The organism is Novosphingobium organovorum, from assembly GCF_022832435.1.
Lineage (GTDB): Bacteria > Pseudomonadota > Alphaproteobacteria > Sphingomonadales > Sphingomonadaceae > Novosphingobium > Novosphingobium organovorum.
Map to the genome: position 1 here is coordinate 1 of NZ_JALHLF010000019.1, position 50,990 is coordinate 50,990.

A 50,990-nucleotide genomic window follows, 5' to 3' on the forward strand; every position below is an offset into this window, starting at 1 on the left:
ACTGGCGGACAACCATCGTTCCCCGTCTCCTAAGACCCGGGGGACTAGCTGTCCGTCTATCATGGCGACCACTGCGAGAGACCGTTTCTGGCGGCCCGCTCCGCTGCGGTGAGAGGCCCTCTAAGGAACCATTCCGATTCGGTCAAACACCTTTTGACATTTTTTTTGAGACCTGTGGGATAGCCGCCCGTACCGCGCGCCTCTGCCTGCAAAGAGCGCCGCGCATCAGGCGCATCACAGCCATTTGACCCAACGGGCTACGCCTTTGACCACGAGGCCGCNGACATTTTTTTTGAGACCTGTGGGATAGCCGCCCGTACCGCGCGCCTCTGCCTGCAAAGAGCGCCGCGCATCAGGCGCATCACAGCCATTTGACCCAACGGGCTACGCCTTTGACCACGAGGCCGCTCCTGTGACGCCCCCCTCTGACAGCCCATGGACCGGTGGAGCCACCACGGCCTTCGCGCCCGACACGCGAGCGCCTTGATCCGCGCGGCTCACTTTGCGCCGCGAAAATCGCGAGCCTGTCAGAATCGGCCGATTCTTTGTCCGTCTCGGTCGTGCGCGCTGAACCGAACATGACAGACTGATTGCAGAAAACAGACACGCAGGGAAACAAAACTCCATCCGTTCTTCCATGAGGGAAATTTATGGCGCGTTTTTTCAAGATAGGTCCGTCGTTCGCAGCCCTTTCGGTGGCGCTTGCTGCACTTTCCAATTCCGCCTCGGCGCAGGAGGCCACCGCCTCAGACACGGCAACGCCCGCCGCGCCGGGCGAAATCGTCGTCACCGCCGAGCGGCGCGAAACCACGCTGCAGGACACGCCCCTTGCCATCACCGCGATCACCGGGGCCGGCCTGGTGCAGCAGGGCGTGCGCAACCCGGTCGACCTGGCCTCGCGCGTGCCGTCGCTGCAGGTCGGAACCAGCGGGCAGGTCTACTTGCGCGGCGTGGGCACCTCGAACGTCAACGAAGCCTCGGACCCGACCGTCGCGGTCCATGTCGACGGCGTCTATCTTGCCCGCCCGCAGTCGGTGCTGGCGGCCGGTTTCTATGACGTCAGCCGGGTCGAAGTGCTGCGCGGGCCGCAAGGCACGCTCTATGGCCGTAACGCAACCGCAGGCAGCATCAACATCATCACCAACAAGCCCGAGTTCGACAACAAGGCCCAGGTCGCGGTCGAAGTGGGCAACTACAATTCGCTGATCACCTCGGGCTACGCCAACCTGGCCCTGACCGACAACCTTGCCGTGCGCGCCTCGTTCCAGACCGTGCGCCACGACGGCTATCTCGACAGCCAGGTCAAGACGCACCCCGACGGCGATTCGGCCGACAGCAAGTCGTTTCGCGTGCAGGCGCTTTACGACAACAACGACGGTTTCACCGCGCTGCTGCGGCTCGACCGCACGGTCGATAACGGGATCAACACGATCTACGGTGCCAAGACCCGTACCCTGGGCGAGAGCGAGGCCGCGTCGACCGACGACGAGCGCTATCCCGCCAACAACAATTCGCTTTACGAAGGCGTTTCGCTCGAGCTGAACCAGGATGTCGGCCCCGGCACGCTGACGTACCTTGGCGCGTACCGTTTCTCGCACGATCACAAGCAGTCCGAGTACCTGCCCTTCGACGGCGCGGCGCTGTTCAACAACCGTGACAAGACGATCCAGCAGGAGCTGCGCTACGCAGGCACCTTCGGGCCGGTCGATTTCGTGGGCGGCGTGTTCTATTTCCACGAGGACAACAACGTCCAGACCCGCTTCCAGTCGGGCGACATGTACTACGCGTTCATCCAGAACCCCACCAAGTCGGAATCGATCGCGGTCTACGGTCAGGCAACCGTTTCGCTCACCGATGCGCTGCGCGCGACCGGCGGCCTGCGCTACACCCACGACAAGAAGAGCCGCTACGGTGCAGGCTATCTTGAGGACCTCGACTTCGTCGTCCAGTCGCAGTTCGCCACGAACGCGGCCGAGGGGGCCTGGAACCGGGTCAACTGGAAGGCCGGCCTCGAATACGACGTCGCTCCCCAGGTCATGGCCTATGCCCACGCCAGCACGGGTTACAAGGCGGGTGGCTACTATGACGGCGAAGGCCCCAACAACACCTTCAAGCCCGAGGACATCACCGCCTATGAGGCGGGCGTGAAGTCGCGCCTGTTCGGGAACGCCGTCACGCTCAACCTCGATGGCTTCTACTACGACTACAAGAACCTTCAGGTCAGCACCTATGCCGACGTCACCGGCAGCGGCGCCCAGTCGCAGGTGACGCTCAACGCGGGCAAGGCGCGCAGCTACGGCATCGAAGGCGCGCTCAACGCCGCGCTGACCAAGGCGGACCGCCTCGACGTGCAGATCGGCCTGCTCCACGCCACCTACACCTCGTTCTACCTGGAAGGCGGCGACGAGTTCTCAGGCAGCGGCAACCCGGTCGACTACACTGGCAACAAGCTGGCCAAGTCGCCCGGCATGACGCTCAACGCCGGCTACGAGCACGACTTCGAGATCTTCAGCGGCGTCCTGACCTTGCGCGCCCAGACGCACTACGAATCCTCGAAGTATCTCGACTACCACAACTTCGCGAGCACCTATCAGGGCGGCTTCACCCGCAGCGACGTGATCGCCACCTTCAAGCCCGACGCCGCGTCGTGGAGCCTCTCCGCCTACGTGCGCAACATCGAGAACAACCGTCCCTGGATCGACCTGATCCCGCGCTCGGCCACGGTCGCCGATGGCAACGTCGGCGCGCCGCGTCTCTACGGCGCCCGCCTGACCTACGACTTCTGATCCCAACTGCGGGTACCTCGCCGTCCGGCCGGGTACCCGCCACGGAGTGCCATTATGTTTTCGATCGCATTCGTCTTCCGCCGCCGCGAAGGCATGTCGCTGGAAGAATTCCACGAGCACTATCGCGACGTGCACAGCAAGGTCGCCACCCGGATGCCGGGCCTGATCGGCTACACCCAGCATCCGGTTCGCCGCGACGCCCCGGCCATCGGCGACCACCTGCCCGAAAGCGACATCCCCTTCGATGCGATCTCGGTCTACACCTACGAATCCGACGAAGCGGCTGCCGCCGCCTTCACCAGTGAAATCAACGCCGAACTGGAAGCGGATTCGGTCAAGATGATCGACTTTTCGAACATGATCACGCTGCCCGTCGCGGTCCGCAAGGTGCTCTAGAATGACCCGAAGCGTCCCCACGCGCGAACGCATCGCCTACGGGCTGGGCGATTTCGGCAATGGCCTGATCTTCAACGGCACGACCACCTACCTGATGTTCTTCTACACCGAACGTCTGGGGCTGACCGCCGCTGCCGCCGGGCTGCTGCTGTTCATCGCCCGCTTCTGGGATGCAGTGATCGATCCGGTGATGGGTATCATCGCCGATCGTACCCGCACGCGCTGGGGGCGCTTTCGTCCGTTCCTCCTTTTCGTTCCCATACCGCTCATCCTGGGGGCCATCGCCGCCTATCATGTTCCCCACCTTGGTCCTTCGGGTCGCCTTGCCTGGGCCTATGGCACCTACATGCTGCTCATGGCGCTCTATACCGCCGTGAACATTCCTTACGGCGCGCTGCTCACCGCGCTCAGCAAGGACCCGGAAGAGCGGGCCGAGCTGACGTCGTGGCGCATGACCGGCTCGTTTTCGAGCGGGGTGCTGATCAATCTGCTGTTCATTCCGCTCGCCGCCTGGTTCGCAGCGCGAAACGCCGGTTCGCACGCCGACTACACCTTTGCCGTGGCGGTGATCGGCGTTGTCGCGATCGCCAGCTACTGGCTGTGCTTCGCCGGTGTGCGCGAGCGGGTATTCCCGGCCGCGGCATCCGCGCAGTCCCCCGCCGCGCCCTCGCCGTCCAGCAGCCCCAACAACCTCAAGAGCGACTTTGCCGCCGCGATCTCCTCGCCGGCGTGGTGGACGCTCATGGCGCTTGGCTGCTCGATGTTCGCGCTCGGCATCTTTCCGCTCTATTCGGGCCTGTACTACCTGCACTACGTCGCCGGCGACGAAACGCTGGCCCCCGCCTATTTTGCCAGCGCCACCGGCGGTATGCTGGTAGGCACGATATCCAATCTCAAACTTCTCAGATACGTGGCGCCGCGTCCCCTCTCGGTGGCGGCCTGCGTGGTCGGCAGCCTGTGCGGGATGGCTCTGTTCCTCCTCCCATCCGTCCCGCACTGGCTGCTGTATCTTCTGACCGCCGGGGAGATGCTGGCGGTGGGTGTCGGCGCACCGGTGATGTGGGCGCTGGTCGCCGAATGCGTGGACATGATCGAGCGGCGCACCGGACAGCGCATCGCCGGACTGACGACCAGCGCGCTGTCGTTCGCCACGAAATTCGGCTTTGGCCTTGGCGGCAGCTTCGTGGGCCTGATGCTCACCGCGGCCGGTTTCCATCCCGGCGGCACCCAGCCCGCCCCGGTGCTCGTCGCGCTGACCGCGATGGTCTCGCTGGTGCCCGCCATCGGCCACATCGTGTTTGCCGTTCTCCTCTTTCTATTTCCGACCACAGCGCGCGGCGATGCGTCCCCGCACGCCGCGCGCATCCCTGCCCCGAACCCCTGAGGTACCATGTCCTTTCTCAGCCAAAGTCCCTTTCATCTCGATGCGGCGGCCATCGCGAAAGTCCATGCCCTCTACGAGGGAATGACCCGCGAGGAGCGGGTGACCCAGCTCTTCGTGCTCCTGCTGCTCGGCGAAGATCCCGAGGATCTCGACATGGTCCTGCGCTTCAAGCCAGGCGGGGTGTGCCGCTTCTTCAGCGAGGATCTTGCGCATGAACGCACGGTCATGACCGCGATCGAGGAGGCCCTGCCGATCCGCCCGCTGATCACCGCCGACCTGGAAGGCAGCCGCCAGAGCCTGTTCTTCGGGACGGCGGTGCCCAACCAGCTCGGCCTTTCGGCGATCGACGATCCGCAAGCGACGCGCACGATCGCCGCGATGACCGCGCGCGAAGCCAGGGCCATGGGGGTGCGCTGGTCGTTCACTCCGGTCGTCGACATCAACGCCGCGTTTCGCAGCGCGGTGGTCGGCACGCGCTCATACGGTTCGGACGTCGCGCGGATCGAACGCCATGCCCTCGCCCATATCCAGGGTCTTCAGGACGCCGGGATGGCCGCGACCGTCAAGCACTGGCCGGGCGAAGGCTATGACGACCGCGACCAGCATCTGGTGACCACCATCAACCCGCTCGACCTCGACCAGTGGGACGCCAGCTTCGGGCGGCTCTACCGCTCGGCGATCGATGCGGGCGTGCTCTCGGTCATGTCGGCGCACATCGCCTTTCCCGCCTTCGTGCGCGCGCACTTTCCCGATGCCGGAGAGGAAGCCTTCCGCCCCGCCTCGATCAACCCGCTGCTCAACATCACGCTGCTGCGCGAAAAGCTGGGCTTCAACGGGGTGATCGTATCGGATGCGACCGAAATGGGCGGGCTGTGCGCCTATATGGCCGAACCCGAGGTCATGCCCGAAATCCTCATCGGCGGCTGCGACGTCATTCTGTTCTCGCGCCATCCCGAGCGCGATCGCGACGCGATCCTTGCGGCCATGGACGAAGGGCGCCTGAGCGAAGAGCGCGTGCGCGATGCGTGCCTCAGGACACTGGCGCTCAAGGCCAGGCTGGGCCTGCTCGATGACGCGAGCCTCGTTCCCACAGAGGCGGACCAGCGCGCCGACCTTGCCCGCCCCGAGGACGCGGTGAGCGCCGATGCCATCTGGCAGCGCGCGCCGAGCCTCGTGAAGGACACGCAGAACCTGCTGCCGCTCACGCCCACCCGGCACAAGCGCGTCGTGCTCTTCGAAAGCCCGATCATTCACCCCCTGTTCCCCGAGCCTCCGGCCTGGTCGCTTCCCGCGCTGCTGGAGAAGGAAGGCTTCGAGATCACCCGCTTTGAGCGCGGCATGGACGTCTCGCGCGAGACATTCGATCTTGCCCTCTACCTGCTGGGCGACGAGGCGCTGTTCACGCGCAACCGCATCTACATCGACTGGGGCAAGCTCCACGGTGGCGGCATCTTCAACACGCTGCACCGCTTCTGGAAGGATCTGCCCTGCCTGATGCTCTCGTTCGGCCACGCCTACCATCTCTACGATGCCCCGCGCGTGCCCACTTACGTCAACGCCTGGTCGACCCACGACAAGGCCCAGGCCGCGGTTCTGGAATGCCTGATGGGGCGCGCCGAATGGCTGGGCGGCCATCCCGTCGATCCGTTCTGCGGCCTGGAAGACGCCCGTTTCTGAGTTTGCCCTCGTCCCAACAGACAGCTTGCGCAGGGAGGTTTTTTGCGATGTACTTGCAGGAAATGACCAAGAGCCGCGACAAATTTGCGTTCAGCGCCCTTCAGGATCGGGGCTCCGGCTCGTCCAGCCTGACGGTGCGCGGCGAACGCGATCTGGCGCGCTGGTCCGACATCGTGCGCGAGAATTACGTCACGGTGGATTGCGACAACCCGACGTGCACTCCGCTCGAGGTGGACATGTCGAAATTCGCCGTTGGCCCGGCGCACTTCTTCCACGTCCAGTCCTCGCAGATGACCTACACCCGTTCGCAGAATGCGGTCCTTACCGACCCGCGCGACGATCTGCAGATCACCCTCGTCAAGAAGGGCATGATGGCCATCGAGCAGCGCGGGCGGGTGGCCATGCTCCAGCCGGGCGAATTCGCGATGTACGATTCGCGCGCGCCCTTCCAGCTGACCTACCCGCAAGAGCACGACGTGGTGACGCTCAAGTTGCCGCTGTCGATCATCGCGAGCCGCGCGCCGGGCGTTCTTGACCTCACGGCCATTCCGGTGCGCGCCGACGGGCTCGGCGCCATCGCCGGGGCCATGCTGACCTCCTTTGTCGAAAACGTCGGGCAGATCGACGTCGGCCAGCGCCTGTCCACGGCCTCGACGCTGATCGATCTCATCGCGAGCGCGATCCATTCGGGTATCCGCGAGTACGACGGGGACGCCCCGCCGCCCGAGCGCATGCGCAAGCTCCTGCAGGTGCAGGAATGGATGACCCAGCATCTCGACGATCCGGAACTCGACGCGACGGGCATCGCCAGGGCCCATGGCCTGACGACGCGCACGCTGACCCGGCTCTTCGCGCTCGAGGGTACGACCCCGATACGCTGGCTCAACCGCCGGCGGCTCGATGCCGCCCACCGGGCCATCACCTCGGGTTCGGTCTCCAGCGTGACCGAAGCGTGCTTTGCCTTCGGCTTCAACGAGGTGACGCATTTCGGTCGCAGCTTCCGGCGCCAGTACGGCCTGCGCCCGAGCGACCTTTTCGTGCGGTCGGGCCAGTCGTCGAACTGACCGCCTTCCGATAACCGACCCGCCCGGCGCCGACCGGGCCCTTTTCCCAGGACACCATCGCACCGGCCGCGGGAGCAATCCGCCCGCTCTGCGCCGGCGCGTTCGGTCCCAACGAACTCAAAGATCAAGGAAAGACCCATGACCATCGATCCCAAATCCGTTCTGCGCCTCAACATGGGGCAATGGCAGGGCGGCGATCAGCCGATGTACCGCGTCGGCGCGCACGTGCTCGCCGCGCTCGCCCCCGCCCCCACGGGCCCCGTCGAAACCATCGCCGTGCCGCCCGCAACACATGAGGAACGCACCGTCGAGCAGGGCATCAAGTCGCGCCCGGCCGTGCTGCGCCAGTTTCGCGAGGCGCAAGCCGCGATCGCCCGCCACGCGCCCGAGGCGATCGTGACGCTGGGCGGCGACTGCCTCGTCGATCTGGCCCCGATGGCCTACCTCAACGAGCGCTACGAGGGCGACCTTGCGATCCTGTGGGTCGATGCGCACCCGGACATCATGGGCCCTGAACAGTATTCGCATTCGCACGCCCACGTCCTGGGCAATCTCATGGGCTATGGCGACCCCGACTTCGGCGGCGCGGTCCCCCGCCCGGTAAAGCCCGAGCAGATCCTCTATGTCGGCGTCAACGACATGCTCGAATACGAGCAGGACTTCGTTGCGCGTCACGCCATCTCGGTCCTTTCGCCCAGCGCCATCGCCGAAAATCCGGGCGCCGTGCGCGAATGGTTTGCCAAGCGTGGCTATTCGCGCGTCGCGATCCACTATGATCTCGACGTGCTCGACCCGGCGCTCTACCCCTTCCTCTACTTCACCAACCCCCATGTCGATCCGTCCGAATTCGACGGCCTGGCCAAGGGCAAGATGACGATGGAGCAGGTGGCGAAAATCCTGAAGGACGTCGCCACCGTGTGCGAGGTGGTGGGCATCGCGATCGCCGAATTCCTGCCCTGGTCGCTCGAACCGATCAAGAACGGCCTCGAAACGCTGCCTCTGCTGGGCAAGGCTGGGTGAGCAGGAAGCGCGCAAATCGGCAACAGTATTAATTCCATTTGAGAATTAGATATGCGCAAGCCTTTTTCGTAGGGAGCGGGCGTCGAGCGAACGAACGGCCCCCAGCCGGGCCACCCAAGGCTCTGACCTCTTCCAACTCCCCAAGAAAGAAAGGGTTCGCACATGGGCTTCAAGTCAGACTGGAACCAGGACATGAAGGATATGCCGGGCGTGGTCCAGAACCTCGTCGAGGGCACCACGCCGGACTTCAACAAGGCGTTTCGCGGCCTCCAGCAGGCCGTCTTCGTGGAGAACACGCTGACGGTCGCGACCAAGGAACTGATCGCGGTGGCTCTGGCGGTCGCCGCGCGGTGCGACGGCTGCATCGTCTACCACGTCAAGGCGGCGATCGCGGCCGGCTGCACGCGGGACGAACTGGGCGATGCGCTGAGCGTCGCGGTGATGATGGGCGGTGGCCCTTCGCACTACTACAGCGGCCGGGCCATGGATGCCTTCAACCAGCTGACAGCCGCGTAACACGCCGCTTTTCGGTCATGCCCCCCGGCCCATGCGGGTTGGTCGGGGGCATGTCCGATTTCAGGCCGGATCGACCGGCCCACCGGCCTCGCGCCAGGCGGCAAAGCCGCCCGCGATATGGCTGACACGGGGCAGGCCCATATCCTGCAACGTCGCCACCGCCAGAGCCGACCGCGCCGCAAGCTGGCAGAACAGGATCAGCGGGCGCCCCGGTTCGAAGTGTTCCAGATAGAAGCCCGAATTGGGATCGACGCGAAATTCCAGTGTGCCGCGCGGCACGTGCACCGCGCCCGGAATGCGCCCCGATGCGGCCAGTTCATGCGCCTCGCGCAGATCGACGAAGAGCGCGTCGCCCTTCGCGCGGCGTGCGATCGCGGTTGCCACGTCGAGCGTTTCGATCCGCTCCATGGCCGCCGCAATCAGGCTCTCGACGCCCGTGATCGCCCCTGCGGCGCGCTCACCATTCACAGCAGCGCCGGGACGAGACGCGCCGTGCCGTACTCGGCGGCGGCAAAGACACCGTGCGCGACGATGAGATAGAGGATCGTCACCCCCTGGTTGGGCAACCGGGAGGCGAAGAAACCACCGCCCATCCCCGGAAATAGGATCACCAGGCCCGCCACCGTGCTGGCGATGAGGCCGATCACCACGAAGGGCGGCACGCTCGGCTGCGCGATGACGCCAGGGCCGAAAACCAGCGGGATGAGCAGCGCGTAGGCAAAGCCGATGCCGTAGTGGAACGCCCACCCCAACGCCTTTTCGGCGCCACTGGGCGACGACGCATTCGCTCCATCGAGCACCAACTGTCCGCGCCCCAGCCCCGCCAGCCAGCGCCCGACCATGCCCCAGTTGGTCGCCGGGAAGCCGATGACCTTTTCCAGCAACGTCACCCAGATATCGAGCGCGATGGTCGAGCCCAGCCCGACCAGAACGGTGAACAGCAGTACGTCGTGCAGCATTTGGCGATTTTCCTCGGAGGCGTTGGTCAGGCGGGAATCGATTCGCGGATCGTCAGGCGCCGGATGGTTTCCAGAAACGTGGAAGGGTCCTCGCGCCGCCAGGCGACCGCGACCGCCAGCACCGGCGCGGGTTGTTCAAGGTCGATGATGCGAATGCCCGGCCGGGCGTCGCATTCCATCTGGTTGGCGATGAAGCTGACCCCGAGCCCCGCCTCCACGAGGCCCAGGCAACTGTCGGCCTCGTGGCAATCCTTCACCCGCGGTCGAAATCCGGCGATCGCGCAGCTGCGGATGATCTCGTCGTGAACGCCGGGATTGCGCATCCGGGGCGGGATGATGAACGTCTCGCTGGCGAACGCGGCCAGCGGGATTTCGCAGTTCGAAAGCTGGGCGAGGTGCGGATGATCGACCGGGATCGCAAGCCGCATCCGCTCTTCGTGGATCACGTGTACCTCAAGTTCGGGACTGGCAACAGGCGCCAGCAGGAACGCGACGTCGAGTTCGGCCGAGAGCAGCGCCTTGACCTGCGCGTCGGTCGCCAGTTCCTGCACCTCGACGTCGATATCGAGGTGCATTTCGCGAAACTGCCGGACGACTTGCGGAAACATCGTCTGCATGGCGAGCGGCACGACGCCGATCCCGAACCGACCGCTCTGCACGCCGATCGTATGGCGGACCTGGCGCTGCACGCGGTCGAAATGGGCAAGCAGTTCCTGGACTTCGCGGCGCAGGACCACGCCCGCGCTGGTGAGCGAGACGCGCCGGGTGGTGCGTTCGAACAACCGGGCGCCGAGGCGATGTTCGAGCTGGGCGACCGTCTTGGTCACGACCGGCTGCGACATGTTGAGCCGTTCGGCCGCGCGCTTGAAACTGAGTGTCTCCGCCACGCAGTTGAAGCAGCGCAGCTCCTTGATTTCCATCATCTCTATATTAATTCCATTTAGGAATATATAACAATTCTTTTATCGAACTAAACATTCGTTCATTTGGCGATATATCAAATTGCCATGAGCAGCAACACATCGCACAGCAAAGTCCTGATCGTCGGCTCCGGCCCCGCCGGATACACCGCCGCGATCTACGCCGCGCGCGCGGGCCTTGCGCCGATACTCGTCAGCGGGCTTGAGCCCGGTGGGCAGCTCACGATCACCACCGATGTCGAAAATTACCCCGGTTTTGCCGATCCGGTTCAGGGCCCCTGGCTGGTCGACCAGATGAAGGCCCAGGCCGAGCGGGTGGGAACCCGGTTCGTAAGCGACACGATCGCCTCGGTCGACCTGTCCGAGCGCCCCTTCCGCCTCGAAGGCGACGACGGCCACGTCTACACCGCCGACAGCCTGATCATCGCGACCGGCGCCAAGGCGCGCTGGCTCGGCCTGCCGAGCGAAACCGCGTTCATGGGGGGCGGGGTCTCGGCCTGCGCCACCTGCGACGGCTTCTTCTATCGCGGCAAGACCGTCATCGTGGTCGGCGGCGGCAATACCGCGGTCGAGGAAGCCCTGTTTCTCGCCGGAATCGCGGCGAGCGTCGTCCTCGTCCACCGCCGCGACAGCCTGCGCGCGGAAAAAGTGCTGCAGGAGCGCCTCTTCGCGCATCCCGCCATCGAGGTAATCTGGAACGCGCGCGTGGAGGAAATCGTCGGCACGCAAGGTCCCCCGACCGTCACCGGCGTCGTCGCGCGCGATACCCGCGATGGTGCGCCGCGCCTGATCCCCGCCGATGGTGTCTTCGTCGCCATCGGCCACGCGCCCGCGACCGACATCTTCGCAGGGCAACTCGCAACCAAGCCGGGCGGCTATCTCAAGACCGCCCCCGACAGCACGGCGACCGACATTCCCGGTGTCTTTGCCGCAGGCGACGTCACCGACGACCAGTTCCGCCAGGCCATCACGGCGGCGGGACAGGGCTGCATGGCCGCGCTCGAAGCGGACCGCTTTCTGGCCGGCGCCCAGCCCCCCACGACCGCCCCCGCGGACGCTGGCGATCGCGCCGCGTCCTGACCCCACCCCATTCGCGAAAGGATCTTCCCCATGGCCGATGTAAAAAGCCTCAACGCCGCCAGCTTCCCCGCATTTCTGGCCGACCACAGCAAGGTCAAGGTCGTGCGTTTCTGGGCTACCTGGTGCCGCCCGTGCACCATGCTCGAGCCCACCTACGAGGCACTCGCCGACGAACTGGCCGACATTGCCGACTTCGGCGAAGTCGATATCGACAAGGCGTCAGACGTCTCCGGCGCGCTCGGCATTCGCAGCGTGCCCACGGTTCTGGTCATCAAGGGCACTACGGCGGTGGCCTCGATCGTCGGATCGAACGCCAAGTCGAGCTACCTCGAGGCGATCAGGAAGGCCGTCTGAGCGCGGCTTTCCCGACCCAATTCGCACCCGGCGCGCAGGCCGCCCATGAAACGGCCGACAGGGCGGACAAGATCTGCGCGGTGGGCAAGCTGGTGCGCTCCGCTGGCGTCGCGATCACCAAGCAGGTCCATCTCGAACAAGCAGGTCCATCTCGAACAGGCCATCGCCGGATCGGGCCGGGCGACGGCGCGCGCGCCTGCGTTCACGCTGGGATCGGTGGGTTCGTCGGATTCAGGGGTTCAGCTTCAGGCCAGGCACCAACCCGCGTAAAGCCCTGCACCGAATACCAGATGGGTGGAAACGGTGATCCAGAAGCCACGCCACGGCCTGGCCGCCCGCCACCCGAACAGCCCGCCGCCCAGCGCCGGTTTCATGAACAGCATCGGCGCGGCCAGGCTGACGAGCCCGAACAGCAGGGCGTTTGCCAACGTGGGGGCGAGCGCCGGGTCGATCACCCGCAGGCCCGCCAGATAGAGCGCGGCGTAGAGCAGTCCGACCGCGTAATGGAACGCCCAGCCGATCGCGTTCTCGTGCGCGACAGGCGGGCGGTTGCGCAAGCCGACGTCGATCAGGCGGCCATGGCGAAAACCACAGACCCACCGCCCCGCGCTCGCCCACGATCCGACCGGCAGGCCGAACGCACGGCGCAGGAACACATGCCAGGCGTCCCCGGCCAGGGTCGCGACAAGGCCGGTGGCCACCACTTCGAATACGAGCATCACGATATTCCAGATTGAGCAGAAAGGGAGGCGGTCGCGACCGCCTTGGGCGCCTCAGCGCCCGGTAACTCCCGGCCGCGACGGCCGAGCAACACCAGCGCGATAAGCGCCATCACGCCGAGCGGCACGGCCAGCAGGCACACCACCTCCCAGCCGAACCGCATGAGGATATTGCCCGAGAGAAACGAGCCGACGGCAACGATGGAGAAGATCAGGAAATCGTTGAAAGCCTGAACCCGCGCGCTTTCGGCCGGCTCATGGCATTCCAGCACCATGCTCGAGGCTCCGGCGAAACCGAAGTTCCAGCCGATACCCAGCACCACCATCGACGCCAGGAACAGCGCGTTGGACGTTCCGACCAGCCCCAGCAGCGCCGAGCCCAGGGTGACGAGCAGCCCCAGCGCGGTAACCGGCATCGTGCCCCAGCGCGCGATCAGCCGTCCGGTCAGCAGGCTGGGCGCGTACATCGCCACGACGTGCCACTGCACCACCGCATTGGCCTGGCCCTGGGCGTGGCCGTGCAGGCGCATCGCCAGCGGCGCCGAGGTCATCAGGTAGTTCATCAGCAGATAGCTGACCGCGCCGCACACGATCGCGGCAAGAAAGCGCGGCTGACGCGCGATGGTGCCCAGTCCGCGCCCCTCGTCCGCCGCGCGCGAATGCAGGACCGGCAGCGGGGTGCGCGCGACGAACAGGCCGCAACCCGCGATGATCGCGGCCATCGTCAGGTACGTCGCAAGGAACGGAAAACGCGGCACGAGGCTCATCGTCCCGGTCGCCAGCCAACCGCCGCACAGCCCCGCAACGATCCCGCCTGCAAGCACCGTGGCCACCGCACGCGGGCGCTGGTCGGCCGCCACGCACTGCGCAGCGACGAAACGGTACGACATCAGCACGGCCGCGTGGACCCCCGACAGGAAGATCGCGACGCAGAACAGCGCGAAGGCGTGCAGTGCGATCGCCGCCGCGCCGAGCAGCCCCGCCAGCACGCCCGCCAGCTTGCCGATCAGGAACACCGCAATCCGCCCGTGGCGCTGCGCCAGCGCGCCCGCAGGCAGCGTGGCGCTCGCCATGCCGACCATGAAGAAGGACACCGGCAGCGTCGCAAGGTCGGGGCTCGGCGCGAGATCGCGTCCGATGACTGCGCCAGTGGCGAAGACGATGGTCGCGCTCGATCCGGCCAGCGCCTGCACGAGGGCAAGGCGCCAGACCGAGCGGCCAAGGTGGTGCGGCGGGTTCATCGGCACAGTCCTGTGCGCGGCAAGTCGGTCAGGCCAGGATTTCGCGGACCTTGTCGGCCATCGCGGCCCCCAGGACGGCGTTGGCCTGCGCCGAAAGGTGGATGCCGTCGCTGCCATCGGTGGTGATGACCTCTCCGGCGTCGAGGAAGTCGACCTTCAGGAACCGGGCGAGATCGCGATAGCCCTTGGCCAGGGCCTCGGTCTTGGCCTTGGCGCCCTCGAACATCGCGGCGAAGCAGGGATCGGGCATGGCGGCCAGCGCGGGCGGCGCGACGACGAGAACATGCGGCGCCGGGTAGACGCTGCCCACGCCCCCCGCGCTCGACAGCACCTGGCCGACCAGCACCGACATTCCGGTCACGATGTCGATCGGCTCGCGGCGGAAGACCGCCTTGGTGTCGTTCGTGCCGAGCATCAGGATGACGAGATCGAGCGGCAGGTGGCTGGCGACCGCCGTGGGAAGATAGGCGCTGCCATTCAGGCGCGGATCGGTGGGGTCGTCCTGGTTGGTGGTGCGCGCGTTGAGACCTTCCTCGATCACCGCGTAATCCTCCCCCAGGGCCTTGGCCATGACGCGGGTCCAGCGCGCATCGAGGCCGTAGCGGGTGGTCGGGACCGAGTCCGGATTGGGCACCCAGCCCCATGTCAGCGAATCCCCGAAGCACATTATCGAATAGGGTGTCTGGCGGGTCATGTATCGGTCCTCGAATGAAGGGCTTGGTGGGTAAAAGTCTTGGCGGGCGATAGTCGAGTGGCGTGTCAAACGGTGTCGAGCGCGCGTTCCCAGGCCGCCTCGCGCATCATGGCGCGGCCGTTGGCCGCGAGCCAGATCGAGTATTTGCGAAAATCGAACGCGATGTCGGAAGCCATCGACTGGAGCGCGGCCCACATCGCCCAGGACGTGCCCATCACCCCGCCGTAGAGCGTGACGCGGGCCAGGGCTCGGGGATCATCGGCGCCCACATAAGCCCTTGCAAAATCGCCATAGGCCGCGCGGTCGCAGGCCGCGAAGGCGATGTTGGCCATGTCCCACAGACGGTCGTTGTTGGCCGCGTATTCCCAGTCGATGATCCGCACGTCACCGCTGTCGTTGACCATGAAATTGGCGATGTAGCTGTCGTTGTGGCAGGGACCCAGGTCGAGCCCGGCGCGCTCGATGGCCGCGCGCGCACGCGCGCACTGGGCAAGCAATTCGTCGAAATCGGGCGGCAGCGGGGCGTTGCCCGCGCGGCACAGCGCCAGCCGCTGGTCGAGCTGCTGGAAACCGGTGCGCGTCTCGGAGATCGGCGCGGCCTCATGCATCGCGCGGTAGTGCGCGACGAGCCGTGCGACGCGTTCGGCATCGAGCATGTCGTCGGTCGTGAACCCGCGGTAGCCTTCGAGAAATTCGTAGACCTCCGCGCCCGGATCGGTGAAGCGCCACAGCAGCCGCGGGCCAACGCCCAGTTCGCCCGCCAGCATCGAGGCATCAAGCGAGGCTTCGCGGTTGATGAACGTCTCGGTCTTGGCGCCGTAAAGCTTGACGAAGACCGTGCGCCCCGGCGTGGTGGCGATCCAGTTGAGATTGGTGATGCCGCTGTTGAGGCGTTTGAAACGGGTTGCCGGACCGGCCAGGCCAGCCTGCTCGAGAACACGCTCGACATCGCGCTGCGCCGGGGTGCTTGCCGTGCCGAAGGGAATCTGGGTCATCGCGGGGCCTGGTCCAAGAGTTCGGGACAGCGCAAGAGGTATCAGGACCGCATCGCGCTGTAAAAAGCGCCGGGAGCGAACAAGCCGCTCCCGGCTCAGGGTGGAACGGGAATTGCTGACTGTGTCAGGCGTGTCAGGCGCGTCAGGCGCGTCAGGCGCGTCAGGCGTCTCGGGCGACGGGCGTCGGGCCAGCGCCCGAAACGGCCTGACCAGGCTCAATACTTGACTTCGAACTTGGCCAGCCAGCGGCGCGGGGTCTCCCGAAAACCGATAAGCACGCCAAAGCCGTCCTGGCTGATATTGGTCATGGCCTTGCTGTTGAGCAGATTTTCACCCGACAGCGAAAGGCGCCAGTCGACCGAGCCCGTGTCGCGCGCGCCGATGCCGATCTTGGCGCCCAGCAGGTTCGCCGCGCTCATCAGATAGGCGCTCGAATTGGACGCATCGCCATAGGCGTTGCTGCGGTAGGAATAGTCCACGCCGGCCAGCACGTAGGAGCCGCGGAAGGCGTCCACATCGTGGGTGTAGTCGGCGCGGGCCATGACGTTCCACTTGGGCGCGTATTCAAGCCGGTTGCCATCGTAGTCGACCCCCACGCCGCCGCCGTCGGGAAACGCGACATAGGAGGCGACGAGACGGCTGAGATTGAACGAGAGCGCGAGGTCCGGGGTGGGGTTGGCATTGACCTCAAGCTCGGCGCCATAAGTACGCACCTTGCCCGCGTTGGTCAGGCTGATCGTCGTCACCCCGTTGACGGTGCGGTACTGGAACAGCTGGTAATCGCGAAAATCGTTGAGGAACAGCGCCAGGTTGGCGGTCAGCAGATGCCCCATGAGGCTGGACTTGACCCCGGCCTCGTAGCTGTCGACCGTTTCGGGGCGGTAGCTGTAGGGCAGACCGTCGGGATCGGTGTTGTAGACGAAATCGGCGTTGTAGCCCCCGCTCTTCACGCCGCGCGCGTACTTGACGTAAAGCGTGGCGTTCTCGCTCGGCTTGTAGGTCAGGCTGGCGGTGGGCATGAAGTGCAGTTCCGAGGTGGTCCCGCGGAAGTTGGCAAAACTGGCCATGTTCAAGTCCGACAGCGCGGTCTGCGAGCCTACGAAGACCTTGTACTCGTACTGCAGGCGCCCGCCCAGGTCGAGCGTCAGGCCAGGCACGAAGTCGTAGTCGATCGAGGCGTATCCCGAGAAGGTGTTGCTGTCGATCTTGGGCTGGACGACGTTCTGCTCGACAGCAAAGCCCAGGTCCGTCACGTCGTCACCGAAAATCAGCGCGCGATCCGAACTGTTGTTGTTGTTGGCGTAGTAGAGCCCGACCAGGTAGCGGAACGAACGCGCCGGATCGATCGTCGCCAGCGTCAGTTCCTGGCTGAAGGTGTGGTACTTGTCGTAATAGTCGACCGACACGTAGTCGGCCGGATAGTGATCGGCATCGGCGATCCAGTGGCGCGTCGACACCCGATAGGCGGTCACCGAGGTAAACCGAACCTCGGCGCCGGTGTAGTTGGCGGTCGCCGAGACGCCGCCGCTCTTGCGCGAATCGAGGTCGTTCACCGGCTGGCCGAGCGTGAGGTAGGGCGTGTCCGAAGCGGTCAGCCCGAAGACATCGGTCAGCCGGCTGTCGACCAGCGCGTGGGTCACCGACTGGGCGAAGTCGCCCGCCAGATCGAACGTGAAATCGCCGGTCGGCGCAAAGCGCAGCTTGCCGCGAAAGCCATAGTCGTCGACGTCGTTGGGATGCCCGCCGGTAACGGTGTTGAGAGCATAGCCATCGCGCGTGCGGCGCACCACCGAGAGATCGGCGTAGATCTTGTCGGCCAGCGGCACGTTGACGTGCGCCTGGAGCCGCACGTCGTTCCAGCGCCCATAGGCGACGCTGGCATCGGCGCTCAGGACATCGCTGGGCGAACGGGTGACGATGTTGATCGCGCCGGCATCGGTGGCCGCGCCGAACAGGAAGCCTTGCGGACCGCGCAGCACTTCGACCTGCTCGATACCCACGGTTACCGCGTCCAGCGAGGCCGGGTTGCCCATGTAGACTCCGTCCACATAAACCCCCACGCGCGGATCGAAGCCCACGTTACGCCCGCCCCCACCGACGCCGCGCACGAAGACCTGCGGCGTGCCGGTCACCGCGGCAAAGCGCAAGTTGGGCACCATGTTCTGCACGCCGCTGAGCGAGGACAGGTTGGCGTTGGCCAGCTGGTCGCTCGACAGGGTGCTGATCGACAGCGGCACATCCTGAACGCGATCGGTGCGCTTTGTGGCGGTAACCACAATTTCCCCAGAACCGGTCGTCGCGGTGTCGGATTTTGCCTCCGCGGCCTGCGCCCACACCGCCGGTGCGGTGCCAAGGGCCATCGAAACGGCGGTCAAAGCTATCGTGAAACGTAGAGATTTACGAAAGTTAGTCACGTTACCCCCCATGTTCTAAGGTCGGGATCCTCCTGCGCCGTCACTCGTCTTCGATTTTGTCTTCGATTTGTGTTTGCGAGTGTTTTCGACCGAATCAAACTGTCGCATTTGCAAAATCGCGTCAAGAAGTTTGTGTTGTTGGTTGCATCATTGTGCGTTTGAGTGTTGTTTTGCGTGTGTTTGAGAGTTATAGGATCGCTCGCAACCGAATAGGAACGCCCGTTGAAAGACCCACACGCCACGCCGTTCGCCACCCTGACCGCCTGCGCCGCCCCCGCCGATCTCGCGCCGATGATCGCTGTCGCCAACGCCGCGTGCGATGCCGCCCGCGCGCTGGTCCGCACCTATTTCCGCACCGGCGTCGCCGCCGAGACCAAGGGCGATGAAAGCCCCGTCACCGCCGCTGACCGCGCGGTCGAGCAGGGCATGATCGCAATCATCACAAAAGCCTTCCCCGATCACGGGATCCTGGGCGAGGAATTCGGCCTGCGGAACGCCGAATCGCCCTGGCGCTGGATTCTCGATCCGATCGACGGCACCCGCGCCTTCATCACCGGCCGCCCGCAGTTCGGCACCTTGGTGTCGCTCACTTACGCTGGAACGCCGGTGCTGGGGGTGATCGACCAGCCCCTGCTCGAAGAGCGCTGGGTGGGCCAGTGTGGCGCCGCGACGGCCTTTTCGGGCGGATTGGGGGGAACCGTGGGCACACGCAAATGCCCCTCGCTCGCGCTGGCCGAACTGTCGTGCACCTCGCCCGACATGATCGCCCCCGACGATGGGACCGGCTGGGGGCAACTGGCCCGGAGCGTGCGACGGGTCAGCTGGGGCGGTGACTGCTACGCCTATGGCTTGCTTGCGCTCGGCCATATCGACATCATCGCCGAAGGGGATCTGAAGATCTGGGACTGGGCCGCGTTGCAGCCGGTCGTCGAAGGGGCCGGTGGCTCGCTCACCGACTGGCAGGGCCGCCCGCTCGATGCGAACAGCGATGGCCGCGTGCTGGCGCTGGGAGATCCGAGCCTGCTGCCCGACGCGGTAGCCATGCTCAACCCCTGACGGCCGGGCGCAACCCGGAACGAGGCCGGAACGAGGCCGGAACGAGGCCCCGAACAGGGCCCGAAACGCGGCCAATGACGAGGAAAGGACAGCCATGGGCCACTACGCCTGCGATCTGGGATCGACCCGCTATCGCTTTGCCGATCTGCGCGAAGTGCTGGCCTTTGCCAGCCCGCCGCGCTCGGGCGACTACCTCGCCGGACTGGGCGCGCCCGATGCCCAGGCGCGCATGGCGGCACGCTATGCGCTGGCCGACCTGCCGCTGGCGACCTTCCTCGAAGACCTCGTCGTGCCTTACGAGGACGACGAAGTCACCCGGCTGATCTGCGACACCCACGATGCCGCCGCCTTTGCCCCGGTGGCCAGCCTGACCGTCGGCGAATTTCGCGACTGGCTGCTCGCCGACGCGACGAGCGCGGCGCAGCTGCGCGCGCTGGCGCCGGGCATCACCCCGGAAATGGCCGCCGCCGTCTCCAAGCTGATGCGCAACCAGGACCTCATCACCGTGGCGCGCAAGTGCCGCGTGACGAGCGCCTTTCGCTCGACCATCGGCCTCGAGGGACGCCTCGCGGTGCGCCTGCAACCCAACCACCCGACCGACGATCCCTCCGGCATCGCCGCCTCGATCATCGACGGCCTGCTGATGGGCTGCGGCGATGCGGTGATCGGCATCAACCCGGCCAGCGACAGTGTGGAGCGGGCTGCCGCGCTCCTCCACTTGATCGAGGACCTGCGCGAGCGCCTCGCCATCCCGACCCAGAGCTGCGTGCTGACCCACGTCACCAACAGCCTCGAACTGATCGAGACCGGCGCCCCGCTCGACCTGTGCTTCCAGTCGATCGCGGGGACCGAGGCGGCCAACCGCAGCTTCGGCATCGATCTTGCCGTCCTGCGCGAGGCTTACGACGCCACGCTTTCGCTGGGGCGCGGCAGCGTGGGGCAGAACGTCATGTATTTCGAGACCGGCCAGGGCTCGGCGCTGTCGGCCGATGCCCACCACGGCGTCGACCAGCAGACGATCGAGGCGCGCGCGCAGGCGGTCGCCCGGCCGTTCCACCCGCTGCTCGTCAACACCGTGGTCGGTTTCATCGGCCCCGAATACCTCTACGACGGCAAGCAGATCATCCGCGCCGGGCTGGAGGACCATTTCTGCGGCAAGCTGATGGGGCTGCCGATGGGGTGCGACGTGTGCTACACCAATCACGCCGCCGCCGATCAGGACGACATGGACACGCTGCTCACGCTCCTGGGCGTGGCGGGCGTCAGTTTCGTCATGGGCGTGCCCGGTTCGGACGACATCATGCTCAATTACCAGTCGACCAGTTTCCACGACGCGCTCTACGCCCGCTCCGCGCTCGGGCTGCGCCCGGCCCCCGAATTCGAGGCGTGGCTGCAGCAGGTCGGCCTCGCCGACGCGCAAGGGCGCATGAAGGCGCTGAGCGAACGGCGCGCGCTGCCGCTGATCGAGGCGGTGCTGCATGACTGAGCGTGGCGAGCTCGCGGGCGACCCGTTCGGCCGTCTGCGCGCGCTGACCGAGGCGCGCATCGGGCTTGGCCACGCCGGGCCCGGACTGCCGACCGCTGCCTCGCTCAAGCTGCAACTCGATCACGCACGCGCCTGCGATGCGGTGCACACCGCGCTCGACGTGCCCGCGCTGCAAATCGCGCTCGGCCGCAAGGTCCATGTGGTACACAGCGCCGCAGCCGATCGCGCGACCTATCTGCAGCGCCCCGACCTGGGCCGGCGGCTCGCCCCCGAGGTCAGCCTGCCGCGCCTCGGCGGGGATCTGGCGATCGTGATCGCCGACGGGCTTTCGGCCACCGCGATCATGGCGCACGCCGCTGCGGTGGTCGCCGCCCTGCCCGCGTTCCTGCCCGGCTGGACGATCCTCGATCCGGTCATCGCCTTGCAGGGGCGCGTCGCGCTGGGCGATGCGATTGGCGAGCAGCTGGGCGCGCGCAGTGTCCTCGTCCTGATCGGCGAGCGTCCGGGCCTGAGCGCGGCGGACAGTCTGGGCGCCTATCTGACCTGGGCCCCGCGCATCGGCCGACGCGACCACGAGCGCAACTGCGTCTCCAATATCCGCGTCAAGGGCGGGCTCGCGCCCGAACGCGCGGCGGCCAACATTGCCTGGCTGCTGGGCGAGGCGCGGCGGATCGAGGCCACCGGCGTGGTGCTCAAAGACCGCTTCGGCGATGGCGCTCCCACGCTGAGCGGCCCCGCGGATACGCCTCGGGCGCTTGATGCCCCGCACGGTGGGGCCTGATGGACTGGCAGCACACGGCAAGCGGCGAGGCGGCCAGCCCCACGTCGATTTTGCCGGATATTCTGGCCGCTTACCCTTGCCGAGTGGGTCCCTGCGGCAATATACACATGAACGGGCATCATGCCACATGGAGATCGCGGAGTGTGGGCTGAGGAACGGCGCCAGAAGATCCTGAGCGTCCTTGAAAACGAAAACCGGGTCGCGGCCGACGAACTGGCCATCCAGTTCGACGTCTCACGCGAGACGATCCGGCGCGACCTCAAGACGCTCGAGGAAGAAGGGCTGATCCGGCGCACCCACGGCGGCGCGCTGAGCACCCAGAACGAGCGCCCGTTCAAGGAGCGCAGTTCGACCCGTATGCCCGAAAAGCGTGCGCTGGCCCGGCTTGCCGCAAGGCTGCTCCAGCCGGGCGAATGCTGCTTCATCGACGCCGGATCGACCACTTCGGCGCTCGCCGAATCGCTCGCCACGCTGGAGCGCATCTCGATCATCACCAATTCGGTGGCCCTCGTGATGGCCCTGCGCGAACAGGGATCGCGCGCGGAAATCCTGCTGCTGGGCGGCACTGTCGCCCCCGACGTGCCCGGCACTTATGGTCCGCTCGCGCTCGAACAGCTCGCCAACTTGCGCGCCGATGTCGCGTTCATCTCGCCGGTCGGGATCGATCCGCTGGGCGGGGTCACCTATTTCGACTTTTCCGAAGCCGAAATCGCCCGCGCCATGCTGCGCAACGCCCGGCGCCGGGTGGTGCTGGCGGATTCGAGCAAGTGCCATGTGGTCAGCCGGGTGATCGTCTCGCCCTGCCGCGATGTCGACATCCTCGTCAGCGATATCGCCGACGCGCAGGAATTCCTCCACGGCGGGGTCGGACAAGTGATGACCTCGGCCGAGGCCTGAGCCCGGCGTCACCGCAGCGGGCCCGCCGGGCCGAAGCCCCCTTCCCGGCGCGATCTATTCCGGCCAGGGCATGGCAAAGCCGCGCAGCGCCTCGTAGGCGGCGGCCAGTTGCAGCACGCCCCGATCATCGAACCGCTGGCCCACTATCTGCAACCCGATCGGCACGCCGCTGTCCGGGTCGATCCCGCAGGGCACGGTGATCGCCGGATTGCCGGTCTGGTTCCACATCGAGGTGGCGAGCGGGATATCGAAACCGTCGAGCGGCCCGCGCGTCTCCTCGGCCGGAAAGCCCGCGACAAGAGTGGTCGGCGTCAGCAGATAGTCGAGCCCGGCGAGCTGGCCCAGCAGCACCCCCTTGGCGGCCTCGATCCGGTCGAGGCAGGCGGCATAATCGAAACCGCTCATGGCATCGGCCTTGGGGAACCAGGGGACCAGATCGGCAAGCACCAGCGCGCGGCGCTCCTCGGGCAGCTTGCGGAATTCCATTGCCCCGCGAACGAGGTAGGAATCGACCATGATCCCGGCCAGATCCGCAGGCAGCGCGTTGGGCACGATTTCCACCGAGGCGCCGTTCGCCTCGAGCACGGCGGCGGCCTTTTCCACCGCCGCGCGCACCGCCGGGATCGGCGCCACATCGCCCATCGCGTCGAGCTGAAGGCCAAGACGCAGCCCCTTCACGTCGCGTGGCAGTGCGGCCGCATAGTCGACCGGATCGTAAGGCAGCGCGCCATAATCGCGCGCATCGGGCCGCGCCAGGACGTTGAGCAGCAGGGCATTGTCGAGGACCGTGCGCGTCAGCGGGCCAGCCGAGCGGACCGGGCTGGGCGGCAGGTGCGGGATGCGCCCCTGCGTGGGCTTGAGGCTGACGAGACCGCAGAACGCGGCGGGCAGGCGCACCGAGCCCCCGAGGTCCGTGCCGATCGCCCCCGGCCCGCAGCGCGCCGCGACCGAAGCCGCCGCACCGCTGCTCGATCCGCCGGTGTTGCAGGCCAGGTTCCAGGGATTGCGGGTGATCCCGTAGGCGCTGCTCACCCCGGTCGCCAGCATCCCGAAATCGGGCATCGTGGTCTTGGCCCAGATGATCGCCCCGGCCTCCTTGAGCCGGGCGGCCGGCGGCGCGTCCTTGCCCACAGGGCCACTGCCCACGTGCGCCTTGCTGCCGCGATACATCGGCCGGCTCGCTTCGGCGATGCTGTCCTTGACGGTGATCGGCACCCCGTCGAGCGGGCCCAGCACCGCCCCCTGCTGCCAGCGCTGTTCCGACGCGCGCGCCTGTTCGAGCGCCAGATCGCCATCGATGAAGATCAGCGCGTTGATCCTGGGATTGAACGCCTCGGCGCGATCGAGCACCGCTTGCATGACGGTGACCGGAGACAGGCTGCCCTCGGCAAATCCCCTGGTCATTTGCGCGATCGTCAAGTCGTATCCGGCAGTGGTCATGCAAGGCTCCATCGTGGTGCCCGCGTTCTAGGCCCCACAATCAAACTTGTAAATATGCCCGTTATGTTTGATATGTGTGGTTATGAAGCGACCACACCACTCTCCGGTCGCAATGGATGAGGCGGAAATGACCGATCGCGCGGCACTGGAATCTGTCCTGGCGTGGCCCTCGCTGGCTTCACGCCGCTGGGAGGCCAGCCCTCTCGGCTTCCCCAACAGCCTGCCCAGCCACAGCGGGCTCGACGGCGAAGTCTGGCTGCTGCGCGCGGACGATGGCGCGATGCGGGTCGTCAAGCGGCGCCGCGCCGAAGACACCGCCATCGCCTTTTCCACCGCGCTCGCGGCCGCGCAGCGGGCCGCCGACCACGGCCTGGGCCCGCGCGTGCTCGACCATGACGACGCGCTGGAGGCCATCCTGTTCGAGCATCCCGGGCAAGGCTGGCGCTCGGCCGGACTGTCCGACCTGCTCGCGCCCGGCACGCTGGCCAAGGCCGCCACCGGGCTGCGCCAGTTTCACGCGCAGCCACACCTCGCACGGCCAGCCCCAGAGGTTCGCGCCGCAATGGCCCAGGCCGACCGGATCGCCGGCGACAGGCTCGGCGCGCTCGTGTCGGCCTGGCAACCGCTGCGCGAATGGGTCGCCCGGATCGAGCCCGCGCTGCAATCGGGCGCACCGGACGCGGTGCCGCTGCACCGCGAAGTGTTCGCCTCCAATTTCCTCATCGGCCCGCACGGCGATCTTCTCCTGATCGATTTCGACCACGCCGCCGATGGCGATCCGATGGCCGACCTTGCCGCGCTGGCGCTCGAGACGGCGCAGGTCGATGACGAACACGACACGCTCATCAACCTCTATTTCGGCAGGACGAGCCCCCACCTTCTCGCCCGCCTGCGGCTCCACGCCATCCTCGAGGACGTGCGCTGGGGGTGCTGGGCCTGGGAGCGCTATGCCTCCCCTTCCGCCCCCGCCATCGTCGATTACCTGACCTACGCCCGCATGCGGCTTGGCCGCGCCTTGCACCACGTGACGGCCTGGAACGCCGGGGATCGGCTGGGCGAGATTGCCCACGAGATTGCCGCCGCGCCCCGCGATCCGTTCCGACGGAGCGCGCCGCTGTGAAGACTTGCCGCCGCGCTGGTTGACGCGGGGCGCGGGCGCCGTCGAACGGGGCCTGCCCCCCCCTGGGTCCGTCACCGCGATGCATCCACAAATTGCATCAATACATACAATCAATGGCTTAGCGAAAGTGGATGCGCGACCATAAGCTGGAAGCTGCATCGACAGCCCGCTTCGAAACATGGCTGCGATCCGCGGGAGAGACCTTCATGCCCATCGATACCGCGCGTCCCGACGCGCATGGCCGCGCCTTTGCGGCTTCACCGACGCCGCTCCGCATCCTGCCCCGGATCGGCCCAGGGCGCGCGCGGCGTGCGAACCTTGTCCTGCGCGCCGGACTGTCGCTGGCCGCCGTGGCCAGCGGCCTTGGCGGCCAAGCGCACGCGCAGACGTCACGCGATGCGATCGCGATCCGCCAGCCTGCCAGCGACCAAGCGGACAGCCCCGTCGCACAGGACCCGCAGGTCTCCACGCCCGATTTTGGTCTGACCGGACACTGGGGCGGCCTGCGCGATGACCTGCACGCGGCCGGGATTGACATCTCGGGCAGCGTGTGGAGCGAAATCGCAGGCAATGTCTCGGGCGGAACGCGCAAGGACGTGACCCAGGTTTCGGGCTGGGCGATCAATCTGGACGGCGACACCGAGAAGCTGTTCGGGCTCGAGGGTGGCCACTTCCAGGTCTCGTTCACCAAGCGCCAGGGCCCCGACATCAACCAGCGCGCCGGGCTGGAAATGCTGCTCTCCCCGCAGGAGCAGTATTCGCGCGGGCAGACCTATCGCCTGTCCGAGCTGTGGTATCAGCAGCAACTCGGCCCGATCACCGACATCAAGCTGGGCCGCATGGGCATGGGCGACGATTTCGGCGCGCTGCCCTGCGAATTCCAGAACGTGAACTTCTGCGCCAACCAGATCGGCCCGCTGGTCGGCAATTACTGGTACAACAACCCGCTCGACCCGCTGGCCGTGCGCCTGCGCGTGAAGCCGGGCAAGTTCACCTTCATGGCCGGCGTGTTCCAGTCCAACCCCAACGACGAGAAGGAAGATGTCGCGCTCTACCACAAGGGCGCCAATGGCGTGACCGTGCCGATCGAGGCGGGATGGGCCTCGCTGGTGGGCGGGCTGCCCGGCTCCTATCGCGTCGGCGCCTGGTACAACACCGCGCGCGCCGACGATCTTCTGGACGATGCCAACGGCCAGCCCTTCGCGATCAGCGGGCTCGATCCCGACCGCAAGCGGGGGCGCTACGGCGCCTACCTGCTGGCCCGCCAGCAAGTCACCGGAACCTACAAGGAAGGGCCACCGGGCCCCGAAACGACGCGCGGGCTCACCGTGTTCTTCAACGCGATGCAGGCCGATCGGCGCACCTCGCGCACCGACAGCCAGATCGCCGCATGGCTGGTGTACACCGCTCCGTTTGCCGGACGGCCCCACGATTCGATCGGGCTTGCCGTCTCGCGCGAGAACGTGAACAGCCGCGCAGCGCTGTCCGAAACGCTCGCCGATCCCGCCAGCACCGCTCCCCGTGCGGAATACGCGAGCGAACTGCACTACGCCTTCGAAGTCGTGCCGCACTTCGTGCTCAGCCCCAATGTCCAGTACATCGTCCATCCCGGCGGCTATCCCGACCGGCACGACATCGTCGTCCTAGGCCTCAAGACCATGCTGGCGCTGTAACGGCGGTCAGAGGCCGGGGAGTGATCCAATTGCGGTATCACAGCCATCAACCTTGGTGTTGGACGCTTCCCCCGGCCTTGGGCAACGATGGGCCGACTGGCACCGCCCCCCCCCCGCTCGGTGCCCCTTTTGACCTTGCGATGAAATTTTCCAAAGGCGAGACGAGTTCGGCCCAAGCCGAACCAGGAGAGGATGATGACAGATACCCCCGGCTTGTTCCCTGCCGCCTGCCGCCGCCGTGCGCTGATGAAGGCGTTCGCCTCGTGCGCCGTGGGCGCCGCGCTGGCCCCCGGCCTCGCCCCGACACTCGCCCGCGCGGCAAGCGCGACGCCAGCACGCGCATCGGGCGCGCTTCCCCCGCTCGAAGTGGCGGCCGTTTCACCCGATTTCCTGTGCAACGCCGTCGCCCTGACCCGCGACAACACGATGTTCCTGGGCCTGCCGCGCTGGCTCGGGATGGACGGCACCCCCTCGCTCGTGCGGGTCGACGAACACGGCGCGCTGCACAGCTTTCCCGGCGGCGAATGGAACGCCTGGCAGGCGGGCAAGGACCCGCGCAACGCGCTGGTGATGGTCAACGGCATTCACATTTTCGCCGACGACACGCTGTGGGTGGTCGATCAGGGCACCGCGGACCGCAAGCTGACGATGGCGGGGGCGCAAAAGCTGATCCAGTTCGACCCCACAAATGGCAAGGCGCTGCGCATCCTGCGCTTTGGCCCCGACATCCTGCCCGAAGGCGCGCAGATGAACGACCTGCGCATCCACGACAACCGCATCTACGTCACCGACAGCGGGCGCGGCGCGATCATCGTGCACGACCTCGACACCGGCAAGACGCTGCGCCGGCTGAGCGGCAAGGCGCCGGTGATGGAAATTCCGGGCGAATGGCTGATGTCGGCCCCGGGCCATCCGCTCGAGGATGCCAACGGTGTCAAGCCGCACGTCCAGTGCGACATGCTCGAACTCACCGCCGACGGCCAGTGGCTCTACTTCTGCACGCCGACCGGCCCGCTGCGGCGCGTTTCGACAAAGGCGCTGTGGGACACCAGGCTCGACGAGGATGCTCTGGCAGGGCAGGTTGAGACGGTCACGACGCTGCCAACGCTCATGGGCACGACGATGGATAGCCTGGGCAACTTCTACTACACCGACATCACAACTCGCCGCATCATGGTGCTCACCCCCGGCGGCAAGCAGCTGGTGCTGGCTCAGGACCAGAGGCTGGTCGATGGCGACGCGATGTTCATCAGCGCCGATCGCCACCTCTACATGCCCTGCCCGCAGACCGAACGGCTGGCCGTGTTCAACCAAGGCAAGAACGGCCTTCAACCGCCCTGGCAGATCTTCCGCCTCGCCCTGCCCGAAACCCTCGAGGGCCATCCGCTGGGCGTTGCGGTGCCCTGACGCGAGTGGATTGATTCTGACATTTGAGCGCGCCCTCTCCGATAGGGTATCTCATTTCAGAATCGAACCACTAGAGCATTTTCCAGTCAGGTGGAATCACCAGACGGTTCAGAAAATGCGTTAAAACAAACGCCTAGAGCGGTAGATCTGATACGATCTGATCGAAAACCGCTCTAGTCCCCCGGTCCCGCGCCGCGCTCGTCCTTCGCCTCGCGCCTGAGCGGAGCGATCTCCTCGAGCAGCGCGGCGAGGGCCGGATTGTCGTTCCCCACCTTCCAGGCCAGATGCAGCTCGACCGGCTGCGCTGGCCGGATCCCGCTCAGCGAGCAGAACACGATGCCCTCGTAGCGCAGGTTCATCGCCGCCTGCGGGACGACCGCCACCCCCAGCCCCGCGCGCACCAGCGCGAGCACCGAGTGGACCTGGCTGACGTACTGGCTGAAATGCGGATTGATCCCCGCCCGGCTGAAGGCATGGGCCACCAGATCGTAGAAATAGCGCGCCTCGTCGGGCGCGAACATCACCACCGATTCGCTATCGAGCGCGGCGAGCGGCACGCTCTCTCCCTGGGCTAGCCCCTGCCCTGACCCCCGTGCCCCCCCTTGCGCCAGTCGGTGCCCTTCGGGCAACGCCAGGACCAGCGGCTCGGCCTCCACCCGGCGCGAGCGCAGCCCTTCGCGGGTCACCGGCGGGCGCAGCAGCCCGAAGTCGAGCTGCCCGGCGCCCAGCGCATCAAGCTGCGCGCTGCTGACCATCTCGCGAAGCTGCAGTTCGACTGCGGGAAAGCGCACCTGCCACTTGGCGATGGCGCGCGGCAGGAACTCGTACCCGGCCGCCGCGGTGAAGCCGATCGAGACGCTCCCCGCCTCGCCATGACTGACCCGCCGGGTCGAGATGCTGGCGTTTTCCACCAGCCGCAGGATCGTGCGCGCCTCGGGCAGCAGCTTGCGCCCCGCCGGGGTCAGGCGCACGCTGCGGTTGTTGCGCAGCAGCAGGGGCGCGCCGATCGCGTGTTCGAGCAGCTTGATCTGCCGGCTGAGCGGCGGCTGGGTCATGTTGAGGCGTTCCGCCGCACGGGTGAAATGCAGTTCCTCGGCGACCGCGACGAAGCACCGCAACTGGTTGAAATCAAGCAAGGCACCAGCCCTTTTTCCGCAACGAAGCCGACGCCCCGCCAGGTCGGACCAAACCGTATCCGACCCCGGCGAACATACATACATCGTATCAATGGATGATCGCGCGATGCCTATCGGCATCATGACCTGATGGCAATATGGTGCGGAACCGATCGCATCATCATACCAATTCTGGATCACTGAATGCCCTAATTGGCTTTTACCTATATGCACGAGCACCGTAGTCTGGCCCCAAGAACACAGTATGGAGATGCCAAAAGATGAGCCGTTACACCCCAGCCGAATTGGGCCAGGTGCTGGGCGCGGGGCTGCTGTCCTTCCCGATCACGCATTTCGCCCAGGACTTCTCCTTCGATGAAAAGGCCTACCGCGAAAACCTCGAATGGCTCTCGACCTACCCGGTCGCCGGTCTGTTCGCTGCGGGCGGGACGGGCGAGTTCTTCTCGCTGACCAACGCCGAGGTCGTCACCGTGGTCAAGGCCGCGGTCGAGCAGATCGCGGGCCGGGTTCCGGTGATCGCTCCGGCCGGCGGCAGCACCGCGCAGGCGATCGAGCTGGCCCAGGCGGCCGAAGCCAGTGGTGCGGACGGCATCCTGCTGTTCCCGCCCTACCTCACCGAATGCGACACGCGCGGCGTGGCCGATCACGTCATCCGCGTGTGCCAGTCGACCAAGCTGGGCGTCTCGGTCTACAGCCGCGCCAACGCCAAGCTGACCGACGAACACGTCGCGCGCATCGCCGACGCCTGCCCCAACCTCATCGGCTACAAGGACGGCGTGGGCGAGATCGAGCGCATGACGCGCATCTACAACCGCCTGGGTGATCGCCTCACCTACATCGGCGGCTTGCCCACCGCCGAAACCTTCGCGCTGCCCTATCTCGAAATGGGCGTGACCACTTACTCCTCGGCCGTGTTCAACTTCCTGCCCGGCTGGGCGCTGGAGTTCTACAAGGCGGTGCGCGCGCGCGACCGCGCCACGGTCGACCGCGAACTGCGCGAGTTCATCATTCCCTACACCCGCATTCGCGATCGCTGCGCGGGCTACGCGGTGTCGATCGTCAAGGCGGGCATGACCGCGATCGGTCGCCCGGCTGGCCCCGTGCGCACGCCGCTGCTCGACCTCAGCGAAGCCGAAGTGGCCGAACTCAAGGCCTTGATCGGGGACCGCGCGTGAGCGTGGAACTGACCGGACGGATGCTCATCGGCGCGCGCGCGGTGATGGGCTCCAACGGCAGCCACAAGGCGATCGATCCGGCCAGCGGGGAAACGCTCGAACCGGCCTATGGCCTTGCCAGCGAAGCCGAGGTCGAAGCCGCCTGCGCGCTCGCCTGGGCCGCTTTTGACACCTACCGCGAGACCGGCCTTGCCGAACGCGCCGCGTTTCTCGAGGCTTGTGCCGACGAGATCGAGGCGCTCGGCGATGCCCTGATCGCGCGGGCCTGCGCCGAAAGCGGATTGCCCCGTGCGCGGATCGAGGGCGGGCGTGGCCGCACCTGCGGCCAGCTTCGCCTGTTCGCGCAGGTCGTGCGCGAAGGCTCGTGGCTCGGCGCGCGGATCGACCCGGCGATGCCCGAACGCCAGCCCCTGCCCCGTGCGGACCTGCGCCAGCGGATGATCGCGCTGGGGCCGGTGGCGGTGTTTGGCGCCAGCAACTTTCCGCTCGCCTTCTCGGTCGCGGGCGGGGACACCGCCTCGGCGCTGGCGGCGGGCTGCCCGGTCGTCATCAAGGCGCACAACGCGCATCCCGGCACGTCCGAACTCGTCGGCCTCGCCCTGCAAAAGGCCGTCGCGCGCTGCGCCATGCCCGAAGGCACCGTCTCGCTGATCTTCGGCGCGGGAACCGCGGCCGGAACCCAGCTGGTGAGCGACGCGCGGATCAAGGCGGTCGGCTTCACCGGCTCGCGCGGTGGCGGCACCGCGCTGATGCACGTCGCCGCGGCCCGCCCCGAGCCCATCCCGGTCTACGCCGAAATGAGCAGCATCAACCCGGTCTATCTCCTGCCCGAAGCGCTCGCCGCGCGCGCCGAGGCGCTGGGCAAGGCCTTCGTCGGATCGCTGACGATGGGGGCGGGCCAGTTCTGCACCAATCCCGGCCTGCTCCTGGCCATCGAAGGCGACGCGCTCGAGCGTTTCGTCGCCGCCGCGGTGGCCGCGATGCACGAGGCGGGCGCGAGCGTCATGCTCACGCCGGGCATTGCCTCTGCCTATGCCGCTGGCGTCGAACGGCTGGCCGGGCATCCCCAGGTCGAAACGCTGGCGCGCGGTCTTGCCGGCGAAGGCCCCAACCGCTGCCAGGCGGGCTGGTTCGCGACCGATGCCGACACCTTCCTCGCCGACGAGGCCCTTCAGGAAGAAGTCTTCGGCGCCGCCTCGCTGCTGATCCGCTGCCGCGACCTCGACCAGATGAAGGCCCTGAGCGAACATCTCGAAGGCCAGCTCACCGCGACGCTCCAGCTCGACACGGGCGATATCGCAGCGGTGCGTACCTTGCTTCCGGTGCTCGAACGCAAGGCCGGGCGCATTCTGGCCAACGGCTGGCCGACCGGGGTCGAAGTGTGCCACGCCATGGTCCACGGCGGGCCGTTCCCGGCCACTTCGGACAGCCGCACGACATCGGTCGGGACACGCGCGATCGCGCGGTTCCTGCGCCCGGTGTGCTATCAGGACCTGCCCGAGGCGCTCTTGCCCGAAGCGCTCCACGCCGCCAACCCGCTTGGCCTGTGGCGCCGGACCGACGGAGAACTGGCCCGTGCATGACCTCTGGCCGCCGTACGCTTCCAACCCAACACCCCCCGCGCGTACGGCGGCCAGACCAGCGCGACGAAAGCCCGGTGCCCCCGGTGCGGGATACTTGCCCCGGCGGCAAGACACCCTCCCCACCGGGGCACCTAGCCCCGATCGCCCGCAAGGACGAACCTGCTCGCAGCCGCCCCAAGCGCGGTGAATAAAGACAACGGCGTTGCGGCACGAACCGCCGGACGCGAACAGAACGGGAGAGTGGCTTGAACACTCCAGCCAATCAGCAGACGCACCTGGCCAGCGCGGTCAGGAAGATCAACCGGCACATCCTGCCGCTGTTCGTCGTCATGTTCATCGTCAACTACATCGACCGGGTGAACGTGGGTTTCGTGCAGACCCATCTGGAACACGACATCGGCATCGGCCCGGCCGCCTACGGGTTTGGTGCCGGGCTGTTCTTCATCGGCTACGCGCTGCTCGAAGTGCCCTCCAACATCATGATGCAGCGCTTCGGCGCCCGCTTGTGGCTGACCCGCATCATGTTCACCTGGGGCCTGGTCGCCTGCGCCAGCGCCTTCGTGCGCGGCGAGCACAGCTTCTACATCCTGCGCTTCCTGCTCGGCGCGGCGGAAGCCGGCTTCTTTCCCGGCGCGATCTTCTATTTCACCTGCTGGCTGCCCGCCTCCGAGCGCGGCCGCGCCATGGCCATCTTCCTGTCGGGCTCCGCCGCCGCCTCGATCATCTCGGGGCCGCTGGCAGGCGCCCTGCTCTCGCTCGACGGCCTGGGGCTCGTCGGCTGGCAGTGGATGTTCCTGATCGAAGGCAGCTTCTCGCTCGTGCTCTGCGCGGCGACCTGGTTCTGGCTCGATTCCCATCCCGAAGACGCCACCTGGCTGACCGAGGACGAGCGCCGCGCGATCAGCGACACATTGGAGCGCGAACAGGCCGAACGCGAGACGACCCAGCATCACGGCCATGGCACCTCCACCCTGGTCATGCTGCGCGATCCGCAGATCCTGCTGTTCTGTTTCCTCTACTTCGTGATTTCGCTGACCGTCTACGGCGTGACCTTCTGGCTGCCGATCATCATCGCCTCGATGGGCGGGCTCTCGGAAATCGAGATCGGGATGCTGAACTCGATCCCGTGGATCATCGCGGTGGTCGCCATGTACGGCTTCGCCTCGCTCGCCCGGCGCTATCCGGCGCAGCGCAAGTGGACCGCGCTGACCTTCTTCATCGCCGCGGTCGGTCTTGCCTTTTCCGGGCATGGCAATGCGCTGGCCTGCTTCGTGGCGATCTGCTTTGCCTCGATCGGCTTCAAGGCGGCGTCCTCGCTGTTCTGGCCCATCCCGCAAGCCTACCTCGACAAGCGCATTGCCGCCGGGGTCATCGCGCTCATCAATTCGGTGGGCGGGCTCGGCGGGTTCGTCGCCCCCTCGGTCTTCGGCATTCTCCAGGCCCGGACCCACTCGGTCCAGGGCGGCCTCATCGCGCTGGCGGTCCTGTCGGGGCTGGCCGGGGTCGCGGTCCTGTTTGCGCACAGCCCCACCAAGGGCCTGCGCGCCGGCCGCGCCAAACCCCGCACATCGCCCGAGCAGGCGAGCCTACCGAGTTCCGGCTCCTCTTTCCAACGACCTGACGAAACGGTTGAATTCGCATGAAGATCAAGACTATCCGCGTCACGCCCATCGCCTTTCGCGATCCCCCGCTGCTTAACGCCAGCGGCATCCACGAACCCTATGCGCTGCGCTCGATCATCGAGGTCGAGGGCGAGAACGGGGTCGTGGGGCTGGGCGAAAGCTACGGCGATGCGCCCGTGCTCGAGGTTCTCCAGGCCATGGTCGAGCCGCTTGTGGGGCTCGATTCGTGGGATCTCAACGCGCTGCGCGAGCGCGTGGTGCAGACCGTCGCGCGCCTGCCGCGTCCCGAAGCGGGCGCCGAACTCGCGCCCGGTTCGCACCCTTCCAAGCAGGTCGCCAATGCCTATTCGGCGTTCGAGGTGGCCTTCCTCGACCTTACCGCGCGAACGCTCGGTATTCCTCTGGTCGATCTGCTGGGCGGGCGCGTGCGCGACAAGGTGCCCTATTCGGCCTACCTCTTCTTCAAGTACGCCGAGCACATCGACAGCCCCTACCCTCCCGACGCCTGGGGCGAGGCGCTGAACGAAGAGCAGATCGTCGCCCAGGCGCGCACGATGATCGAGACCTACGGCTTCGAGAGCATCAAGCTCAAGGCCGGCGCGCTCGATCCCGATCACGAAGTGGCCTGCCTCAATGCGCTCAAGAAAGCCTTCCCCGAGGCCCCGCTGCGGATCGATCCCAACGCCAACTGGTCGGTCGAGACGTCGATCCGTCTGGCCGGGGAACTGGGCGACATCCTGCAGTACTACGAAGACCCCACGCCCGGCCTCGAGGGCATGGCCGAGGTCCATCGCGCCACCGGCCTGCCGCTGGCCACCAACATGGTCGTCACCGATTTCGACGAGTTTCGCCGCTCGCTCGCGCTGGGCAGCGTCCAGATCGTGCTGTCCGATCACCACTACTGGGGCGGCCTGCGCGACACCCAGGTCCTCGCCCGCATGTGCGAGACCTTCGACCTTGGCATCTCGATGCACTCCAACAGCCACCTGGGGATCAGCCTGATGGCCATGACCCATGTCGCGGCCTCGGTGCGCAACCTGTCCTACGCCTGCGATACGCATTACCCTTGGCAGGAAGCCGACGAGGAAGTGATCGTGGGCGGGAAACTGCCGATCGTGGGCGGCTGCGTGGAGCTGACCGACAAGCCGGGCCTGGGGGTCGAACTCGATCACGACCAGCTCGCCAAACTGCACGCGCAGTTCCTGTCCATCGACATCCGCAGCCGCGACGATGCCCGCCAGATGCGCAAGTACAAGCCTGAGTGGACCAACCCCAAGCCGCGCTTCTGACACGCACCTGGCCTGATCCGCTTCGCTTCAGGCCAGGCGACGTGGACAAATTTGACGGTTGTCGGAACGGCTGGATTGAGCGGTTGGCGGATGGTGCGCTGGCCGCCCACCCCGCTGCGACTAAGTTCGCTTCGCTCTTGCAAGTCTCGCTGCCCCTCCCGCACGCGGGAGGGGGGATAGCGCCTTGCCCTCCCGCTTGCAGGAGGACCGGAAGGCTTGGGACCATCAGCGGCAGCCGGTCTGCTGCGATCGCCGCGCCTCGCGGTCAACCCGTTTCACGCCCGAAAGAGCATGGCCGCCAGATAGTCGATGAACGCCGCCACGCGCCGGGGCGGATGGCGCCCCGCGGCGTGAACCGCATAGAGGTTGACGTCGGTCAGCCGGAAAGCGTCGAGAGCCGTCTCCAGCCGCCCGGCGTCGCGGTCTGCGGCGATGTCATAGTCCGATTTCAACACGACACCGGCACCAGCGATCGCCCATTGCCGCAACAGGCCGCCGTCGTTCGCCGTGCGGCTGCCCGAGACCTGGACGGCAAGCGCCTGCGCACCGTCGCGAAATTGCCAGGTCCCTTGCGGGTTGCCCAGCCGCGACAGGACGAGGCAGTTGTGCCGCGCGAGCTCTTCGGGGCGCGTCGGCTTGCCATGGCGGGCCCAATAAGCCGGTGCGGCGCAGACCGAACGCCCGCTGCGCAGGATCAGGCGCGCCTTGAGCCGCGAATCCGACAAGGGGCCGGTGCGCAGCCCCAGATCGTAGCCTCCCTCGACGAGATCGAGCACCTCGTCCCCCAGCGACAGTTCGAACGTCACGCCCGGATGGCGCACCTGGAAGCTGTCGATCAGGCCAGCGAGCCGAGACCGCCCGAAGTCGTTGATCGAGGTGAGCCGGATCGCTCCCCGCAGCGGCCCGGCGTCGGCGACCCGATCGATCGCTTCGTCCAGATCGCCGACGACGGCGCGGCAACGCGCAAGGAAGCGTTCGCCTTCGGGTGTCAGCGACAGGCTGCGGGTCGAGCGCAGAATAAGCTTGGCCCCGACATGATCCTCCAGCCGCTGCAGGCTCGCGGTCACCGCGGACGGGGCGGACCCGCGCGCCTTGGCGGCCGCCGCGAGGCTGCCCTGATCGGCGATGCTGATGAAGGTGCGGATGTGCGCAAGAACGTCCATAATTCATATATAATGAATAAAGCGATCAAAGGTAACGGCATTATTCTCCTTGTCCGCCGGAGCCATAGTGCGTTTGCAGAGCAGACAGCCAAGGAAGCCGCGCATGACGACACCCCCTTCCGCCCTCACCCGTGGCGGCGATGGCCACGGCGCGTTGATCGGCGCCCGGATCTTCGTGGCTGGCGGCGGTTCGGGCATGGGCGCGGCCCTTACGACCATATCGTCACCACCGCCGCCGACCTCGCCTTCGCCCCCTTTCCCGATCTGTCCGATGATGCGATCGAAGCGATGCTCCGCTCCAAATTCCGGGGGCCGATCAACCTCGCGCGCGCGGCTGGCAAGCACCTCGCGCCCCAGGGCAGCGTGCTGTTCTTCTCCGGCCTTGCGGCCTATCGGCAAGGCCCCGGTTCCTCCATCGTCGGCGCCCTCAACATGGCGCTCGAAAGTCTGGCCGCGGCGCTCGCCATCGAGATGAAACCCAGGCGCTTCAACGTGATTTCGCCCGGCATCGTCGATTCCGAGACCTGGGCGGGAATGACCGGGGCGGACCGCTCGGCGTTCTTCGGCCAGATCGCGGCGGGCCTGCCCGCCGGCCGCGTCGGCACGGTCGAGGATGAGGCCCATGCCGCGCTCGCGCTCCTGGAGAACGGCTTCATCAACGGCACCGTCGTCAACGTCGATGGCGGCGGGCGGATCGCCTGAGCCCGGAGCGTTTCAAGCGCCCGGACCATCCGCCACTGGCGGTTGCGCCAGGCAAGACCCTGCACACTATCCCGTCAAGAAAAGGCATCTGTACCATGAACGCCCCATCGCCAGGCCCGCTCTACGCGCCGCTGAAGTTCGACGATCTGTCGTTCAAGAATCGAATCGTGATGCCGCCCATGACCCGCTGCCGGGCGGCGCAGCCCGGCAATGTTCCGACCTCGCTGATGGCCGAATACTACAGCCGCCATTGCGACGCCGGGCTCATCATCGCCGAGGCCACGCAGGTTTCACCGGACGCGCAGGGCTATTCCTTCACGCCCGGCATCCACAGCCAGGAGCAGATTGCCGGATGGAAGCAGGTCACCCAAGCGGTGCACCGCAAGGGCGGCCAGATCTTCCTCCAGATCTGGCACACCGGCCGCATGTCGCACGCGTCTTTCCACGATGGCGCGGCCCCCTTTGCCCCATCCGCGATCGAAACGCCCGAAGGGACCGGCGTGTGGATCGCGAACGCCAACGGCGAGGGCGGCGCGATGCAGCGCTGCACACCGCCGCGCGCAATGACGTTGGCGGAAATCCGGCGTGTTCAGGACGATTTCGTCCAAGCGACGGCCAACGCCCGGGAGGCCGGTTTCGACGGGGTCGAACTGCACGGGGCCAATGGCTATCTAATCGACGAATTTCTGCGCAAGAGCTCGAACCACAGGGACGATGCCTATGGCGGCTCCCCCCACAACCGTATCCGCTTCCTGATCGAAATTCTGGAACGGCTCGTCACGATCTTCCCGCCCTCGCGCATCGGGGTGCGGTTCGCGCCGCACAACCAGACGCGCGGCATGGACGATCCCGACACTCCGGAAACCGTTCTGCTGGCCATGACCCGGATGGCGGCGCTGGACATCGGCTATGTCCATTTCGCCGAAGTGGACTGGGACGCCGAACCCAATGTTCCGGAGGAATTCCGCGCGCTTGCACGGGCCCTGTTTCCCAATCTGATCCTCGTTGCGGGAAACTACACCAAGGAACGCGCGCAGTGGGTTCTCGAGAAGAACTATGCGGACATGGTTGCCTTCGGCCGCCTGTTCCTGGCGAACCCGGACCTGCCGCGCCGGTTGCGGGACGATCTGCCGCTCAACGCCCTGCAGCCCGACTTCCTGTTTGGCGGCGGCGCGCAAGGCTATGTCGACTATCCCCGGCTCGAGGAGGCGTGATGATCGATGGTCACGCCGCTTGCCCCGGCCCTTCACGCCCCGTCCGCCACGCGCCTTTCGTGAAAGGCCGGTCATGAAGCTCTATGTCTACGATCATTGCCCCTTTTGCGTGCGCGCCCGCATGCCCTTCGGGCTCAAGGCCATCCCCTTCGAGATGGTCGTGCTGCCCAACGACGACGAGGCCACGCCGATCGGCATGATCGGGCGCAAGATGCTGCCGATCCTCGAAGACGACCAGGGCGTCCTGGGCGAGAGCCTCGCCATCGTGGCCAAGCTCGACGCGCTCGGCGGCCCGCGCCTGTTCGACGGCGCGCCAGCCACCGACATTGCGGCCTGGCTTGCCCGCTGGGACCCGCTGATCAACGATCTGGTGATCCCGCGAACGCCCGATCCGGTCTATGCCGAGTTTCGGGGCGCCGCGTCGCGGGCCTATTTCACCGCGAAGAAGGAAGCGAGGTTCGGCGCGTTCGACGGGCTCCTTGCCCGCACCGAAGAGTTCAAGGCCGCGTTGTCGCCGGCTCTCGACCAACTCGCACCGATACTGCCCGATCCCGAGCACCCCGGCATCGACGATATCGTGCTGTTCCCGGTGCTGCGCTCGCTGACGATCATGCCGGACCTCGCGTTTCCCGGGCCGGTCGCCGCCTATCTGCAGCGGATGTCCGAACGCGCCGGTGTGCCGCTGGTGACGGCGCTGCGCGCAATGGTCTGAAAGCCCGATCGAAAGCCCGGCCCCCGCCGCGACCGGCACGAAAAAGGAAGCCACAATGACACTGAGCGAAAAGACCGTGCTGGTCGTCGGAGGGTCCTCGGGCATCGGCTTGGGAATCGCCGAGGCGGCGCTGGCCGCCGGCGCGCGCGTGACCATCGCCTCGCGCTCGCCGGAAAAGATCTCGGCGGCCGTCGAGCGGCTGGGTGACGCGGCGCAGGGCGCCCAGCTCGACACCGGCGATGCCGAGGCGATTGATCGCTTCTTCGCCGCGCGCGCGCCCTTCGATCACATCGTCGTCTCGGCCGCGCAGACCAAAGTGGCGCCCGTGCGCGACCTGCCGCTGGAGGATGCCTACCAGTCGATGAACTCCAAGTTCTGGGGCGCCTACCGGATCGCGCGTGCCGCCCGGATGGCCGAAGGCGGGTCGTTGACCCTGGTCTCCGGCTTCCTGTCCATCCGCCCGAAAAAGGGCGCCGCGATCCAGAGCGCGATCAACGCCGGACTGGAAGGGTTGACGCGCGGTCTGGCGCTGGAACTGGCGCCGGTCCGGGTCAACTGCGTCTCACCGGGCCTGGTCATGACACCGATGCTCGATGGCCAGGGCGGCGACGCGCGCCAGGCCATGTTCGAGGGCGCGGCGCAGCGCCTGCCGGTCGGACGTGTCGGCGCGCCCGCCCATATCGCGATCCAGGTCATGGCCTTTCTCGCCAACCCCTATATCACCGGCACGACCGTCTACGTCGATGGCGGCGGCGCCATCGCCTGAGAGGGGGAGGTTGCGCTGCGCGCGCGCCTTTCGGCGTGCCGCAGATTTGCAAGGGTGCGCAGGGCATGGCAGGCCCTCCTGGCCGCGATTAGCTCGCGGAACGGGACGCGATTTCCCGCATTCCCGTCCGATCGTACCCCGCGTTCAAGGCTCTCCGCCTTGGCGCCAGTGCGATGGCAACTGACCGCAGGTGCGCCGGAAGGCGGCCGCGAACTTGGCCGGATTGGAATAGCCCACGGCCATCGCGGCCTCGGTCACGCCGCTGCCCTTTTCGAGCAGCGCGCGCGCGTGCTCCATGCGCAGATGCGTGAAGTAGGCGAAGGGTGTTCGTCCGGTTTCGCGTTTGAAGGCACGGGTGAACGTGCGCGCATCCATGCCCATCCCGCGCGCCAGCGTGGCCATCGGGAGATTGTGCGCCAGATTGGCTTCCATGCAGGCGATGGCCGGCGCAAGGCGCCCGCCGCGAAGACCTCCATGGAGCCGCCTCTGTTGCCTGTCGGGCACTTGTCCCAGCCGCTCGAGCAGGAGGTAGAGGCCCTGCCGGAACATCGGCGAGGCCATGCCCTGGGATTGCGCGCTGTGCCGCAGCGCGGTCATCATCCAGGCGGCCAGGGGATCGTCGAAGAGCCGGTTGGCGATCGGCCGCAGGTCGAGCGCGGCCCGATGGCCCGCCCCCGCGAAGAGGTCCGGCGAAAACGCGATGCACAGGGCGCGCATGGCGGGCGTTGCCCCTCGCGCGGGTTGGTCCGGCAAGGCGAGGCCGAGCGTGCCGGGCTGCCAGACCGCATCGATCGCGATCCCCTTGCCGCGTTTCCAGGTCGGACCTCCGCCCTGCAGGCACAGCGCGAGCATGGCAAACGGCATGTCCACGCTCGTCCCCTCGAAGGCGGCGAATTCGACTTCGATCAGGATCATCGTCTCGCTCATCGCGATGACCCGCGTGCCATCGGCCTCAGCCAGCGAGCGATAGCGATCGACCAGGGCCCGCGAAGAAGAGTTCATACCTAATCCCTGTTCCTGCGCCCGGCCTTGCCCCATGCACCGCCTTGCCGTTCACCCGTCACGGAACAAACCGTCCCGACACAAACCGGCCTGCCCCGAACGCCCCCGGCACGACGCATCAAGGCAAACGCGATGCCGGTTTCGGAGTGCCGCGCCCCTTTTGGAGTGGCGCGGATCGTCCAACACCATAATGGATTTTGCAAGTCATTAGCACAAACAAGCGCCACGAACGCTCCCGTCTGTCGTGCGTGCGTTTTCACGTCTTGGAGGATTTGTGAAGTCAGCTCTCGCCTTTGGCGCGTCGATGTCCGTCGTGGCGATTGCCGCAGCCGCGCCGCTTGAAGCGCGCGCGCAAGACGCCGACGAGGGTGCCGACGCCCCGGCGATCGAAACCAACCAGATCATCGTCTGGGGGGAGAAAACCCGGCGCACCGTGCGCGACACCGCCTCCAGCCTGGTGGTCGATACCGCGGAGGACATCCGCCATTCCGCAGGCAGCTTCACCGTCGACGACCTGCTCGATTCGATCCCCAACATCGTTTCCATCGAACCGGGCAACGATGCGCCGGCGGTGCGCGGGGTGGACGGAACCGGCCCGGCAAGCGGGGCGAACGCCTTTCTGGCGGGCACCCGCCCGCGTCTCAACTATCAGGTCGATGGCCGCACGCTCACCTTCAACGAAGCCGTGTTCGGACTGTCCAGCCTCTGGGACGTCGACCAGGTCGAAGTCTATCGCGGGCCGCAATCGACCTTGCAGGGGCGCAACGCGATTGCCGGCGTCATCTCGGTGCACACCGCATCGCCAACTTTCGACTGGCACGGCGCGGCGCGCGCGGTGGTGGGCAACCGCGACGAAGTGCAGCTGGCCGGGGCTCTGGGCGGCCCGATCATCGATGGCCTTGCCGCGTTCCGGGTGAGCGCGGACTGGCAAAAGAGCCAGAGCTACATCGATTTTGCCGCTTACGACGGTGTCTCCAATCCCGGAAAATCGGACCTGAAGTCCTATCGCGGCAAGCTTCTCCTGACCCCGGCGGCCGGTCTGCGCTCGACCTGGACGCTGTCCTATCAGGACGGTCGCCAGCCGCAGGCCGAGCAAGTCAAGCAACCCTACAGCGCGCACGTAGCCCAGGCATCCGCGATGCCGGTCTTCCGCTCGCGCACGACCACCCTGCTGTCGGACACCAGCTACGAACTGTCCGACAATGTGACCCTGCAGGCCTACCTGTCCGGGGCGGACTTTCGGGTCGATCGCCTGTCGGCCTCCGGCACCGGCAACCTGCGGATCGATGGCATGGAATATGTCGTCCAGCCGTTCGTGCGCCTGCGCTCGAACGACGATCGCGTTTCCGGCTTCGTCGCCGCCTACGTCTTTCGCACCCATCAGGACGAGACGATCGACCTGTTCGGCGGCGGCAGCTGGCACGATGAAACCGCAACCACGGCAGCCTTCGGCGAAGTGACGGTGGCCGCCACGTCGCGCCTTTCCGTGATCCTGGGCGCGCGCTACGAAGAGGAAAAGCGCGACCGGGTCGGCAGTGCGGGCGTCTTTTCCACCGACTTTCATGAAACCTACCGCGAGTTCCTGCCCAAGGCGAGCCTGTCCTTTCAGGTCTCGGACGACGTGACCGTGGGGGCGAGCGCCGGGCGGGCCTACAACGCCGGTGGCGCGGGCATCACCTTCGCCTCGCCCTATGTCGAATACACCTACGACCCCGAATACGTCTGGAGCTTCGAAGGCTTCCTGCGCACCAACCTCGCCAGCAACGTCAGCCTCAACGCCAACGTCTTCTACAGCCTCTACACCAACATGCAGCTGCCCTTTTACCTCAGCAGCCTGTCGACGATCATCGCCAATGCGCAAAAGGCAAGCACCTATGGTGCGGAGCTGGCGCTGGACTGGCGCTGGGGCGAGAAGAACCGGATCTACGCGTCCGCCGGTGCGCTCAGGACACGGATCGACGAATATTCGCAGCAGGATCTGGTCGGCAACGACCTTCCCCGCGCGCCCGCCTTCAGCGCGGCGGCCGGCTTCGTGCTTTCGCCCGACGGGCATTTCGAGCTGAGCGGCGACGTGCGCTATTCCGACGCCTACTATTCGGACATCCTCAACACCGCCCGCGCCAGGGTCGATCCCTATGCCGTGGTCAATGGTCAGGTGGCCTACGACTTCGGGAAGGCGCGGGTCTTCCTGGCGGTGCGTAACCTGCTCAATTCCGGCCCGCCGATCCTCTATTACACCGGCACCACGGCCTCGGCCGACTACGCCACCCTGCTCCAGCCGCGCAAGATCAGCGCGGGTGTCGAAGTGCGCTTCTGAACCGGGGCGCGGCCATGGCCTCCTCTCCCCGATCTCTGCGGATCTGGTCCTGGCTGCACACCTGGAGCGGCCTTGCCTGCACCGGCTTCCTGCTGCTGCTGTGCCTGACCGGGTTGCCCCTGATCTTCCATCAGGAGATCGATGCCCTGACACGGGCTCCGCAGCGGACGCAGGGGCAAGCGCTGGAACACCGCGCGGCGAACGCGCCCGACCTCGACGCGATGGTGCGCTCCGCCCTCGACACCCGGCCGGGCTGGAAGCCGATGTTCCTGCTGTGGGACGATGAACGCCCGCTCATCAACCTGGTCATCGCGCCTTCGCTCCACGCGCAGGAAAGCGAGGTGCAGATCCTCCCTTTCGATGCGCGCAGCGGCGCAAGGCTCACCGCGCCCCCGTCGAACGAGGGGGTCATGGCGTTCCTGCTGGACCTGCATTCAAGCCTCCTGCTGGGGCCGCTGGGCACCTATTTCCTCGCCCTGATCGGCCTGCTCTTTGCCCTGTGCCTGGTCTCGGGCGTGGTGGTCTACGCCCCGTTCATGCGCCATCTGGCCTTCGGTTCGATCCGCAAGCGACGAAGCGCGCGGATCAAATGGCTCGACGGGCACAACATGGTCGGCATGGTCACGCTGGGATGGCTTGGCGTGGTCACGCTCTCGGGCATCCTGCTCACGCTGGCCGGGCCAATCCAGACCTACTGGAAGCAGACCGAACTTGCCGACATGGTGCGCGCCTACAAGGGACAGGGCGCCGTCGAACAGCCGGTTTCGGCCAACGCGGTCCACGCCGAAATCCGGCGCACACTTCCCGATGCGCGCATCGCCTTCATCGCCTGGCCCGATGGCCCGGCCAGCACGGCGCATCATTTCATGGTGGCCCTGTCCGGGGACACGCCGCTCACATCGCACACGATCGAAGCCGCGCTGGTCGATGCCCGCAGCGGCAGACTGACCCGCGTTCTGCAGAGCCCCTGGTATCTCAAAGCGCTCTTTCTCTCGATCCCGCTGCATTTCGGCGATTACGCCAGCCTGCCCCTGAAGATCATCTGGGCGCTGTTCGACCTCGCGGCCATCCTGCTGCTTGGCACGGGGCTCTATCTGTGGGGGACCAAACGCGCGCGCCGCACACGCCGGACCTTGCCCGCAACACCCCACGCCCGGATCGCCCCGACATGACGCAAAAAAAGCCCGCCAAAGCCAGACGCAGCGGATGGCAGATCTATCGCCCGGCCCTGGCGCTCGGCGGCCTCAGCCTCCTGGGGCTGGGCCTGGCGCTGCTGGGTGACGGGCTGTACGATCTGGCATCCTGGGTCATCCTTGGCGCCACGCTGGCGAGCATGCCCTACTTCTGGAACCGGCCGAGCTGACGATGCTTCACTCGGACTGCATCTTGCGAATCATTCTGAGCACCGCGCGGCGCGGGAGGAAGGGGAGCAGCCGCACGAGCTGGCGCTGCGTGCGGGTCATGCCGGTGATGATCTCGAGCTTGCCCGCCAGCATGGCCTCGTAGCCTTCCTGCGCGACCACGCGCGCCGAGCTGGCGTGGGCGAAGAGATCGAGCCGCTGCATACCCGAGGTCGCGCCGAATTCGGTATCGACCGGGCCTGGCATCATCACCGTCACGCGAACCGCGGTCTCGCGCAGTTCCTCGGCGATCGCGTTGCTGAACGAGCGCACATAGGCCTTGGACGCGAAATAGACCGCCTGCATCGGCCCCGGCGTCAGCGCCGCGCTCGAGGCGACGTTGAGCACGCGCCCGGCGTTGCGCGCCACCAGATCGGGCAGGAACAGACGGGTGAGCGCGGTCAGGGCGACCATGTTGACCTGCATCATCGCGCGGTCCGCCGCCCAGTCGCGCTGGTCGAACCGCCCCAGTCCGCCAAAACCGGCGTTATTGCACAGATATTCGACCGTGATCGCCTCCGCCCTGACCCGCTCGTAGATGCGCTGCGGCGCGCCGTCGTCGGCGAGGTCTTCGGCCAGCACCAGCACCGCGATGCCGTGCGCGGCTTCGAGTTCGGCGGCCAGCGCCTGCAGCCGGTCGAGCCGACGCGCGACGAGCACGAGATCGCCACCACGCCCGGCATGGATGCGGGCAAGTTGCGCGCCGATGCCGCTCGAGGCTCCGGTGATGAGGGCGGTTCCCGGTCTGGGCGTAGCTCCCGGTATGGGCATGGCAGGCGTCTCCTCGGGTGGTCCGGCAGATCGAAGTCTTCACTTGATGACTTAAGTCATCATGTGTTGAGTTACAAGCATGACGACCCGCGAACGCCCCGCTCGCCCCCGCAACGCCCAGGCAACCAAGGACGCCATCGCCAAGGCGGCACGACGACTGTTCGTGCAACAGGGCTACGACCGGACGGGCCTGCGCGAAATCGCCGGGGCGGCGGACGTCGACCCGGCGATGATCGCGCGCTATTTCGGCTCCAAGCGGGCGCTCTTCGCGCAGACCGTCCTGCCCCTGCTCGACGCGGAAATCCTGCTGACGCCGGACGCCGGGCACTGGCCCCAGCAGGTGGCACGCCTGGCGGTCGACCCCGCTCCGGTGCACAAGCGGGACATCGACCCGACCGGAGCGCTGCTGCTCTCGATCGCCAGCCGCGAGGTCGCCCCGATGATCGTCGAGGCGCTCGGCCACAACGCGGTCGCCCCGCTGGCCCGACACCTTCGCGCCCATGCTGGCCCGCCAGCCGCCGATGCGGATGGCCGCGAGGATGGCACCCTGAACGCCGCCTTCGCGCTGGCCATGCTGCTGGGCTTCGACGCGCTCTACCGGATCGCCCCGCTCGATGCCTTGCGCAAGGCGGACCCGGACCAGTTGCGCGACAAGCTCGCCGCCGTACTCGACGCCATCGTCTCGCCGCCCGCGCGCTGATCGCCGCGCCCGGACAAAGGGTCGGCCCGCCGCGTCGGAAGGCTATCGCCACCGACGTCACCACGCCCGCTCCGGCGAGGCTTCCCCTTGCCGCCCTGCCCCTTGCTGAAATTGGGCTGGAGCCGCGCGGCCCGGATACATGGACCCGGTCAGGCCGGTATCGAACCTCGTGTTCGGGACGAGCGCTGCGGCATAGTCCGCGATGAGGTCGAGCTCCATGTTCGCCCCGCCAAACGTGCCCCAGCCCGACAGATTGGAGGCCCAGGTTCCGACATGAAGCCCGCTTTCGTGGTCAAGCTCGACTCCGGCCTGCGCCGGCACGAAAGGGGCAAGAGCCACGGCCAGTGCGACCGGGACAAGGGCGATTTGAAACGATTCCATGGGGATCTTTCGGAAAGCCGGAAAACATCTCCGCAGCGACGGTGCAGAGGCGCTACGGCGTTCGGGTACGGCCCTGGCGCGGCGGACGGGGCGCGAAGGCCTGCGATGCGCTCCAGCGCCCTGAGGCGCGCCGTCTCACGCCTCACGCCGCGCGGGACGCCCAGTGACCGGGGAGCGGAACCTGGCGCCACAGGCCAGGCCCCACGACGAGGAGCAGCATGCCCGCCACCAGCAACAGCCAGTCAAGCGTGCACAGCCCCAGTTCGGATAGCTGCCGCGCCAGCTGCGCGGGGGCGGGAGGATGGCCGTGGAAGCGATGAAAGAGCCGATCGGTCACGCCCCCGGCCAGGCCGAGCAGCGCGGCGCCGCACAGGCGAAGAGCACGTTTTGCAATGGGTTTGTGGTGCCACGGTAGCATGGAAGCCCCCTTTGAAGAGGCCCTCCAGCTATCGACGCCAGCATAGCAATTCGAGACGGCCAGCGCCGCGATCGCATTGAGATTTCATAGGATCGGGCGTCCCCACGGCGACACGCGCGAAAATCATACGCAAATCCTATGCGCTCGCGCCTTTCCCTGCATGGAGTTCAAACGCGCATTCGTGGCATGGCGCCGCTGCGATGCCCCACCAACGATCAGAACCGAGTCCGGCCAAACCGGCTCAAGCCACCCCGTCGTCCTCCCCGCCGCTAGCCCCGACCCGTGCCGTGCAGACCGAGGAACGATCCGGCCACGGCCCGAGCGGGCGCCTGGGAACGCTGGCTCTGGGCGCACTGGGCGTGGTGTTCGGCGATATCGGCACCTCCCCGCTCTACGCGCTCAAGGAGAGTTTCGTCGGGCATCATCCGATGCTCGTCGATGCGCCCCACATATTCGGTGTCCTCTCGCTGATATTCTGGACCATGACGATGATCGTCACGCTCAAGTACGTGTTCCTCGTCATGCGCGCCGACAACGAAGGCGAGGGCGGCTCGATGGCGCTTCTCGCGCTGCTCGACCGCAATCTCGCGCGCGGCCGCTGGCTTGGCCTGATGACCATGCTGGGCGTTGCGGCCACGGCGCTGTTCTATGGCGATGCCATCATCACCCCGGCCATCTCGGTGCTCTCGGCGGTGGAGGGGCTCACGGTCGTCGAACGCTCGCTGTCCGATCTGGTGCTGCCCATCACGATCCTCATCCTGGTTGCGCTCTTCGTCATCCAGAAGCACGGCACACAGCGGGTCGGCACGTTCTTCGGTCCGGTCATGGCGCTCTACTTCGTGGTTCTGGCGGTGCTGGGCGCGCACAACATCGTCGCGCGGCCCGGCATTCTGGGAGCCCTCAACCCCTGGTGGGGCTGGCACTTCTTCGCGCTCGATCCCGAAATGGCCTTTCTCGCGCTGGGCGCGGTCGTGCTCGCGGTGACCGGCGCCGAGGCGCTCTATGCCGACATGGGTCATTTCGGCCGCAAGGCGATCAGCCTGGCCTGGCTCTACGCGGCCTTCCCCTGCCTCATGCTCAACTATCTGGGCCAAGGGGCGCTGCTGCTCGCGCATCCCGAGGCGATCGACAATCCCTTCTTCCTGCTGGCTCCTGCCTGGGCGCGCCTGCCGCTTGTGGGTCTCGCCACGCTGGCGACGATCATCGCCAGCCAGGCGGTTATTTCGGGCGCCTTCTCGATCACCCGCCAGGCCGTGCAGCTGGGCTATCTGCCCCGGCTGCGCATCCTGCACACCAGCCCGACCGCCGAGGGCCAGGTCTATCTGCCGATCGTCAACTGGTCGCTGCTGGGCTTCGTCATCCTCCTCGTCCTCGCGTTTCGCTCCTCGACGAACCTTGCCGCGGCCTACGGGATCGCGGTGACCGGAACGATGGTCATCACCGCCTGCATGCTCGGCGTGCTCGCGCTCAAGGTCTGGCGCTGGCCCCCGGTTCTGGCGCTGGGCATGACCGCGCTGTTCCTGGTGATCGACTGTGCCTACTTCCTGTCCAACGCCACCAAGCTGTTCGATGGGGGCTGGTTTCCGCTGCTCGTCGCGCTGGTGGCCTTCACGGTCCTGTCCACCTGGTCGACGGGACGCACGATCGTTCGCCGTTCGCTTGCCGGAGCCGGGATCGACCTCGACCTGTTCATCCGCTCGACCGCGCGTTCAGCCCGCCGGGTTCCGGGCACCGCGGTGTTTCTTTCCGCCACGACCAGCGGCGTGCCCGCCGCGCTCATGCACAACATCAAGCACAACAAGGTGCTGCACGAGCGGGTCATCATCCTGACCGTCGCGACGCTGCCCACGCCGCATCTCGCGGGCGAGGCGCGGATCACCATCACCGACCACGGCGATGGTTTCTATCGCATCCTCCTGCGCCACGGTTTCCTCGAGGAGGTCGACATTCCCGCCCGGCTCCAGAGCATCGCAAGCTGCGGGAGCCCGATCGGCGGCATGACCACCAGCTATTTCCTCAGCCGGCAGACGCTCATCCCGTCCGAAAAGCCTGGCATGGCGATCTGGCGCGAGCGGCTGTTCGCCTGGATGACCCGCAACGCGGCAACGCCCATGGAGTTCTTCAACCTGCCGCCCAATCGCGTCGTGGAGCTGGGCTCGCAGCTCGAAATCTGAAGCGACGACGGCCCCCACGCCGTCGTCGCTGGGCGACCCCAAACCTCACTCGCTGTCCGCGTTCGACAGCAAGCGATAGCCGATCCCGATTTCATTGACGATCAGCGTCGGGCGCTGGGGATCGGCCTCGAGCTTCTGGCGCAGCGAGCGGATCAGCACGCGCAGGTATTCCACATGACGCTCGTGATCGCGCGGCCAGACTTCGGCCATGATCTGCTGATGCGTGATGACCCGCCCCGGAAACCGCGCAAGCTGGGTCAGCGCGGTGTATTCCTTGGGGGTGAGGTGGACTTCTTCACCCGCGCGGGTGATGCGCCGTGCGACGAGATCGATCGTCACCGCGCCCGCGCGCAGCGTGCTCACCCCGCCCTCGCGCGTGGCCCGGTTGCGCAGCACCACCCGTAGCCGCGCGAGCAGTTCCTCGGTGTCGAAGGGCTTGGTCAGGTAATCGTCGGCGCCCAGGTCGAGCGCGGCGACCTTTTCTTCGGTTGCCTCGCGCGCCGAGACGATGATGAGCGTCGCATCGCTGCCCTGCTTGACGAGGGGAACCAGTTCGAGCCCGTCGCGATCGGGCAGCCCCAGATCGAGCAGGACGACTTCGGGCCGGTTCGCCTTGAGCGCGTCGAGCGCCTCGCGCGCGGTGCCCGCCTCCAGCGTGGCGTAATCGGCGCGCGCGCAGGCCGAGACGATAAGGCGGCGGATGGCCGGTTCATCGTCGACGACCAGCACCGTGTGGCGGTTCTTCATAGGATATCCTCATCGTGCAAGGGGCTGACCAGCAGGCCCTCGGGTATCGCGATCGTGAAACAGGCGCCCGTGCCCCGCCCCGCGCCGGCGTCCGCGCCAGCATCCGCGCCGGCATCCGCGTTGCCGTCCGCGTTGGATGCGGCCACCGCCAGCCCCATCGCCTCGGCGAAACCCTTGACGATCGCCAGGCCCAGCCCGGTGCCCTGCCGGACGCGGTCCGATCCCTCGAGCCGGGTGAAGGTTTCGAAGACGCGCAGCTCCTCGCCCTGGGGGATGCCCGGCCCCTGGTCGATCACGCTCAGGATCAGCCCCTCGCGCGTGCGTGCGCAGCGAACGAGGATCGCCGTCCCCGGATCGCCGTAGCGCCCGGCGTTGTCGAGCAGGTTGATCAGGCAGTGGTGCAGCAGCACCGGATCGAGCCGCACGAGCGGAATGTCGGCCGGGATCTCGAGATCGACGCGGCGCCCGGTCAGGGCATCGCGGGTGTCGTGCGCGGCGCTGGCGACGGCATCGAACAGGTCGATCGCCTCGGGCTTCATCGGCAGGGCACCGGCTTCGACGCGCGCCATGTCGAGCAGATTGGCGACGAAGCGGTTGAGGCGCTGCGCTTCGCTTTCGATGGTCGCGGCCAGCGCCCCTTCCGTGCGCGAAACCGCATCCTGGCTCTCCCCCAGGGTCTGGCGAAGTTCCTGCGCCGCGCTCAGGATCGTGGTCAGCGGCGTGCGCAAGTCGTGGCTGACCGAGGACAGCAGCGCCGAGCGCAAGCGGTCGCGCTGCGCGATCTCGCGCGCCTTCACGCTCTCCTCCTCCAGCGTCATGCGGTCGAGCGCGATCGAGGCCTGGTCGAGCAGGCTCATCAGCAGCGGCAACTGGTCCGAACGCACCGGATCGCGGGCGTCGGTGCGCGCGATGCCCAGCACCCCCAGCACGCCGCGCCCGTTCTCGGCCCGGCTCGCCCGCAAGGGATGGAACAGCCAGTCCGAGGCGATCAGCGTGGCGGAACTGCGCCCGGCGGGCTGTTCGTTGTCGATCGCCCATTGCGCGGCGGCCATCTCGATCTGCCCCAGCGTGTCCTCGGGCGGGAAGGCGGCGGCCAGCGCCGGCCCCTGCGGCGAAGGCAGCAGCAGCACCGCGTGGACATCGATGAGGCGCGCGATGTCGGCGCAGATCGCCGGCATCAGCTCCTCGCGCGTGGCGCAGGCGGTCAACTGGCGCGAAAAGCTGGCCAAGGCGGCGTTCTGCCGCGCGCTCGCGCTCGCCAGGTCGGCCTGCGCGCGCACCCGCGCGGCGAACTGGCTGGTCACCACCGCCACGCCCAGCAGCACGATGATCGAAACCACGTTCTCGGGGTTGGCAACGGTGAGCGTGCCGGTCGGCGGCAGAAAGCAGAAATTGTAGGCCAGGCTCGAGGCGAGTCCCGCGAACAGGCCTGCGCGCAGCGAGAAATTGGCGGCCGCGAACATCACCGGCACGAGGAACAGCAGCGCGATGTTGCCCAGGTCGAGCACTTCGACCAGCAAGAGCCCGATCACCGTCATCACGGCGACCATCAGCAACGACCAGACGTAGTCCACCGAGCGCCCCCAGCGCGCGCCGGGCACGGCCGAACGTCCCGCGCCCGAGGCCCCCGTGCGCGGGC

The 50,990-nt window shown here is 66.9% G+C and carries 46 protein-coding genes; 29 read left to right on the forward strand and 17 right to left on the reverse strand.

The annotated features are described in order from the left end of the window. Positions 1-650 precede the first annotated feature (650 nt). From MTR62_RS07360 to MTR62_RS07390, 7 genes are all read left to right on the forward strand, one after another. The gene (locus tag MTR62_RS07360; protein ID WP_244018509.1) at positions 651-2,786 is read left to right on the forward strand and encodes a TonB-dependent receptor; all 2,136 of its coding nucleotides are present in this window, start codon (positions 651-653) and stop codon (positions 2,784-2,786) included. Positions 2,787-2,840: 54 nt separating this feature from the next. After that, positions 2,841-3,182 (forward strand): EthD domain-containing protein, encoded by a 342-nt coding sequence (locus MTR62_RS07365; protein ID WP_244018511.1) that lies wholly within the window; start codon positions 2,841-2,843, stop codon positions 3,180-3,182. 1 nt (position 3,183) lies between these two features. Continuing rightward, on the forward strand, positions 3,184-4,566 hold the full coding sequence (locus MTR62_RS07370; RefSeq protein WP_244018514.1) for an MFS transporter: 1,383 nt from the start codon (positions 3,184-3,186) through the stop codon (positions 4,564-4,566). 6 nt (positions 4,567-4,572) lie between these two features. Then, a complete protein-coding gene (locus MTR62_RS07375) occupies positions 4,573-6,243 on the forward strand; it encodes a glycoside hydrolase family 3 protein (protein ID WP_244018516.1) in 1,671 nt (556 codons plus the stop codon). A 47-nt stretch (positions 6,244-6,290) separates the two neighbouring features. Beyond that, positions 6,291-7,307: a helix-turn-helix domain-containing protein gene (locus MTR62_RS07380; protein WP_244018517.1), complete on the forward strand. Its 1,017-nt coding sequence runs from the start codon at positions 6,291-6,293 to the stop codon at positions 7,305-7,307. A gap of 138 nt (positions 7,308-7,445) precedes the next feature. Then, entirely contained in the window at positions 7,446-8,327 is an 882-nt protein-coding gene (locus tag MTR62_RS07385) for an arginase family protein (protein WP_244018519.1), read from the forward strand. Between the two features lie 162 nt (positions 8,328-8,489). After that, positions 8,490-8,843, forward strand: coding sequence for a carboxymuconolactone decarboxylase family protein (locus MTR62_RS07390; protein ID WP_244018520.1), 354 nt, complete (start codon positions 8,490-8,492; stop codon positions 8,841-8,843). A 60-nt stretch (positions 8,844-8,903) separates the two neighbouring features. Here the strand turns inward: MTR62_RS07390 and MTR62_RS07395 are convergent, their stop codons facing one another. From MTR62_RS07395 to MTR62_RS07405, 3 genes are read right to left on the reverse strand one after another with little or no spacing between them, the layout of a single operon-like run. Continuing rightward, on the reverse strand, positions 8,904-9,311 hold the full coding sequence (locus MTR62_RS07395) for a rhodanese-like domain-containing protein (RefSeq protein ID WP_244018522.1): 408 nt from the start codon (positions 9,309-9,311) through the stop codon (positions 8,904-8,906). Then, entirely contained in the window at positions 9,308-9,802 is a 495-nt protein-coding gene (locus MTR62_RS07400) for a DUF2938 family protein (RefSeq protein ID WP_244018524.1), read from the reverse strand. The genes MTR62_RS07395 and MTR62_RS07400 overlap by 4 nt, the downstream gene beginning before the upstream one ends. 26 nt (positions 9,803-9,828) lie before the next feature. Beyond that, complete coding sequence (locus MTR62_RS07405; RefSeq protein ID WP_244018526.1) at positions 9,829-10,725, reverse strand: LysR family transcriptional regulator; 897 nt, start codon at positions 10,723-10,725, stop codon at positions 9,829-9,831. Between the two features lie 84 nt (positions 10,726-10,809). On the opposite strand from MTR62_RS07405, the gene trxB reads away from it, so the two are divergent. Together trxB and MTR62_RS07415 are read left to right on the forward strand one after the other, a co-directional pair. Further along, positions 10,810-11,802, forward strand: a complete 993-nt coding sequence (trxB, locus tag MTR62_RS07410; protein ID WP_244018528.1) for a thioredoxin-disulfide reductase — start codon at positions 10,810-10,812, stop codon at positions 11,800-11,802. A gap of 30 nt (positions 11,803-11,832) precedes the next feature. Further along, the gene (locus tag MTR62_RS07415) at positions 11,833-12,156 is read left to right on the forward strand and encodes a thioredoxin family protein (protein WP_244018530.1); all 324 of its coding nucleotides are present in this window, start codon (positions 11,833-11,835) and stop codon (positions 12,154-12,156) included. A 245-nt stretch (positions 12,157-12,401) separates the two neighbouring features. On the opposite strand, the gene MTR62_RS07420 is transcribed toward MTR62_RS07415, so the two are convergent. From MTR62_RS07420 to MTR62_RS07440, 5 genes are all read right to left on the reverse strand, one after another. Further along, on the reverse strand, positions 12,402-12,875 hold the full coding sequence (locus MTR62_RS07420; RefSeq protein WP_244018532.1) for a DUF2938 family protein: 474 nt from the start codon (positions 12,873-12,875) through the stop codon (positions 12,402-12,404). Then, entirely contained in the window at positions 12,875-14,116 is a 1,242-nt protein-coding gene (locus MTR62_RS07425) for an MFS transporter (RefSeq protein ID WP_244018534.1), read from the reverse strand. The genes MTR62_RS07420 and MTR62_RS07425 overlap by 1 nt, the downstream gene beginning before the upstream one ends. Positions 14,117-14,144: 28 nt before the next feature. Then, complete coding sequence (locus MTR62_RS07430; RefSeq protein ID WP_244018536.1) at positions 14,145-14,810, reverse strand: SGNH/GDSL hydrolase family protein; 666 nt, start codon at positions 14,808-14,810, stop codon at positions 14,145-14,147. Between the two features lie 65 nt (positions 14,811-14,875). Beyond that, the gene (locus MTR62_RS07435; protein WP_244018538.1) at positions 14,876-15,805 is read right to left on the reverse strand and encodes a choline/ethanolamine kinase family protein; all 930 of its coding nucleotides are present in this window, start codon (positions 15,803-15,805) and stop codon (positions 14,876-14,878) included. 215 nt (positions 15,806-16,020) lie between these two features. After that, complete coding sequence (locus MTR62_RS07440) at positions 16,021-18,081, reverse strand: TonB-dependent receptor (RefSeq protein ID WP_244018540.1); 2,061 nt, start codon at positions 18,079-18,081, stop codon at positions 16,021-16,023. Positions 18,082-18,441: 360 nt separating this feature from the next. Here MTR62_RS07440 and MTR62_RS07445 point away from each other — a divergent pair, with 360 nt between their 5' ends. From MTR62_RS07445 to MTR62_RS07460, 4 genes are all read left to right on the forward strand, one after another. Further along, complete coding sequence (locus MTR62_RS07445; protein ID WP_244018543.1) at positions 18,442-19,275, forward strand: inositol monophosphatase family protein; 834 nt, start codon at positions 18,442-18,444, stop codon at positions 19,273-19,275. 94 nt (positions 19,276-19,369) lie between these two features. After that, positions 19,370-20,761, forward strand: a complete 1,392-nt coding sequence (locus MTR62_RS07450) for an ethanolamine ammonia-lyase subunit EutB (RefSeq protein WP_244018545.1) — start codon at positions 19,370-19,372, stop codon at positions 20,759-20,761. Further along, the gene (eutC, locus tag MTR62_RS07455) at positions 20,754-21,542 is read left to right on the forward strand and encodes an ethanolamine ammonia-lyase subunit EutC (protein ID WP_244018548.1); all 789 of its coding nucleotides are present in this window, start codon (positions 20,754-20,756) and stop codon (positions 21,540-21,542) included. Before MTR62_RS07450 ends, eutC begins: the two co-directional genes overlap by 8 nt. 120 nt (positions 21,543-21,662) lie before the next feature. Then, positions 21,663-22,439 carry a DeoR/GlpR family DNA-binding transcription regulator gene (locus MTR62_RS07460; RefSeq protein ID WP_244018550.1) on the forward strand — a complete coding sequence of 259 codons (777 nt, stop codon included), beginning with the start codon at positions 21,663-21,665 and terminating at the stop codon, positions 22,437-22,439. Between the two features lie 54 nt (positions 22,440-22,493). Here the strand turns inward: MTR62_RS07460 and MTR62_RS07465 are convergent, their stop codons facing one another. Further along, positions 22,494-23,879, reverse strand: a complete 1,386-nt coding sequence (locus tag MTR62_RS07465) for an amidase (RefSeq protein ID WP_244018552.1) — start codon at positions 23,877-23,879, stop codon at positions 22,494-22,496. Between the two features lie 127 nt (positions 23,880-24,006). Here MTR62_RS07465 and MTR62_RS07470 point away from each other — a divergent pair, with 127 nt between their 5' ends. The 3 genes from MTR62_RS07470 (at position 24,007) to MTR62_RS07480 (ending at position 28,079) form a co-directional block, all read left to right on the forward strand. Continuing rightward, the gene (locus tag MTR62_RS07470) at positions 24,007-24,999 is read left to right on the forward strand and encodes a phosphotransferase family protein (RefSeq protein WP_244018554.1); all 993 of its coding nucleotides are present in this window, start codon (positions 24,007-24,009) and stop codon (positions 24,997-24,999) included. A gap of 206 nt (positions 25,000-25,205) precedes the next feature. Then, the gene (locus tag MTR62_RS07475; protein WP_244018556.1) at positions 25,206-26,672 is read left to right on the forward strand and encodes a carbohydrate porin; all 1,467 of its coding nucleotides are present in this window, start codon (positions 25,206-25,208) and stop codon (positions 26,670-26,672) included. 195 nt (positions 26,673-26,867) lie between these two features. Beyond that, a complete protein-coding gene (locus MTR62_RS07480; RefSeq protein ID WP_244018558.1) occupies positions 26,868-28,079 on the forward strand; it encodes an SMP-30/gluconolactonase/LRE family protein in 1,212 nt (403 codons plus the stop codon). A gap of 173 nt (positions 28,080-28,252) precedes the next feature. Here MTR62_RS07480 and MTR62_RS07485 read toward each other — a convergent pair whose 3' ends face one another. Continuing rightward, the gene (locus MTR62_RS07485) at positions 28,253-29,215 is read right to left on the reverse strand and encodes a LysR family transcriptional regulator (protein WP_244018560.1); all 963 of its coding nucleotides are present in this window, start codon (positions 29,213-29,215) and stop codon (positions 28,253-28,255) included. A gap of 260 nt (positions 29,216-29,475) precedes the next feature. Between MTR62_RS07485 and kdgD the strand changes: the two genes are divergently transcribed. The 4 genes from kdgD (at position 29,476) to MTR62_RS07505 (ending at position 34,884) form a co-directional block, all read left to right on the forward strand. After that, on the forward strand, positions 29,476-30,390 hold the full coding sequence (gene kdgD / locus MTR62_RS07490) for a 5-dehydro-4-deoxyglucarate dehydratase (protein WP_244018562.1): 915 nt from the start codon (positions 29,476-29,478) through the stop codon (positions 30,388-30,390). 20 nt (positions 30,391-30,410) lie between these two features. After that, entirely contained in the window at positions 30,411-31,973 is a 1,563-nt protein-coding gene (locus MTR62_RS07495; protein ID WP_244018598.1) for an aldehyde dehydrogenase (NADP(+)), read from the forward strand. Between the two features lie 245 nt (positions 31,974-32,218). Beyond that, positions 32,219-33,616 (forward strand): MFS transporter, encoded by a 1,398-nt coding sequence (locus tag MTR62_RS07500; RefSeq protein WP_244018564.1) that lies wholly within the window; start codon positions 32,219-32,221, stop codon positions 33,614-33,616. Continuing rightward, positions 33,613-34,884: a glucarate dehydratase family protein gene (locus MTR62_RS07505; protein WP_244018566.1), complete on the forward strand. Its 1,272-nt coding sequence runs from the start codon at positions 33,613-33,615 to the stop codon at positions 34,882-34,884. The genes MTR62_RS07500 and MTR62_RS07505 overlap by 4 nt, the downstream gene beginning before the upstream one ends. Positions 34,885-35,159: 275 nt before the next feature. On the opposite strand, the gene MTR62_RS07510 is transcribed toward MTR62_RS07505, so the two are convergent. Beyond that, entirely contained in the window at positions 35,160-36,047 is an 888-nt protein-coding gene (locus tag MTR62_RS07510; protein WP_244018568.1) for a LysR family transcriptional regulator, read from the reverse strand. Here MTR62_RS07510 and MTR62_RS07515 point away from each other — a divergent pair. The 4 genes from MTR62_RS07515 (at position 36,030) to MTR62_RS07530 (ending at position 39,441) form a co-directional block, all read left to right on the forward strand. Beyond that, positions 36,030-36,749, forward strand: a complete 720-nt coding sequence (locus MTR62_RS07515; RefSeq protein WP_244018570.1) for an SDR family oxidoreductase — start codon at positions 36,030-36,032, stop codon at positions 36,747-36,749. The two genes, MTR62_RS07510 and MTR62_RS07515, sit on opposite strands and share 18 nt — an antisense overlap. 95 nt (positions 36,750-36,844) lie before the next feature. Beyond that, the gene (locus MTR62_RS07520; RefSeq protein ID WP_244018572.1) at positions 36,845-37,963 is read left to right on the forward strand and encodes an alkene reductase; all 1,119 of its coding nucleotides are present in this window, start codon (positions 36,845-36,847) and stop codon (positions 37,961-37,963) included. Between the two features lie 73 nt (positions 37,964-38,036). Then, positions 38,037-38,675, forward strand: a complete 639-nt coding sequence (gene grxB, locus MTR62_RS07525; RefSeq protein ID WP_244018574.1) for a glutaredoxin 2 — start codon at positions 38,037-38,039, stop codon at positions 38,673-38,675. 55 nt (positions 38,676-38,730) lie between these two features. Then, on the forward strand, positions 38,731-39,441 hold the full coding sequence (locus tag MTR62_RS07530) for an SDR family oxidoreductase (protein WP_244018576.1): 711 nt from the start codon (positions 38,731-38,733) through the stop codon (positions 39,439-39,441). A gap of 144 nt (positions 39,442-39,585) precedes the next feature. On the opposite strand, the gene MTR62_RS07535 is transcribed toward MTR62_RS07530, so the two are convergent. Then, positions 39,586-40,443 (reverse strand): helix-turn-helix domain-containing protein, encoded by an 858-nt coding sequence (locus tag MTR62_RS07535; protein WP_244018578.1) that lies wholly within the window; start codon positions 40,441-40,443, stop codon positions 39,586-39,588. 274 nt (positions 40,444-40,717) lie between these two features. On the opposite strand from MTR62_RS07535, the gene MTR62_RS07540 reads away from it, so the two are divergent. From MTR62_RS07540 to MTR62_RS07550, 3 genes are read left to right on the forward strand one after another with little or no spacing between them, the layout of a single operon-like run. Then, on the forward strand, positions 40,718-42,760 hold the full coding sequence (locus MTR62_RS07540; RefSeq protein WP_244018580.1) for a TonB-dependent receptor: 2,043 nt from the start codon (positions 40,718-40,720) through the stop codon (positions 42,758-42,760). 14 nt (positions 42,761-42,774) lie between these two features. Further along, positions 42,775-43,932 (forward strand): PepSY-associated TM helix domain-containing protein, encoded by a 1,158-nt coding sequence (locus tag MTR62_RS07545; protein ID WP_244018582.1) that lies wholly within the window; start codon positions 42,775-42,777, stop codon positions 43,930-43,932. Beyond that, complete coding sequence (locus MTR62_RS07550; RefSeq protein ID WP_244018584.1) at positions 43,929-44,123, forward strand: hypothetical protein; 195 nt, start codon at positions 43,929-43,931, stop codon at positions 44,121-44,123. The genes MTR62_RS07545 and MTR62_RS07550 overlap by 4 nt, the downstream gene beginning before the upstream one ends. A 7-nt stretch (positions 44,124-44,130) precedes the next feature. Here MTR62_RS07550 and MTR62_RS07555 read toward each other — a convergent pair whose 3' ends face one another. Next, positions 44,131-44,931, reverse strand: a complete 801-nt coding sequence (locus MTR62_RS07555) for an SDR family NAD(P)-dependent oxidoreductase (protein ID WP_244018586.1) — start codon at positions 44,929-44,931, stop codon at positions 44,131-44,133. A 79-nt stretch (positions 44,932-45,010) separates the two neighbouring features. Here MTR62_RS07555 and MTR62_RS07560 point away from each other — a divergent pair, with 79 nt between their 5' ends. Next, positions 45,011-45,631, forward strand: a complete 621-nt coding sequence (locus MTR62_RS07560; RefSeq protein WP_244018588.1) for a TetR/AcrR family transcriptional regulator — start codon at positions 45,011-45,013, stop codon at positions 45,629-45,631. Between the two features lie 57 nt (positions 45,632-45,688). On the opposite strand, the gene MTR62_RS21590 is transcribed toward MTR62_RS07560, so the two are convergent. Both MTR62_RS21590 and MTR62_RS07570 read right to left on the reverse strand, forming a co-directional pair. Beyond that, the gene (locus MTR62_RS21590; protein ID WP_407672636.1) at positions 45,689-46,012 is read right to left on the reverse strand and encodes a TorF family putative porin; all 324 of its coding nucleotides are present in this window, start codon (positions 46,010-46,012) and stop codon (positions 45,689-45,691) included. A 142-nt stretch (positions 46,013-46,154) separates the two neighbouring features. Further along, positions 46,155-46,430, reverse strand: coding sequence for a hypothetical protein (locus MTR62_RS07570; protein WP_244018590.1), 276 nt, complete (start codon positions 46,428-46,430; stop codon positions 46,155-46,157). 200 nt (positions 46,431-46,630) lie between these two features. On the opposite strand from MTR62_RS07570, the gene MTR62_RS07575 reads away from it, so the two are divergent. Continuing rightward, on the forward strand, positions 46,631-48,604 hold the full coding sequence (locus tag MTR62_RS07575; RefSeq protein WP_244018592.1) for a potassium transporter Kup: 1,974 nt from the start codon (positions 46,631-46,633) through the stop codon (positions 48,602-48,604). 45 nt (positions 48,605-48,649) lie between these two features. On the opposite strand, the gene MTR62_RS07580 is transcribed toward MTR62_RS07575, so the two are convergent. Beyond that, on the reverse strand, positions 48,650-49,351 hold the full coding sequence (locus MTR62_RS07580; RefSeq protein ID WP_244018594.1) for a response regulator: 702 nt from the start codon (positions 49,349-49,351) through the stop codon (positions 48,650-48,652). Further along, positions 49,348-50,990: DUF4118 domain-containing protein (locus MTR62_RS07585; RefSeq protein ID WP_244018596.1), on the reverse strand; the 1,643-nt coding region annotated here is incomplete at its 5' end. The genes MTR62_RS07580 and MTR62_RS07585, both read right to left, overlap by 4 nt.

What these genes read in the sequence shown, in the direction of transcription:
- MTR62_RS07450 (WP_244018545.1), top strand. Translation starts at nt 19,370, where the DNA reads ATGGGCCACTACGCCTGCGATCTGGGATCGACCCGCTATCGCTTTGCC.
- MTR62_RS07475 (WP_244018556.1), top strand. Translation starts at nt 25,206, where the DNA reads ATGCCCATCGATACCGCGCGTCCCGACGCGCATGGCCGCGCCTTTGCG.
- MTR62_RS07495 (WP_244018598.1), top strand. Translation starts at nt 30,411, where the DNA reads ATGCTCATCGGCGCGCGCGCGGTGATGGGCTCCAACGGCAGCCACAAG.
- MTR62_RS07560 (WP_244018588.1), top strand. Translation starts at nt 45,011, where the DNA reads ATGACGACCCGCGAACGCCCCGCTCGCCCCCGCAACGCCCAGGCAACC.
- MTR62_RS07405 (WP_244018526.1), bottom strand. Translation starts at nt 10,725, where the DNA reads ATGATGGAAATCAAGGAGCTGCGCTGCTTCAACTGCGTGGCGGAGACA.
- MTR62_RS07435 (WP_244018538.1), bottom strand. Translation starts at nt 15,805, where the DNA reads ATGACCCAGATTCCCTTCGGCACGGCAAGCACCCCGGCGCAGCGCGAT.
- grxB (WP_244018574.1), top strand. Translation starts at nt 38,037, where the DNA reads ATGAAGCTCTATGTCTACGATCATTGCCCCTTTTGCGTGCGCGCCCGC.
- MTR62_RS07360 (WP_244018509.1), top strand. Translation starts at nt 651, where the DNA reads ATGGCGCGTTTTTTCAAGATAGGTCCGTCGTTCGCAGCCCTTTCGGTG.
- eutC (WP_244018548.1), top strand. Translation starts at nt 20,754, where the DNA reads ATGACTGAGCGTGGCGAGCTCGCGGGCGACCCGTTCGGCCGTCTGCGC.
- MTR62_RS07550 (WP_244018584.1), top strand. Translation starts at nt 43,929, where the DNA reads ATGACGCAAAAAAAGCCCGCCAAAGCCAGACGCAGCGGATGGCAGATC.
- MTR62_RS07365 (WP_244018511.1), top strand. Translation starts at nt 2,841, where the DNA reads ATGTTTTCGATCGCATTCGTCTTCCGCCGCCGCGAAGGCATGTCGCTG.
- MTR62_RS07480 (WP_244018558.1), top strand. Translation starts at nt 26,868, where the DNA reads ATGACAGATACCCCCGGCTTGTTCCCTGCCGCCTGCCGCCGCCGTGCG.
- MTR62_RS07530 (WP_244018576.1), top strand. Translation starts at nt 38,731, where the DNA reads ATGACACTGAGCGAAAAGACCGTGCTGGTCGTCGGAGGGTCCTCGGGC.
- MTR62_RS07390 (WP_244018520.1), top strand. Translation starts at nt 8,490, where the DNA reads ATGGGCTTCAAGTCAGACTGGAACCAGGACATGAAGGATATGCCGGGC.
- MTR62_RS07420 (WP_244018532.1), bottom strand. Translation starts at nt 12,875, where the DNA reads ATGCTCGTATTCGAAGTGGTGGCCACCGGCCTTGTCGCGACCCTGGCC.
- MTR62_RS07425 (WP_244018534.1), bottom strand. Translation starts at nt 14,116, where the DNA reads ATGAACCCGCCGCACCACCTTGGCCGCTCGGTCTGGCGCCTTGCCCTC.
- kdgD (WP_244018562.1), top strand. Translation starts at nt 29,476, where the DNA reads ATGAGCCGTTACACCCCAGCCGAATTGGGCCAGGTGCTGGGCGCGGGG.
- MTR62_RS07580 (WP_244018594.1), bottom strand. Translation starts at nt 49,351, where the DNA reads ATGAAGAACCGCCACACGGTGCTGGTCGTCGACGATGAACCGGCCATC.
- MTR62_RS07370 (WP_244018514.1), top strand. Translation starts at nt 3,184, where the DNA reads ATGACCCGAAGCGTCCCCACGCGCGAACGCATCGCCTACGGGCTGGGC.
- MTR62_RS07545 (WP_244018582.1), top strand. Translation starts at nt 42,775, where the DNA reads ATGGCCTCCTCTCCCCGATCTCTGCGGATCTGGTCCTGGCTGCACACC.
- MTR62_RS07460 (WP_244018550.1), top strand. Translation starts at nt 21,663, where the DNA reads ATGCCACATGGAGATCGCGGAGTGTGGGCTGAGGAACGGCGCCAGAAG.
- MTR62_RS07470 (WP_244018554.1), top strand. Translation starts at nt 24,007, where the DNA reads ATGACCGATCGCGCGGCACTGGAATCTGTCCTGGCGTGGCCCTCGCTG.
- MTR62_RS07510 (WP_244018568.1), bottom strand. Translation starts at nt 36,047, where the DNA reads ATGGACGTTCTTGCGCACATCCGCACCTTCATCAGCATCGCCGATCAG.
- MTR62_RS07430 (WP_244018536.1), bottom strand. Translation starts at nt 14,810, where the DNA reads ATGACCCGCCAGACACCCTATTCGATAATGTGCTTCGGGGATTCGCTG.
- MTR62_RS07400 (WP_244018524.1), bottom strand. Translation starts at nt 9,802, where the DNA reads ATGCTGCACGACGTACTGCTGTTCACCGTTCTGGTCGGGCTGGGCTCG.
- MTR62_RS07385 (WP_244018519.1), top strand. Translation starts at nt 7,446, where the DNA reads ATGACCATCGATCCCAAATCCGTTCTGCGCCTCAACATGGGGCAATGG.
- MTR62_RS07575 (WP_244018592.1), top strand. Translation starts at nt 46,631, where the DNA reads ATGCCCCACCAACGATCAGAACCGAGTCCGGCCAAACCGGCTCAAGCC.
- MTR62_RS07505 (WP_244018566.1), top strand. Translation starts at nt 33,613, where the DNA reads ATGAAGATCAAGACTATCCGCGTCACGCCCATCGCCTTTCGCGATCCC.
- MTR62_RS07375 (WP_244018516.1), top strand. Translation starts at nt 4,573, where the DNA reads ATGTCCTTTCTCAGCCAAAGTCCCTTTCATCTCGATGCGGCGGCCATC.
- MTR62_RS07555 (WP_244018586.1), bottom strand. Translation starts at nt 44,931, where the DNA reads ATGCCCATACCGGGAGCTACGCCCAGACCGGGAACCGCCCTCATCACC.
- MTR62_RS07465 (WP_244018552.1), bottom strand. Translation starts at nt 23,879, where the DNA reads ATGACCACTGCCGGATACGACTTGACGATCGCGCAAATGACCAGGGGA.
- MTR62_RS07570 (WP_244018590.1), bottom strand. Translation starts at nt 46,430, where the DNA reads ATGCTACCGTGGCACCACAAACCCATTGCAAAACGTGCTCTTCGCCTG.
- MTR62_RS07415 (WP_244018530.1), top strand. Translation starts at nt 11,833, where the DNA reads ATGGCCGATGTAAAAAGCCTCAACGCCGCCAGCTTCCCCGCATTTCTG.
- MTR62_RS21590 (WP_407672636.1), bottom strand. Translation starts at nt 46,012, where the DNA reads ATGGAATCGTTTCAAATCGCCCTTGTCCCGGTCGCACTGGCCGTGGCT.
- MTR62_RS07520 (WP_244018572.1), top strand. Translation starts at nt 36,845, where the DNA reads ATGAACGCCCCATCGCCAGGCCCGCTCTACGCGCCGCTGAAGTTCGAC.
- MTR62_RS07535 (WP_244018578.1), bottom strand. Translation starts at nt 40,443, where the DNA reads ATGAACTCTTCTTCGCGGGCCCTGGTCGATCGCTATCGCTCGCTGGCT.
- MTR62_RS07380 (WP_244018517.1), top strand. Translation starts at nt 6,291, where the DNA reads ATGTACTTGCAGGAAATGACCAAGAGCCGCGACAAATTTGCGTTCAGC.
- trxB (WP_244018528.1), top strand. Translation starts at nt 10,810, where the DNA reads ATGAGCAGCAACACATCGCACAGCAAAGTCCTGATCGTCGGCTCCGGC.